The sequence below is a fragment of the Mycobacterium sp. NGS17 genome (assembly GCF_059813205.1).
In genome coordinates, this window is the sequence record NZ_JCALED010000005.1 from 230,687 (window position 1) to 287,766 (window position 57,080).

Sequence of the window (57,080 nt, forward strand, 5' to 3'; positions counted from 1 at the left end):
ACATTCACCGCACGGTGCGCCCGCACCTCACCTTCAGCATGGGAACGCACTTCTGCCTGGGCTCGGCGCTGGCACGTCTGGAAGGCCGCATCGCGCTGGAGGAGATCCTGAAACGATTCCCGGAGTGGGAGGTCGACCTGAGCGGTGCCGTTCTCAGTCCGACATCCACGGTGCGGGGCTGGGAGTGTATGCCGGCGCTGGTGTCACGATGACCGGGCGAGTCGAGGGCAAGGTCGCTTTCATCAGCGGTGCCGCGCGCGGTCAGGGGCGCAGTCACGCCGTCCGTCTTGCGCAAGAGGGTGCCGACATCATCGCGATCGATGTCTGCGGTCCGATCGACAACCTGGCTTATCCGCACGCGACCCCCGAAGACCTCGCCGAGACCGCCGATCTGGTGAAAAACCTCGACCGGCGCATCGTGACCGCCCAGGTGGACGTCCGCGACTACGACGGGCTGAAGGCCGCCGTGGACGGCGGGGTCGAACAGCTCGGGCGTCTCGACATCATCGTCGCCAACGCGGGGATCGGCACCTTCGGCAACAAGCTGCACAAGATCGGCGAGCAGATCTGGCAGGACATGATCGACGTAAATCTGTCCGGCGTCTGGCACACCGTGAAAGCCGGTGTGCCGCACATCCTCGCCGGCGGACGCGGTGGCTCCATCGTGCTGACCGGTTCGGTCGGATCGCACAAAGCCATGGCGTACACCGGTCACTACATCGCCGCCAAACACGGTGTCCTCGGCCTGATGCGGGCGTTCGCGGTCGAGCTGGGCCAGCACAGCATTCGGGTGAACTCGGTCCATCCCAGTCAGGTCAATACGCCGATGACCATGAACGACATCACCTTCCGGCTGTTTCGACCGGATCTGGAGAATCCGGGGCCGGAGGACTTCGCGCCGTTCTCCCAGATGACCCACACGATGCCGGTGCCCTGGGTGGAAGCCATCGACATCAGCAACGCCGTCCTGTTCCTCGCCTCTGACGAATCTCGTTACATCACCGGCGTTTCGCTGCCAGTCGATGCGGGCGCGTTGCTCAAATAGCGTCAACTAAGAATCAAGTGAAAGAAGAAGCCCATGCCCGAATATGACTACGCAAAGCTGAAGAAGGAAGCCGAGCAGTACATAAAGTTCGAGAAGGACAAGAAGAACCGGATCGCGTACATCACGTTCGATCGTCCCGACGCGCAGAACGCCACCAGTTTGGGCATGCGGCAGAACTACGCGGACCTGATCCACAAGTGCAACGTGGACGACGACGTCAAAGTGGTGGTGATCCGCGGCGAGGGACAAGATTTCGGCAGCGGCGGCGACCTGCCCGAGCAGCGTCCGATGCTGGAGAACCCGGGCCTGCCCCTGCATCACGAGCTCGCGATCAACGACGACGACGTCAAGTACCCACCCGGTGGTTCGTACCGCTACCTGTCCACCGTCACCGACTTCTACGCCAAGGCCCGCGCCGGAAACCGTCCGCTGCAGGAACTTCGGAAGATCAGCATCATCGAGGCCAAGGGCTACTGCTACGGGTGGCACTTCTATCAGGCCGGCGACGCCGACCTGGTGATCTCCAGCGACGACGCCCTGTTCGGGCACCCGGCGTTTCGGTACGTGGGCTGGGGACCCCGGTTGTGGTGGTGGGCCGAGACGATGGGCCTGCGCAAGTTCTCCGAGATGTTGTTCACCGGAAGGCCGTTCAGCGCGAAGGAAATGTACGACTGCGGCTTCGTCAACAGCGTCGTGCCCCGCGACCAGCTGGAGGCCGAGACCGAGAAATACGCCATGGCATGCTCACGGTCCCGCCCGACCGACACGGTCGCGGTCCAAAAGACGTTCCTCGAGCTGTACAAGCAGCACAAGGGCGAGTACTTCGGCAGCCTGCTGACCGGCATGGTCGAGGGCATGCTGCCGATGATCCAGAACGACGCGGAAGAGGTCGACCTCACCGAAGGCACTTTCAACAAGGGCCTCAACAACGTGGTCAAGGACAACGACATGAACTTCCCGCCGGAGTGGCGCCTGAGCCGCTCGGGCCGCGCGAAGCCCTGACCGTTTTGGCGAGGCGTGCATGTCCGCGCTGACGGGGATCAGGGTCGTCGAGTTAGCCGAATCCGTCGCGGGGGAGTACTGCGGGAAGCTGCTGTCCGACTTCGGCGCCGAGGTCATCAAAATCGAGGCTCCGGAGGGCGGCAGCGCGACCCGCGCGATGGCGCCCATCCTCGCCGACGGGTGCGAAGGCAGCGCGCTGTTCGCCTACCTCAACACCAACAAGCGCTCCGTCGTACTCGATCGAGGCTCGGCGGCCGACGTCGAGCGGCTGCACCGGCTGATCGACACCGCCGACGCGGTCATCGACGGCCGGTCACCGGACTGGTCCGCGCGCCATCCGTCCGTGGTCTTCTGCTCCATCGCCCCATACGGGCAAGGGGTGGCCGCCGAGTTCGACAATGCCCGCAGCATCAACGTTTTTCACGCCAGCGGGTGGGGATATCACACTCCGAGCCATCCAGACCCCGCCAAGCCCCCGCTGCAGGGACCGGGTCGCTTCCTCGCCGACTACGAAGCCGGGCTGGAAGCGGCGCTGTGTGTCGTGTCGTCGCTGTGCGGGCGTCTGCACACCGGCCAGGGCGAGTCGATCGACGTCTCCCAGCAGGCCGTGCTGGTCTCGCGCGCCGATTGCATCCTCGGTCGCCTCGTCACCGGCGAAGTGCCGGCCGACGGTGCGCGTGCTGATTACGATCAGGCCGGGCCGGCATCGTTCTTCGCCTGCGCGGACGGCTTCGTCTACTTGTACATGACCAGCGCTGCGCATTGGTCCGGGGTGAAAACCTTGATGGGCCAGGCCGAATGGCTCGACGCGTTCGAGGACGACTGGCTGGAGTTCTCCGTCACCGCCGAGAAGGTCACCGCGTTTCAGCGGGGCTTCGCCGGCTGGGTTGCCGGCCTGCCGAAAGAGCAGGCATCGGAAAGGGCCCAGCGGCTCGGTGTGCCGCTGGTGCCCGTCAACGGCGCCGCCGACCTGCATCACTCGCCCCAATACCGGCACCGCGGATTCTTCCAGCGGGTTCGCCATCCGGTGCTGGGTGAAGCCGCGTATCCGACCGTGCCCTATGCGTTCAGCGCATCGCCCGCCCGAATCACCAGTGCCGCACCACGTCTCGGTGAGCACACCCGGTCGGTGCTGGAAAGCGTCGACCCCCCGCGCGCCCGGCCGACGGTCAAGTCGGCGCAACTGAAGCCACCCAGGGATGCCAGGGGCGGGCCGCTGGAAGGCGTGCGGGTCGCCGAGCTCACCAAAGTGTGGGCCGGTCCGTACGCCGGAAAGTTACTGGCGATGCTGGGCGCCGAAGTGATCAAGATCGAGACGGCCGACAGCCCCGAGGAGATGCGCGCATACGGCGGCACCGACATCAACCACGCGCCCTACTTCCTGAGCATCAACCCCGAAATCCTCAGCGTGGACCTCGATATCAAGTCGACCGAGGGGATGGCGCGGCTGCGCGAGCTGATCGCGCGCAGCGACATCGTCATCAACAACCTGCGCCCCGGCGCCATGGAACGTCAGGGCCTGGGATATCGACAACTCACCGAGATCAAGTCCGACATCATCTCCGTGTCGATCAAGATGTGGGGCAACGACGGGCCACTGGGTCACCAAACCGGTTATGCGCCATGCTTTGCCGCGCTGGCCGGGCCCGCCTCCCTGGTCGGCTACCCCGACGGGCCGCCGCTCGGGACGAGCATGCGCTACGGCGATTCGACGGTGGGCGCGGCGGCCGCATATGCCGCTGTGGTGGCATTGCTGCACCGGGAGCTCAGCGGCGCGGGTCAGTTCGTCGATGTGTCGGCCGTGGAGACCCTTTCTTCGATGATCGGTGACTGCCTGCTGGAGCATTCGCTGACCGGGCGGCCGCTGGGGCCCAGCGGCAATGCGCACCCGGATATGTGCCCCCATGGCTGCTACCCGTGTGCCGACGGCACGTGGATCACGGTCGCCGTCGCGAATGATGCCGAATGGCAACGGTTGTGCGAGGCACTCGGCGCCGCAACCCTGGCCGACGAACCCCGCTACGCCACCCGCGAGGCGCGACACCGGCACACCGAAGCGCTCGACGCGGACCTCGCCCGGTTCACTCGAGGCCGGGACGCCGAGCGGCTCGCCGAGCGACTGCGCGCGGCCGGGGTACCGGCCGCCAAGAGCGCCACATCGGTGGATGTCATTGCCGACCAACGGCTGTGGGACCGCGAGTTGTACCGCTTCGTCACGGATCATCGCGAAGGCCAGCGCCCGGTGCTGGGGCCGTCCTGGCGGATGGCCCGCTGCCCGGCGCGGATCGAGCGCGGGGCGCCGGACCTGGGCGAGGACACCGACTATGTTCTCAACGAGATACTCGGCAGCCAACCGATTGGCGGAACATGACGACACTGGCCCGCACAGCGGCCCTGGTCACCGGCGCCAGCAGCGGCATCGGCACGGCAACGGCTCGAGCGCTGGCGGCCCACGGGGCCGCGGTGGCCCTGCTCGCCCGCCGGGTCGACCGGTTGACCGAGCTCAAGACTGAGATCGAATCCGCCGGTGGCACAGCGCTGGTGGTGCCTGCCGACGTGACCGATGCCGAACAGGTGGCGGCCGCCGTGCAGCGCATCGTCGCCGAGCTGGGGCGCCTCGACATCCTGGTGAACAACGCCGGCCTGATGCAATCGGCGCCCGCGACCGAGGCATCGCTGCGGGACTGGGACAACATGGTGTCCGTCAACGTGCAGGGTGTCCTGTACGCCACCCGCGTCGCGCTTCCGCATCTGATCGACGCGGCCGCCGATTCGCCGCGCGGGGTGGCCGACCTGGTCACCGTCAGTTCCACCGCCGGCTGGGTGGCCCGGCCGAACACCGCGGTGTATTCGCTGACCAAATTCGGCGTGAACGCCTTCAGCGAGGGCCTGCGCCAAGAGGTGCTCGGCAAGCGGGTCCGGGTCGGGGTGGTCGGCCCCGGAACCGTCGACACCGAAATCTTCAGCCACCTCGCCGAGAAGTCGCGCGAGGCGTTCGAACGGCAGACGGCCGGTATGGTCATGCTGCGGCCCGACGACATCGCGGACGCCGTGTTGTTCATGGTGACGCGCGACCGCCGGGTCGCGGTCAATCACATGTTGGTGCGCTCGGCCGAGCAGACCTGGTAGCGGCGTGGCCTCGGATTGGGTGATCGGCGATCATTGCGGATTGCCGTTCCCGGTTGATCCCGCGGCATTGCGCACCGGCGGGGTGCGGTTTTTGACCGACGCATTGCGGGCCTCCGGAGTGCTGGGTCGCAACGGCGTCGCCCGGATCGGCGACTTCCGCGAGATCAGCGGTGGAAGTACCGGACGCAAGGTCGTGTTGTCGGTCGAACACGAAAAGCCCGCACCGGATCTGCACACCGACCTGTTCGTCAGGTTCTCCCGCGATCTCGACGATCCGGTGCGCGATCGCGGAAAGACCCAGATGCAGTCCGAGGTGCGGTTCGCCTCCTTGGCACGAGCGCCCGGATTCCCCATCGCGGTACCCAGCCCGCAGTTCGCCGACTATCACCGTCGTAGTGGCGCCGGGATCTTGATCACCGAACGAATCAATTTCGGCGCCAACGGGATCGAACGCCAATACCACAAGTGCCTCGATTACGAGATGCCCGCGCCGGTGGAGCACTACCGCGCGCTGCTCACCGCGCTGGCACGGCTTGCCGGCACGCACCGGTCCGGCCGGCTGCCCGCGGAACATACCGCGCGCTTTCCGCTGGATGTGCGGGCGGCAGCCGTCGGAAAGCGTGCGCCGCTACCGGCGGCCAAACTGAAACGGCGGGTCGATCAGCTGGCCGAGTTCATCGGCGCTTGCCCCGGGTTGGTGCCGGCTGGCGCCGGCTCCCCGGAGTTCTTGGCGCGCTTGGCCGATGAGGCGCCTCGGTTAGCACTGTGCGAGAACGCGGTCGCCGATCACCTGGCCGCCGACGGCGACTACAGCGCGCTGTGCCACTGGAATGCCAATATCGACAACGCCTGGTTCTGGCGGGAGGACAACGGGACTCTGCGCTGCGGCCTGATGGACTGGGGCTGCGTCAGCCAGATGAACCTGGGCATGGCCCTGTGGGGGGCGATGTCCGGCGCCGAAAACTACCTGTGGGATGTCCATCTCGACGACATGCTGGAGCTCTTCGTCGCCGAATTCGAACGTTGTGGCGGTCCACGCCTGGAGCCGGACCGGCTGCGTCGCCATACGCTGCTGTATGCGGCGGTGATGGGCGTGGCCTGGCTGCTGGACGTACCGGCGTTGCTACGTAAGCGATTCGACGTCGCACCGAGCAGCCGCACGGACCCGCGGATCAGGGACGACGAGGGCGTGCGCGCACCGCTGCAGATGCTCTCGAATCTGCTGCTGTTGTGGCAGCGGTACCCGCTGGGCGGCCTGCTCGACGAAGCCTTGGCCGAGGAAGGGCGTGTCGCCTAAGGCGCCTCGTCGTCTCTGTCGTGCAGCAGCTTCTCGGGATGATGAAATACGTTGGTTGAGGGCTGCCGATGGTCTCGGTGAGCTGGCGGCAGCCGTGCAATTCCCGCTGTCAATAAGCGTTATTGGATTATCGCTCCCAATTCACAGCGCCCTTCGTTCGTGAATCATCCGACGCGCCTGCTGGATGAACGCCGCGCCGTGGACTGAGAGTCACACACCCGTATCGGGAATTTTCACAATTCTGGGTGTGAGTAACCGCGAAAGCGTTTACGCTATCGAATCGGGCAACGTCACTAACACGGCAGTCACCAAACACGGAGGTTTGGAGGCACGTTGTCTCGTGCAAATCGCGTCCCCACAGCTACTTTGGTGGCTGCGGCGGTAATCGCTGGAATCGGGTTCGCACCGCTGGCCCATGCGGACGATGCTGACTTTATACAGTTCCTAACGGAACACGGGCCTCGGCTGCGGTGAAGGTTCGATGAACTGCAAAAGTGCCGATGATCTCATCCAACTTGGTCACTCCGTGTGCTACGACATCGACGTCAACGGTCAAACTCCAGTGCAAGCTGCACAAAAGGCCGTAGAGGTCGGCGACGGCTGGATCAACAGGGAGCAGGCCGCAGATTTGGTCGCCGCGTCTGTCGTCAACTACTGCCCGTGGGATTAAGTCCAGATCTCCAGCGGCACAGGCGACGCCGACACTTAACAGTCGGTGGGAATATTGGCGACATATTCGTCGTATCATCGCGCTCATCGCGGCAATTATTGCGGCGGAATTACATCCAATGTTCTGGCGCCAGCGGCCAGCGCGTGCCCGTCCGGCTATTGCCAAGCTGCCTCCGGCCACTGCGTTCACCCCCGTATACGCACCGACACCACCACCCGGTGGAACCGCTGAATGCGCTGATGGTTACTACTCGTTTAGTGAAAAGACCGGATGAGGACGACACCTGCCACGGACGCGGCGGCGTTCAGAGGGTGTTGTAGTCGCAGTATCAGCTGCGGGCGTTCGCGTTACTGCCAGACTTCAGTTGTCTGTTGCCGTTGGCCCCTTCACTGTGCGACAAAGCCGCCGGTAACGCGGACGCTTCCTTGGAAATTCCCTTCCGGCGGCTTTTGACCACTAGGTCCTTGCGCATGCGCCGAAGTGCAGGCAGGACCGCCACGACACGCCATAGACAGGGTGACGTTGGCGGCTGGGCGCAGGTCAATCCGCCTCGTCGTCCTCATCGCTGTCGCGTAGCAGCTTTTCGGGATGGTGAAACATGTTGACGCGGGGCCGTCCCCGTTCCAGGTGCGGGGGTGGAATCCATTCCTAACTCCGCCGTCGCCAACCTTAAATGGTCCAGCTGGAGAAATTAGGGTTGCGCGCGAAACTTTCGTTGGCGCCTAGATCCCGGCATGGGTTCGTGAGCGTGACTAAGTGTCTAGCCAGATTTCATTCGGCAGCACGCCGGCGGCGGATGGACGATTGGCGGGATGGCTGTTGGCAACGTGACCGACGGCACGACTGACTACTCGAAGAGCGAATTCGATTCGCACGGGGTTGATGCCCCATCCGCTCACGACAGGGTGCAGCTCGCCTTCGCGGTTGATTTCTTCGGCGACCCTTTCGGCGGTTGGGCTACCCCAACGAAATCCGCCCCCTCGGTTATAAACCTTGTCGACGGCACGCAGATGTAAGCCCGATGGACGGCACTGATTAGAGATGTCGTCGAGGATGCCGTTTTTGGTCGCTTCGGCCTGCAGGTGTGCAGTCTGATCGAGGTTGGCGGTCGCATTACGTCGGCCGTCTGCTGCCGCGTAATTTCCGATGGCTACATCGAATTGGGCTGTATTCATCAATTGCGAAGCAAGCCGAAGGATTTCAAACAATTGCCAGGCTTCCTCGACGGCATCCGAGCCGAGGCCCAACGCTTCAGCCAGCGTGGCACCGACAGCCTGAAAATTTGCGGATGACGTTAGTCGTATTGCGCTGGGGTCGAAGGTCAGAATCTGCGATACCGGAACGGGACCCGCCCTGGTTGGCGACTCCGCGTGCAAGGCAAATAACGCGGTTACACGTGCGTATCGCTGAGCACAGACAGCCGCGACGCCGCCGGCATAGAACAGCATCGAAGTAGCAACCAGTGGGAGGTTGATGAGCCAAGCAATCCCGTCACGCGGAGTGATGCTCGCTAGGCGATGAAGATCTGGGGTCCACCACTTTTCGGTGTCGCGGTCGCCCCAGAACGCTAAGACGGCGACGGCAGCCACCGGTATCCGAGTGGCTTCGATGACTCGATCGGTAAGCGTTTGAGCATAATTCGGGTCACCGCTGTTGTAGTTGTCGAGGTTGAACTCGGGCAAATCACGAAGCCTGTTGAACTCCTCGGCCACCATGTCGTGAGCCGAAATGGCCGGCGACTGCTGCATCAGGTGACGTTTTATGCGGCTGGCGGCCACTGCGACGGTAAACGGATGGCGAGCCCGTGTTTCGCGGATCGCCACGATCTGATCCGCCAAGTGCCCCAACGCCTCATCGGCAGTGGTTTGAAACACTACAGCAGGATGTGCGCCGATCAGCTGGCTCGCGGCATCGGTGAGGTTGCCGGGCTCGACCCAGCCCATAGTGAACAGCTTTGTGCAGGAGGCCCTCGCAGCTTCGCGCAGTGCGGTGTCGTGTTGGACAGACCAGCCCGCCACGATGAGGCCGTAGTCGCTGAGGACGTAACGCAACAGCGCTCCCATGTGCTCGCCGTAGCCGTTCAGTTCGGCGGGCGTGTTGAGCATCGACTTGGGGTTTAAATAGTCGCCGTGCAGGTGCACGATGCACGCTTGCACGAGGCGCAGCGGTCCGAGGCCCTGGGCGTCGGCTTCCGTCGCCACGATCGTTGGCTGGATTCCGCGTTCAGTGAGAGCTTGCTCGAACAGCCGGTCGAAATTCATCGTCACGATCACCCGAATGATGCCCAGTTCGACGAGCTGCGCGATGGCCCGGTGTGCTGCTGAGGGCGGGATGGGAACGCCGGCTCGATCTTCCTCGCCAGACGACTCAAAGTATCCCTGCAGCAACACTTGTCGCTCATGCGGTAGCGGTGCGACATCCTCGATAACGCTGCTGTAGGTCAGCTGCTTTCCGTAGTTCTGCTCGTACCAGCGCTCGGCATTGTTGTCGTCGATAACTACCTCGGCTTTGTTACGCTGGGCGATCTTGCGGACTAAGTCGACCTCGATGTCCCACGCCGAAGGCAACCCCGCGCCCTTGGATATGCCGGCCCCGGCCAGCACTGCGTATGCACCTGGATTGGAGGCGAGTGAGAACGCCAACGGCAGGTAGGGATCATCAGTCGTCACGACCAGACAGCTTACGGCCGGAGACCCGACACGCCGTCGACTCGTGCACCGCGCAGCCGGCTCACGCCGCTACCCGCCGGCCGCGACCCCGCGCCGGCAGGTAGATAGTGCCGACGGGTGGGCCGCATAAGCCTCGGCGATCATGGGACAAGATGCATTGCAGGTCGTCGCGGTCGAGCCGGAGGCCGCAGCAGACCAGTGGGAAGTGCTTACCTCCCACTCGCCGGGACGCCCCTTTCCGGGTCAGCCATTCCAGGCCACCGCGGCGGCTGCGAGCGCTGTGAACGCGGCCTACGCTCGCGCTCGGCGCGTGCGCGACATCGCCACCATCGACTCCGAACTGCGGTTGGTATCAGCTCACCGCCATGCGGTGCAGGAGCGGGGCGGGCCGCTGCCGCCCATAGATGTGGCGGATGCGCTGCTGACGAAAATCGCGAGCCGTCCCAGCGGGGCTACAAACCGCGACCGGGAATTTTACAATTCCCCATGTGAATAAGCGTGGAACCATCTACGCTTTCTGCGGCGAATCGGGCGACCTTATTAACGACCAACACCAAGCCGGGGGTTCGAAGCATGCTGGCCCGTGCACCTCTGATCGCAGCAACCATGGCGTCGGCGGCAAAAGGCCCGACACCGCCGGCCCGGCGAGTACGCGAAAGTCTGACCCGCCCAGCTGGTGACCACCGACATGTTCACGCCGCCCAGGCCACCACATGAGATCGCGATCCTCCCAGAAAGTTGTGCTTGATTTGCGCCGCAGCTTGTCGGAAGTGTCGCGTACCCTCCGCCTGTGACCAGCCCAGCCCGTGACCGGGCAACCGAGTTCGAATGCGATGGTGACTTTGGCGGAGAGGCATCGCCACCTGTGTTGGCGGCTCATTCGCCGAACGAGGCAGGCCGGTGGCACCCGTTGGCTGAGCATTTGGAGGGTACCGGCCGACGCGCCGCCGAGTTCGGAGCAGCGTTCAGTTCAGCTGATGCGTGCCGGTTGGTCGGGACCCTCCATGACATCGGCAAAGGCGACCCAGAGTGGCAGCGTTACCTTGCCGCAGCCGTCGACGGAATCAAGTCTCCGACGGTCGACCACAAGCACGCTGGCGCATTCATTTGTTCGGACTGGGGCGTCGGAACCTTGGCCTTCGTCATCGCCGGCCACCACGGCGGGATGGCCGATTCGGCTGCGCTTCGCGCGAAAATAGCGGCCGGACCTACGGCTGGGCAGCGTGCCGCGATGGATTGCGCTGAAACGCTTGGCATCACACGTCTTAACGTGCATGAGGTCATTCCACAGCGATTCCGTGGCACTGACGCGGCAGGCAAGCGCCGCTTGGAATTTTGGCTACGCATGGTGTTCTCCTCCCTCATCGACGCCGACAGGCTCGACACTGAGCGTCATTTCGGCCGCGGACTGCGGGCCTGTTCGCCACCGAGTGGGCTTAGCGATCTCGATGTCCGGTGCAACGAGCGGCGCAGTATCGCTGTAGCCGAGCACCAGCATGATCCGGTAGCGGTAGCTCGAACCGAGATCTTGGAGGAGGTGCTGTCCAAGGCGGCCGAACCGGCGGGGTGGTTCGAACTGACAGCACCAACGGGGTCGGGCAAGACAATCGCCGCGCTTTCATTCGCGCTCCGCCACGCGGCAGCAAACGGTCATCGCCGCGTCGTCACGGCGGTTCCGTTCATCTCGGTGACTGAGCAGATCGCGCGCGAATATCGCAAGCTGCTTGCGGACCCAGCCGGGCCGCCAGTCGTCCTGGAACACCACTCGGGCATGTACACGCGAAGTGAGTCTCAAGCCGGCGAGGCGCTTTGGTCTCGCCTCGCAGTCGAGAACTGGGACGCCCGCGTCATCGTGACCACCATGGTGCAGTTGCTCGAATCGCTCTTCGATAACAACCCCAGCCGAACCAGAAAGCTACATCGCCTGGCCCAGTCGGTCCTTGTCCTGGATGAGGTTCAGTCGCTGCCATGGCGCCTGCTTGACCCCACACTCGATGTTCTTCGGGAGCTCGTGAAGTCCTACGGGTGTTCGGTGATCCTCTCGACAGCGACGCAGCCGCCCTTCAGCAGGATCGGCAGTGTCGCCGGACTACGGCGACATCAGCTGGCCAGCACGCGCTGGTTCGGTATCTTCGAGCGCACCGCCGCCGAGTTCGTCGCCAATCCGGTGTCATGGGACGACCTCGCGTCGCGCGTTAATGCCGAGGGCGGCCGACACAACAGGCAGTGCCTTGTCGTTTTGAACACCATTGCCGACGCCCGCGAAGTCTGTCGTCGCCTCATTGGAAGCGAAGGGCTCACCCATCTTTCAAGCCGGCTCTGTCAGGCACATCGCGTCGACGTACTCAACAAGGTAAGAGAACGATTGCGTGACGGTAAGCCCTGCACGCTGGTATCAACACAAATCGTTGAGGCCGGCATCGACCTCGACTTTCCGGTCGCGGTTCGTGCGTGCGGTCCACTGCCAGCTATCGCGCAAGTCGCGGGCCGGGTGAACCGCCATGGGCTCAGACAACGCGGCACGCTGATTGTCGTCGATCCAAAAGGCGGCCACGTACCGCCGGGCGAATACATGATCGGTACGCAGATCAGTCGTCAACTCCTGCAGTCCGGCGCCGACCCGCTCGCCCCGGAAACGCTAGAAAAGTATTGGGACAGGCTAATTCACGCCACCGGTGACAAGCTGGACAAACTTCAGATACAGCGCGAACGAGAATTATTGAACTTCCCGACCGTGGCCAAGCGGTACCGCATGATCGCCGACGAGACGATTCCCGTGCTTGTTTCCTATGGCGGCTTCGACCCCGCGCGGATCGTCATTCCGGATGACCCACCGGCTCGGCGTGCATTGCTGCGACGGCGACAGCCATACATGGTGTCGCTTCGCACAAAAGAGTTAGAGCGCTATAAAGCAACCGGACTTGCAGAAGAACGCGAGGGGGGAGTGACTGTGTGGCACGGTCCCTATGACCCTGTCTTCGGTCTTTCCGTCGATACGGAAACGGAGGCTCTGATCTGGTGAACCGTCATCCTGACGAACTCGCGCTGCGAGTGTGGGGTCCATTCGCCTGCTTTACGCGACCCGAGTATGCAACAGAGCGTGTGTCCTACCCGATGATTACGCCGCCGGCGGCTGTCGGGGTTCTCTCGTCGATCTTCTGGAAACCCGAGATCGATTGGATCATTACTCGAATCTGGGTGCTCGCTCAACCGCAATGGGTTTCGATGACTCGCAACGAGGTCAAGTCCCGGGCAAGGCCAGACGGTAGGATCAACGTGTTGGAGGATCGGGCACAGCGGCACAATCTCTTCCTCCGGGATGTCGATTACGTCATATTCGCGCGGCCATCTCGTCGGCCGCACTCGTCCGATCCGATTGCCAAGTACCGGGACCAGTTCCGCCGTCGAGTTGAGCGTGGAGCGTTCTTCGCACCGCCATATCTCGGGTTGCGGGAGTATGCCGCGTCTTTCGCGCCCGTCGATCTAACTACAACGCAGCCCCTTGCCGGTCTGACTATCCCGATCGGGCCGATGAGCCTCGACCTTGGCTATCACGGAGACCGCGGAATCTTGACCGAGCCTGAGTTCTTCAACGCGACCGTTACCGACGGCGTCCTCGATGACATCCCGGTTCCTGCGCGCCTAAGAGGGCGATGATGTTACTGCGCAGCCTTGACGACCTACATGGTCAGCTCGTCACCGAGGACCGACTGCCTCCGATCGGGTATCAGGTTAAACGAGTCCGGTTCCTCGTCGATCTCGATACTGACGGCGGGTGCCTGTCTATCATCGACACCGCCCCAGACGAAACAGCGCGAATCGTGCCGGAAGTTGGCCGAACCCGTGCTGTCAAGGCCTTTTTGGCGTGCGATAATGGGCAGTACGTCCTTGGCCTGCCGAAGCGGAATGACGCCAAAGCCAAGGCACTGGGGCGTACGTGTCACACCGCATTCTTTGACCGGCTCGATCAGGCTGCTAAAGCAATAGAAGCAGAAGATAGCTCGGCTGCAATGTCTCTGCGCGCTGTTGGCCAGTTCGTGTCCGACCGCGATCTAGCTCTCGAACACTTCAAAACCCGTGGTATTGCTTGCGACTTCAACGACAAGGGCGAACTGCCCGAAGCGAGTGCACGGATCGCATTCAGGGTCAACGGTGTTGATCCGACGGAGTTGCCCGCCGTACGCAATTGGTGGGCACAAATCGCCAACGAGCACCTCAGCAGCGCAGCCGAGGGGCTGTGCCAAGTCTCAGGCATCCAATCGCGACTGGCAAGAATAATGCCCGGTATTTCCGTCAAACCTGGCATGCCTCAAGCATTGATCTCCGCTAATTTTCATGCCGCGGAACGGTATAACGCACAGCAGTCCGGCGGAGCGCAGGTCGCGGTGCCGGTAGCAATTCGCAGCCATCAAGCACTCAACTGGTTATTGGCCGATGATCACCACCACCGCCGAATTGGTGACCTGACGTTCGTGTGGTGGCTAGCCACCGACGTGGCATTCGATCCGTTCAACGTGATTGCCCAGCCGCATGAGGATGATGTTGCGGCTCTCCTCGCGTCGCCCTGGTCCGGTCGGCCTGGTCGGTCGCCCTCGGCCGACTTCCGTTTGCTCGGTCTGTCGCTGACCGAGGGTCGTGTCGTTATCAGATTTGATCACGTCAGCACGCTCGCTGAGGTTGAGCGGCGCACGCGACGTTGGCTTGAGCTCATCGCGCGGCCGCGATCAGACGGCGGCCAATGGTGGCCTGCGATTTGGCACCTTGCCGAGGCCGCAGTTCCACCCGGCGAAGGCAATGCCCGGAAGGCCCGAAAGGCCCGAATTGTCGAAGCGCTCGCGCGCGCGGCAGTTGCGGGAACACCGCTCCCACGCTCACTTTTGGCTTCGCTAGTCGACCGCTGTCACGCTGTTCCATTTCCTCGCAGAGGGGACAGGGTTGACGGGTCAGCCATAGGCGCGCGTCTCGCAGCTCTCAACCTCTACGTGAATCTCAAGGAGGACACAATGGACGAAGGCTCAGTTGGAGCCCTCTGTGGCCGGATACTTGCCCAGCTTGAAGCCGCGCAATACCGAGCGCTTGGCGACACTAACCGCACCGTTGTCGACCGTTACTACGCCGGCGCTTCGACGATGCCTAGCAAGGTGTTTCCCGGGCTGTTCAAAACCGCCAATGCTCATCTCGCGAAGGCCGGTCGAAAGCAGGGCGGAAAGGGCGCGCAGATTGCAATTTCCCGCCGCCTAGGCGAGCTATGCGGGTTGATGCTCACGGCTGGCGGATTTCCGGACACACTCAGTATGGAGCAGCAGGCCGATTTCGCACTCGGTTACTGGGATGAACGACAAAAACGGTTCCAGCGGGCCGCGGTAGACCCCGAGCTAGCCAAATCCGGTGAAACACATTCTGAGGAGGAGTGAGATGACCAAACCCTATCTCGATGTTGAGAGACGTCACGATTTTCTGATGCTGTTCGACGTCACCGGTGGCAATCCAAATGGTGACCCCGACAACGGAAATGCACCGCGCACCGATCCGCTTACCGGTCATGCATGGGTTACCGATGGGGCGCTCAAGCGGAAAGTCCGTTCGTTCATTGGGGATGCGTACGCCGGTCGTGAAGGATATGAAATCTACGTCGGCGAAGGAGTTGCCCTAAACGAGCGGCACCGAGTCGCATCGGAAGCTCTAGGAATGAAGCAGAACAGGAAACGTCCCGCTGCGGAACAACAGAAGGCCGGCGCTGAAGTCGCCAAGCGTTATTACGACGTTCGCGCGTTCGGCGCCGTTATGTCGACCGGTGATCATCCCGCAGGCCAGCTTCGTGGCCCAATCCAAATCGCGTGTCCTATCACCAGTGTCGATCCGGTCCAGTTGTCGGAGTTAACTATCACTCGTGTTGCGGTCACGAATGAGGCTGAGCTCCAAAAGCTCGCGGCGGGCGAAGGCGGCAAGGATCGCGAGATGGGCTCGAAGCACATAGTGCCGTACGCGCTGTTCCTTGCTCAAGGATTTGTCATCCCATCGCTGGCCAAGAAGAGCGGCTTCAATGAAGACGACCTCGAAGTGTTCTGGGATGCGCTGCAACGAATGTGGTCGCTCGATCGGTCCGCTTCACGGGGCATGACTGGATGCCGAGGTATCCATATCTTTAGCCACGAAGACGCTTATGGCCGGTGCCACCCGGATCGGTTGTTTAACCGAGTAGAGGTCACGCGAAAAGTGGAAGGCCCGAGTCGGCGGTTCAGCGACTACAAAGTCGATGTCGACTTGAGCGGTCTAGACGCACTTGGCATCACCCATACCCTCATCGGTAGTTAATGACGAACCTGTACTTCCCACAGACTTTGGAGGATTGGGCTAAAGCGGCGTCGAGCCTTGCTAGGCGCCGGGAATCGGAACTACCACACGTACAACAACCAGGGCATCTGTGCGGCGTCGGCTTTTGGCCGGCGCCGAGGATCGGAGCACCGGCATTCCAAACGATTTGCTATCGGGATTCCTAAGCGGCGTCGGGCTTTGCCCGGCGCCGAGCATCGGAACATGAAGGACCACCTGGAGGACTGCGCCATCGCCGCAAGGTGGTGTCGGGCTTGCCCGGCGCCGAGGATCGGAACGGTGATTTCCAAATCGGCAAGTCAATCATCATCCCCAGCGGCGCCGGGCTTTGCTCGACGCCGAGGATCGGAACAACCACATGGTCTACTGCGGTGGGCAAAAGAACATCATGCGGCGCCGGGCCTGCTCGGCGCCGAGGATCGGAACAACGGGCGGACCTTCTACGAAACCGCGCGGGTGCCGGCGGCGTCGGCTCTGGCTCGGCGCCGAGGATCGGAACAAAACGGTCGACACGCTGAAGGTGTTGCGACTGTTAGTCGGCGTCGGGCTTGGCCCGGCGCCGAGGATCGGAATGTGGATGGCAACGACAAACTGATTGTCTGCAATCGTTGTGGTGCCCAGTGGAGAGACCCCAAGGTGTCTGCAACGCAGGCGGCGTCGGGCCTAGCTCGGCGCCGAGGATCGGAACATCAACCAAATCTACGAAATGAACCTGATCGGAGGCGCGGCGTCGGCTCTGCACGGCGTCGAGGATTGGAACTACGGGCCGAAGGTGATTAAGTTCGGCGTTGCCAGCGGATCCGGGGCGCTGCAGGTGCTTGGAGCACCCGGCTCCGCTGGCCGGCCCTAGGCTGGTGGCCCCAGCCGGACTCAGTCCCATTAAAACGAGGACGACCTGTCCACCCAAGCCGGTAGGCGGCCCGGGTCACGTGCTGATCAGGGCGCCAAACCATTCCCGCAAACAGACATTTAACAAGGCCGACCACCCGCCCAGCCGCCATTCCAGCCTTCCTCTGTCGCTTCGACATCGTCATTAGCGACACCCCGTCCGCTTCCGCCAGCACGCTTTGTGAATGGGCCGCAACAGTTCCACCTATTCACAGCCATCACTACGGACCCGGTACTTCGTGGATGTGGGCTGCTGGTCGTATCGCTCGGGTGGCATGCCGACGTTGTCGTCCCACAGGTCGTTGTCGATAAGCCATTGTCGCGCATCCCATTCGACCGCGTCGTCGGCGCGGCCACCAGACGACCGCGGCACCTCGCGAGCCATCAGGCACCGCCCTCGCGGGCCGCGGCCCAGTCGGCGTCACGGCGGTCCCAGCGGGCGCGCACTGCGCGTTGGTGCTGCTCGGATCTGACCCGACCGGTGCCAACCGTCACGCGCGAAAGATGGTCGCCGACCGCCTTATCGAGTGCGCGAAGTTCAGCGGAGATTTTGACCACGAGCGTGGGCCGGTTCTCGCCAGCCGTCTCGGCGGCGAGCTGTCGCTGTAGCAGTTCGATACGGTCAACGGCCCTCGCGGCGGCCGCGAGATGGTGCTCCTCGGATTCGGTCCATTTCAGCCGTTTGCCGGATGCCTTGGCCTCGCAGGCCAGCGCGGCGTCCATGTCTGAACGTAGAAGTTCACCAGCCGTCATGTTGGATTCCTTCCTTTACATTTACGCGGCAAGATCCTCTCCGGCGAAGCGCGAGAAATTGGCGCGTAATACGCGAACAGGCAGACGCTAAGTCCGGCCGGGGCTTCCACCAGCGAATGCGGGGCGTCCCCCCACCCCTTTGCGGAGAATAGTTTGTGTGCTGGTCGTTCATGCCAATTCCTCACCGTCGGCGATCGATTTCAACCGGGCGTCCGAGATGTCACCGAGGCTCGGGCTCAGCTCGGGTGGTGTCGGCACACGGAATAGTGCGGTCATTGCGGTATGGAGCAGGCCGCCGCTGGGGAGTGCGTTGAGTTCGTCGAGGTAGTCGGAAAGATTGACCGCTTCCGCGTAACCCTCAGCGATACCGCGCCACTTCTGCGAATGCGCATGGCCAGCGACGGCCCGTGCCAGCAGGTTGTCACCCATCTCGGTGGCACGCTTTAGCATCGCATCGGCGTCGGCGGCATTCTCTAATTTCGCCGCCCGGTCCTGCGCATCGCGATAGACGAGAATTGTCGCCGACTCCGAACCAGTCGGAATGCCAAACAGTTTGGCGGTTAGCTTGACCCTGGTCTCCTCATTGTCGCAACTGAAGTTGCTGCGCAGAGATTCAGCCCGACGGCGGTGCGCCAGCACGACTTTCGCGAGCTCCTGCGCTCGCCCCTGATCGCTGTATCGCGAGCTGTTGCGGATCTGCTCGACTTCACGATTCAAGCTGGCCCGAATGTCCGCCATCTTGTCCTTCGCGTCGTCTAGTTGTATGGCAGGCATGTGTCGATCTCCTTCGGTGTTGGCCTGGCGGCTTGCGCCCGGGCGATATTCAGATGTTGTCGGTTGACTAACCATCTGCCGCTGTGGCGGCGTGCCGGCAATCGTTGTGCGGCAATCCATCTGCGGATGGTCCGGTCATGCACACCGAAGATCTCGGCGGCCTCGACCGTCGTCAACCACTCCTCCAATTGTTCATGGGAATCGCGCCCTTTCGCACTTTGCTGTCCGATTTCGGACGGGGCTCCGCTGATTGGTCTAATGCTATTGCCCGGGGAGTCATGTCGACCCATGGCAGACACGTGAAGCGCGGTGAGAACCGCATACGCCTCAGGGTCCGTGTCGAGCAACATGATTCGCCGCTCAGGCAGCATCCCGGACTTCTTTTCCAGCCACGCCGCAATCCTCGGCGGCACGATGACGGACCCACCGGGAAGCAGATGTTGCGCGATCCGTTGCGACCACTCGATCTGGGCCAGACGACGACGGGCGGAGCGGTTCATGCGGCACCATCCCGTCCAAACCACACGCACGTTGCACAGAATTCGCTGTCGACGGATGTGACGGCGCTGTGGCAGTCCCGGCACACAGGGAGGGAAGTTCCAGTTATGTCAGAAGGTATGCGTGGAGTACCTTCCTCGGAAACCCCTCTCTTCATTGCGCTTACGCGGTTACTGACGTTTCTGGAACATGGTTCCAGGGTGGTGTCCAGGTTCTGTGGCTTCACAGCGTCAGGGTCGATGTCGTTTGCCAATGAGTACAGCCACCGGGTCCGCGTCGGGTCAATCACCTCTTCCCGGCATTCCAGAACGTCCAGCATGTGCAACGCCTGCAATTGCCGGTCGACCGTGTTCCGCGGCTTCCCGATTCCCTTGCGAATGTCACTCGTTCCGCTGGCCGGGTGATCGGCTAGGTAGTCGATGATGGCAAGCCGCAGCGGTGGCATAGAGTCACGGGCGCAACGGAGCGCTAACCCCAGAGCAGCTTCGCGGCTCATCCCGATCGCCAGGCCCCCGCGCACTATTTGGGCGAGTTGCTTGGCGAACCTGGTCGGCATCTCGGGAGCATGGGCGTCTGAGACGTTACCGTGGTAGTCGTATTCGACTGCGGTGCGCGCCCGCGTTACCAGGTCGGCGGCAGCGAGGAGTATGTCCACTTCCTGGTCATTTAGCTGAATCGGGTCGCGACCCGCGCCTGCTAGGACGTCGGCTGCCGCGGCTGCGAGCGCGTCGCGCATCTCAGTCTCGTTGCCGGTGTTGCCGATCGCTCGACGTCCGGCGGCTACACGGTGTGTTGTGGAGTCGAGTCGCATTAGCACGAACCTGTCGCCCATCGCGGCGATCACCGAGTGCGCAGTGTCCCACGCGGTTGTGACTGCCCCGATCATGGTTACGCGGCCAACCCATTCGAGAGTGCGGCCACCGTCAGTGCCGACGTTACGGTTCCACGCGCCGTCGTATATCTCCCGTAGCGCGGCGAGCACGGCGCCGCGCAATTCGCGGCCCATGGAGATGATCGACGTGAAGTCTTTGACGACAAGGATTCCGTTGTCGCCGATTTCGCGTAGTAGTCCGCCGGTAGCGGTCTTCGATCGTTCGCGTTTCGATGTCGCCGAGAGCAGTGCACCTTCGGATGCGATGGTGGACACGATGTGCACCCAGGGGTGGTTTTGCAAGCTTTGCACGGTCTCGGTTTTGGCGTTGCCTGAGCCGGATACGAGATGTACCCATAGGGGGTCGCCGTCCATCTGTTGCACTGCCGCTGCTGCCAGCACCAGGTGTGCGGCGTCGGTGTCGTAGTCGTCGCCGAGCCATTTTCGGAATTGGGTGTCCGTGTTTTCCAGTGCCGCAACGCGTTCGGTGGGCGTCCGGTCCACCGTCGGCGCTGATGGTGTTTCGAATGTTGTTGCCTCGGGCGGCATTTTCTCGTCTGTTCGGGCTGTTGTATCGGCTGGGTCGGCAGCTAACGCCTGCGCCACCGCCCAGGCGAGGATGCCGTCCCATTCGGACTTGGCGATGTGGCCGGTGCGGACCTTGCCTGTTGATCCTCCGAGTGCGACCGCGTTGATGAAGATCGGTGTCAACACGTCGGCGGCGTACTGGGCCGGGTAGTAGCCTGCGGCGGCTTCCTTCATCGCACCAGTGACCACGGAAACCGCGGACATGTGGACAGACTCGCCGGCCTCTATCTTGTCGACGAGTGCTTTACGCAGGCCATTGAGAACGTCTGGGCGGGTGCCGGTTGCGTGTTGCGTAATGAACGCGGCGACTGCCTCATCAGTTGCGGCGTCCTCGGCCGGCGAGGCGTCGGGCAGCAGTTCGGCGATCTCATCATGCAGCACGGGTACCCGGCCGGTTCTGTGCCAGTCGTATTTGCCGTCGGGGCTGGGATGGATACTGGGCCACACGATGATGACGGCATTCTGGCCACGTACTTCGCCCCACGCGCCGCCGAGCTTGCCTGCACCGTTGCCGAATAGGCGGCCGGGTGGGGCAGCGAATATGTAGTGCCCGCGCCGTGTCTCGCTGGGTCGGGTCGAGTGGTACGGCGCGGTCAGCAGGTGGTGCCATAAACGCTCAGGGAACTTATCGGGGTGGTCGACATCGAATACGACGCTGCCAGACCGGCCGACGTGAAGCGCGATTCCGTAATCTGTGCCCGCGAACCATGCGGTAATCACGTGAGGGTCGCGGCTGGACTGTGTGTGCCAACCTTTGCGAACTACAGACCCGGGATGCTTTGATCCGCGTTTGACTGGCAGCACGTACCAGCCGTCTTCTGCGTAAGTCAAAGCGGCTGTGAGGGTGTCGGGGTCCGCGGAAAAGTCAGGGATTGTCAGCGAGTGTGTAAAGTGTTGTGCATCAGTAGCGTTACGAGAAGGCCGGGCCTGAAGCTCCGGCCTTTCTTGTCGCGTCACGCGGCACCCCCCAGGATGGCGCCGATCCGGGCGAGCTGGTCCGGCGTTGCCGGTGGCGCACTGTCGACCACCCCTTTGATGTGCTCCGCAAGACGTTCATATGCGAGATCACGGCGGGCGCCGACCAGTTCGGGGTCGTCAGGTTTACGGTCGCGGCTGAGCGCGGCGATCCGAGCGCGATGATGCGCGGCAGTTGATGAAATGGCGGCCACTGGTTGGTCCTCCGGGCAGGGTAAAAACACCCTCCGCCTAGAGGATTGCCTCCGGGGAATTCCGCCCGGCCGGATTAGCGCTACATCAGTGTAGCAGCTACCGGGTGCCCCATATCTGGCCGACAAGGTTGCGCGAGCTGATCTCGCTGCACCCATGCGCGTTCAGAGCGTCGAACACACGCGAGAACGGCGGAAACTCCGGACCGTAGCGGCGATCTAATGTGCGCTTCGGGTTATATCCGCAGTCCTTGCATGGCAGCCGAATCGCAGCACCGTGATCAGGATTAGGCATCTCCAGCCATTCGCCGTCCTCGTAGATCGCTGGCACCGTGGGTTGCTTTAGCCAGCCACCAAGCTGGTCGTGCATATACCGGGCGATCACGCGGCGCGGGTGCGGATCATCGTTCGGGCCTTCGCAGTACACAACCATCGTGTGGTAAGTCAAGTTCATCTCTTCCACTCGATATCGACGGTATCCGGGTCGATAAAAACCCCGCGCGGCAACCGGCCTCTTGCCGCTCGACGTAGATGAACGACGCACAGCACGTCGATCACCGACCGCTGACCCATCAGAGACGCCTCACGAAACGCCTGGGCCGGGTCTACTGCACCGGCCAGCACACCAAGCGCCGCGCCACCGCGCCGGGCCGCGAGCTTCTGGTCGACCTCGGCAAGCTCGACCTGCACGCGCTGCTTGGCCGCCTTCCAGCGTTTTGCGTCGATGTCGCCGCGATCGTAGTCGGCGTCGATCATCGCCAGGCGCTTTCGCAACCGCTCTGACTCCGCAACGACCGGGGCCATATCCTCCGCCGGCGGGGCTAGCAGTTGCGCGAAGTCCTTGCGGCCCAAGCGTTCAGCGATAACGTCGATCACGTATCGGTCGACGTGTTTGTGCTCGCGAGTCAGATGCCCGGGGCAGAGGTATTTCCCGCCGTTGCCGGTCTGGATCGGGCCGTCGCATGCGTCGCACACGAACAGGCTCGAGCCCAGGTAACGGCGGTCCGTCCCAAAGCGATTCGACCTGCGTGACGGGTCGGACAGCCGGGCCTGAACGACGTCGAACACTTCGGGCGTGACGATCGGCTTCCACTTGCCGCGGATCCGGTTCCCGTCGGCGTCGGTTGCGATCTCGCTGCGGTAGACGGCCCATCCCGCATACCGGGGATTCGTCAGCATGTCGCGGACAGTGCGAACGTTCCATGGTCGGCCGCGTCGGGTGGGTACACCGTCCTCGGTCAAGTTGGCTGTGATGGAGCGCAGCGACCCGCCGGCGTCGAACGCCTTGAAGATGCGGGCCACGATCGCGGCTTCGTCTGCTACGACGTCGCCGGTGGTCGTGTAGCCATATGGTGCAGGGCCATGCGGCACGCCGCCATTGTGGGCGTGGCGGCGCAGTGCGGCGGTGTGACGTTCGGACTTGATCCCGATTTCCATCTCGGCGACGGACCCCAGGACGTCGATGACCATGCGGCCGCTTGCTGTCGTGGGGTCCATGTCGGACCCCTCCACCAGGGCGATGATGACGCCCTGATTCCGGCACGCCTCGACCAGCTCGAGCCGCTCCCGCGGGTTGCGGGCAATGCGGTCCATGTGGCGGGCCACCACGGCGTCGACTTCGCCGCCCTTGACCGCTTCGAGCATCGCGTAGAACTGCGGCCGGTGCTTCTTGCCGGTCCCGGTGATCGAGTTGTCCACGTAGACACCGGCCAACGTCCACCCGCGGCGTTCGATCAGCTCGCGGGCGGATTCCTCTTGACCGCTGACGCTGGTCGCCTCTCCGGTCTGGTCGAGGCTGACCCGCGCGTAGATCGCGGCGCGTCGGGGGCGGTGTCTTGACGTATTGGCCATACCCTAACTATAGCGTTTGTTGACAGTGGAGCCAGTCGGTGTCACCCCTGGCGTTCTTGCGAGTGGTCCAGCCGCCGGGTCGCAGGAGGCGGTGCTGGGGTCCGCAGGCGAAGGTGAGGTCGTTGATGTCGGTGGTGTGGCAGGTGGCGTAGTCGGTGACGTGGTGAACCTCGCAGTAGTAGCCCGGCACGGTGCACCCGGGCGCCGAGCAGCCGCGGTCCTTGGCGTACAACACAATTCGCTGACCCGGTGAGGCCAGGCGTTTGGTGTGGTACAGCGCCAGGGCCTTGCCTTTGTCGAAGATCGCCAAGTAGTGGTGCGCGTGGCGGGCCAGGCGGATCACGTCGCTCATCGGCAGGATGGTGCCGCCGCCGGTCAATCCATGCCCGGCGGCGGACTCAAGCTCGGACAGCGTCGTGGAAACGACGATGGAGGCCGGTAAGCCGTTGTGCTGCCCTAGTTCTCCGGAGGCCAACATGGCACGCAGGGCGGCCAGCAGTCCGTCGTGGTTGCGCTGGGCCGCCGATCGCGGGTCGCGCTCGATGGCTTCTTGGGTGGGCGCGCCGTCGACGCACGGGCTGTTGTCCAGAGGATTGCACATGCCGGGTGCGGCGAGTTTGGCCAAGGCGGCTTCGAACGTGGCGCGTGCCTCGGGGGTGAGCCAGCCACGCAGCTGCGACATGCCGTCGGCTTGCTGGTTGCCCAGCGTCAGGCCGCGCTGCCGAGCCCGGTCCTCGTCGGTGAAGGTGCCATCGGGGTTGAGGCAATCGGCCAGCGTATCGGCCAGCTTGCCGAGTTGCTCCGGCCGATACCGGGTTCCCTCGGTGGCGAGTTTGGCCTCGGCCTGGTCGCGGGTGGCCGCATCGATCCAGCCGGGCAGCTGGTGATAGAACTTTCGAATCACCGAGACTTGGCCGGTCCCGAGTTTGCCGTCGCGTTGGGCCGCCGCGGTGGCGGCCAGGGCGGGTGGGATCGGTTCACCGGTCAGGCCGTGGCGCGGGCCCAGATCCCGGGCCTCCTTGATGCGTCGGGATGCTTCGGCGCGGCTGATCAGCGTCATATCCGCGATCGCATGTGACAGCGTGCCGCCGAGCTCCTCGGACGGCGCTTGGCGGGCAAGGGAATTGATCAGTGGATGCTCGATGGCCGGCAAACGGCGACGCACCATCTCGCAACGCTCCAACGCCGCCAATTGCTCGCGGGTGGCCAACGCATCGCAGTCAGACCCAATCACCTGGCTGAGAGCAGCGTCGATGACATCAAACGCTGCCGCAAAGGCCTCCGGATCTATGCTCACACCCCGAAGCTATCGGAGACCACCGACAAAAATCGCTGCCCTGATATCGCTGAAACTAAAGGGGCACGAGTGATTTCACCGGTACCGGCCCTTAGGGTGTGGGGGTAGGCAAGACGCACGACGGGCCAGCGGCCGGGACATCGACGCCACTTTCGGTGATACGCAATGGCCGGGGTAAGTGCCAAATTTCATCCAAATATCGGCGCTGTTTAGCTAGTGGTGGTGGCCGAAAGCCCTTGGTAGCTCCTATTGCTACGGCCCACGACGGCGCGTCGAGAACCGGTGTCGGCACCCTGTTTACCGCACGTGCTCAAACCTTCAAAGTAACCGCGCACTGAAAAGAACCGGCAAGTAAGCCGCAATAGATGCACACTGGCGCAGGGTATTTCAGTGCTCGGTCATCTGGATCCAGGTGATAGGACAATGCCGGCAATTTGGCACCCCGGCGGGTTGCCGTGCGGCCCTGATGCAGGCGGGGAGTCGGCTATCCCCACGACGGGCTGAGGGTAAGCACCTCGACACCGCTCTCGGTGATGTGCACGGTGTCTCGACGGAATACGGCGCCGACGCCCTGCTGCCACACATACCCGGTGATCGCCAACACCATCCCGGCCTCGATCCGGTCGTGTTCGCCCGCAGCCAAGAGTGTTTCGGACACCACGGGCGGATCGAACCCCAGGCCCAGCCCGTGCGCGACCGGCATCGGCGGGATCGGTTCACCGGCCGCGTCGTATGCGGCAAGCAGATCGCGGGTGTCCGCGCCCGCCCGGCAGGCGGCAAGCATCTTGTCGTACAACCCATCCGAGCGCTCGAACAGCGTGCGGACCTCAGCGGTGTCTGTATCGCCGACCGGCCAGGTGCGGCCGACTTCGGCGACATAACCATTCGCCAGCGCACCGGCGGCAAAGGCGACGAGGTCGCCCGACCCGACCTCGTGCGCAGCAGCGCGCCGCCACGGCTGTTCTCGCGACGTCACCCAGGCGGCGTCCTGGGTTGCCGGCGTGCTCACTCCGCCCGCGGCCATCGCCTCCATCATCACCCCGGCGAGTGTCCGCTCCGAAACTCCCGGCGCCAATTCGGCTAGGGCGGTGGCCATCCCGTGTTTGGCGACACGCACGGCCTGATCCATCGCCGCGATTTCATCGGGGGTCTTGACGCGCCGCGCCGCACGCATCGCGGGCTCGGCATCGACGAGCTCGGCATTGGGAAATGCCTCGGGCAGCAGTGCCGCGAAAGTCGGTGTGATCGCGTCGGTTCCGACCCGCCGCGCAGCCTCGGCGCCGTCGATCTTCTTCAGGACGTCGATGAGCGTCATCGGGTTCCAGGCCAGGCCGTACAGGTGATCGTGGCCGATCTCCTCCGGAACGCCCTCGTCGTCGGTGCTGTTGAGGTAGATGTCTTTGGTGGCGCGCACCAGTACACACATCGGCCCGAAGGGTCGGGTGCCGGCTATCCACAGCTGCGGGGCGCCGGTGACGTAACGGATGTTGGCCTGCCGGCCGAGCACCAGGATGTCCAGACCGTGCCGCTCCATCTGGGCCAGCGCCCGTTCGCGCCGACCGGACCGCAACGCGAGCGTATCGGGCAGGGCTTCAGTCGCCATAGGGGGAATAGGGGTAGTCGGTGATCGGCGCATAGCCGTCCTCGGTGATCACGACGATCTCCTCACTGCGATAGCCTCCGGTGCCGTCCGCCCACACCACGGGTTCGAGCACCAAAACCATGCCGGGAGAAAAGACGAAGTTGTCGTCGAACTCCTCGCCGAGATCCGTTCCGATCATCGGAGCTTCGGCGGGGTAGGTGCCGATGCCGTGGCCCAGATAGAAGTGCGGCAGCCACGGTTTGCGGCCGCCATTGGCCGCGATCGCGGCGCGCGCCAAGTCGCCCGACGTCACGCCGGCTTTGGTGACCGCGAGCACGGCGTCCAAAATTGCGCGCCACTGCCGGAATTGGTCTTGCTGTCTCGGCGTGGGCGATTCGCCGACGATCCAGGTGCGTCCGAAGTCCGAGCAGTACCCGTGATACGCGATGCTGATATCGGTCCACAACACATCGCCGGCGGCCAGTTCCCGATCGGTCGGGAGCAGCGGCAGCGCGAGGTCACCGTGCGTCGTCCACACCCCGGCCTCCCGCGAAGTCGGCATCACCTGCCAGATGGCCTCCAGCATGTTGGTCGTGGCGCCGAGTTCGAACGCGCGCCGGACGAAGCTGGCCGAAAGATCGATCTGTCGCACACCGGGCCGTAGCGCCTGCTGCACGTCGACGATCGCCTGTTCGGTGATGCGGGCCGCCCTGCGCAGACAGGACAACTCGTCGCGGGTCTTCACCAATTGGGCGGCGCCGAGCACGATCGCCGCATCCGTCGGCGGGCCGCCGGGGAACAGCGTGTCCGCCGCCCGCCGCATCGCACCGGTGAGTTCGTCGACGGCGATGTGTGCCCCCGGCCGGACCAGACCGGCCAGATACCGCGCGAAATCCCGCACGCCATAGTCGGATTCGAGATAGGCCGGGCCATGCAGATGATCGTCGGGCACGGGATATTCCAGGGACGCCCCGCTGCGGAACGGCATGAACAGGTGCGGATGCACGTCCTCGGCGAGCACCACGGCGACCGGGCGCTCCACGTGCGAGAGGCCCGCGTCCAGGAGCGGCCAGCTGGCACCCGTCGCGTATCCGACGTATCCGTTCATCAGCAAGATCAACGCGTCGACACCGTGTTCGGCCATCGCGGACCGCAGCCGCACTCCGGTCTCGGTGCGCATGCGGGGCCAGTCCGGCTCATCGGGGATGTCGATCGCCGAGGCGTGGGCGGTAAGTGAGTCCGTCATGCGGGGATCCCCAGGAACTCCTTGATATGGCCGCCGAGACCGCTGTTGGCCCCGGTCACTACGGCCAATCTGCCACGCGAATCTGGAACTGCCAACAGCAGTTCGGACTTCACCACGTGACGGGCAGCTCGTAGAGGCCGTAGGCCAGCGCGTCGTGCTTGAACGGAAGGTCATTCAGCGGCACGGCAAGCCGCAACGTCGGAACGCGGTGCAGCAGCGTGGGCAAGACGATCTGCAATTCCATGCGGGCCAGTTGCTGACCCACACATTGGTGACGGCCGTAGCCGAAGCCGACGTGCGGACCGTCTTCTCGGAGCAGGTCCAGCCGGTCCGGGTTGGGGAACTGACGCTCATCCCAGTTGGCCGGTGCGACGTCCAAGATGATCCCGTCGCCGGCATGGATCGTCTCGCCACCAATCTCGATGTCTTCGATGGCGATTCGGCGCTGGCCGGTCTGGATGATGCTGAGGAAGCGCATCAGCTCTTCGACCGCGGTGGCGACGACCTTGGGATCATCGGTGTCACGCAGTAGGGCGCGTTGATCGGGATGTTCGAGCAACGCCGCGATGCTCAGGCTGATCATGTTCGCGGTGGTCTCATGGCCCGCGATCAGGACGCCGGTGGCGAGTTGTGCCGCCTCGCGCACGCTGATCTCTTCGGCGTTGACCCGCTCAGCGAGGTCGGAAACCAAATCCTCTGAGGGATTTTGCATCTTCGCCCGAACCAGGTTGGCCAGATACTTCGCCAACGAGGCGGCGCCCTGGGCGGTGTCCTGCTCGGTCGCGTAGCGGCCCATGCCTCGCTGGGCCTGTGCCTGAAAGAATTCCGCATCCTCATAGGGCACCCCCAGCAGTTCGCTGATCACCAGCGAGGGAACCGGCAACGACAGGGTGCCGACGACGTCGCCCGGCTTCGGGCCCGCCAGCAGCGCATCGATGTGGTCGTCGGTGATCTTCTGCACCGCGGGCCGTAACGCTTCAACTCGCTTGAACGTGAACGGTTTAGACAGCATCCGGCGAAACCGGGTGTGCTCTTCGGCGTCGGAGGTGAACACCGAGCGCGGCCGCTTGTGCACCGTGGCCAGCATGCCTTCATTCCAGTGCGGATAGCCGGGCAACCGGTCGTCGACGCTGGTGCGGGAATCGGTGAACAGCGCGCGGATCGCCTCGTAGCCGTGGATGAGCCATGGGGTGCTGTCGTCCCAGATCCTGACCCTGCTCAACTGCTTGTCGGCGTTGAGTCCCAATACCTTCGGGGGAGGGGCGAACGGGCAGCCGGGCGCCCGTGCCATCGGAAACTCCGGGATATCGGTCGCGGTGGATCCCTCGGTCATCGTGCTCCTCGGTTGTTGTCCTGCGCGGTTGCCCGTTCTGCTTGGCCGCCGGCCGCACCGACGTGCACCGGTGCGCGCCACAGGCCGACGATCGCGTCGATCAGTCCTTCGCCGGCCACCGGCCACGCCGAACGGGACCGCGGCCCATGCTCTGCCACTGCGCCTTCGTGTTCCGCGCAGGTGTGCATGAGCAGGTTGCGCACCATCACCATCCGTTCGGCGCGCACTCGCTTGGGCAGCTCCGGTAGACAGCGGTCGATGCCGTCGAGCGTTTTCACCAGCAACGGTGACGACAGTGCGTCTTTGGTGACCACATGTCGGTAGGTCGGATCGGCCATGGCCTGCGCGGCGAAGCGCGCGTACCACGTCGGCGATCCCAGCGCGGACAGATGATCGGTCAACGGACGCACCAAGGCGCCGACCCAGTCGCGCAACTCGGTCGAATCGCCGATGGCGGACAACATCTGGGCACGCAAGTCCTCAATCGGCTCGCGATGTTTGCTTTCGATCGCGCGGAGCAGATCGATCCTGGTGCCGAAGTGGTAGCACGCCGCGGCGTTGTTGCCCTGTCCGGCCGCTTCGCTGATCTGCCGGTTCGACACGGCGTACATGCCGCGTTCGGCGAAAAGCACTTCGGCGGCCGACAAGATGGCCTCGCGGGTGCCCGTCGACCGGTCGGGGCGAGCAACGCGCTCGGCAGTCATCGCCTCAGTGAACACCTAGCGCCGCGTTAAATCAAGCAATTTATTTATTGCGCGGCGCCCAGGCTAACGCGGCCGGCCAAACGACGGTTCGTCGACGGCGATTCATCGTCTCGGCGAATCTGAAAGCGGCGCAACGGGTCACCGTTTTAGCCGCCGAGTCCTTTCTTGACCGCGGCGTCCTGCTTTTGGCCGACGTCGGTGACGAAGTCGGGCGGCACGAGAGCGTTGGGCGGGCCGTCGAATTCCAATTCGACAAAGGCCTTTCCTTCGGTGAACAGCAGCAGGGTGACTCCCTTGGCCCCGTCCGGCGAGGGGCCTGAGATCGTGGTGCCCCCTGTGCCGATCTCGATCGGCTGGGGTGCCCCGTGGACGTAGCCGTCACGCGTCGACTTCGCGGATTCCAACGCGCTCTGCGCGGCGGCAGGGTCGGACAGGACCTGAATGCTGTCGATGATCACGTGCGTGCGGTCGTTGTTGCTGAAAGTCGCGGTTGCCCCCGGTTGCCCGTTGGGGTTGTTGATCGGTGCAGTGGCCGTGAAGATTTCCGGGGCGTTGATATCGCTGGCCGCGATCAGAAGCCGGGTGTAGTCGGACGCCTGGGCGCCCGCGGACGCCGACGTCGTGGTGACGCCCGCCGAACTCGAGGTTGTCGATGACGCACCCGACGACGAGGTGGCCGGCGATGATTTCGAACCGCTGTTACAGCCGACCACCGTCGCGCCCGCCAACGCCAGCGTCAGCGGCAATCCGAAGGCAAGCCCGGAGAATTTGCTCATGAACGTTTCCTTCCGCCCCCGGCTTCGACACCGCAAACGGTAATGCACCGCCAGCGCCCATGTCGCAGAATATGGTTAGCGCGCGACAGTTATCCTTCGTAACCTGCCCGGCATGGGTCGAAGGATGTTGCCGCGACCGGCGTCGTCAGCCCGGGTAGGTCTTCGTCAGGTGCGCGATCGCGGTGCCCCAGACCGATCGCGCACCGGCGTCGCCCACGCGGTAGATCTGGACCATCGATGAGATCGCCACCGCCAGAACGAGTATCGCGACGAGTGTCCGCGTCGCGGCGCTGCTCCTGCCGGATCGGCGTTCGATCATCCGCACGACGACCAGCACGATGGCGAGCGCCAGCAATGCGGCCGAGAAATAGGACATCAGGCTGCCCCGCTCGGCGTGCTCCCGCAGGATCGGGCTGGGATTTTTCTTCTGGTCGTAGAGCCATCCGCCGGCGTTGATGGTGATCGGCGTCAACACCATGGTGACCGCGGCGAGGAGCAGCGTGAGCCACATCAGCTGACCGCGCCGCGCCGCCGACCATAATCCGCAGACGATTTCCAGCAGGGCGGTCAACGGCACCAGCACCAGCACGAAATGCAGCAGCAGGGCGTGAGCCGGCATGCCATTGATGACGTTCATCAGCGTCCCCCGATGGTGGTCGCGCAGGACCTAGCCGCCGAGCCCCTTCTTGATGGCCGCATCTTGCTTTTGGGCGACGTCGTTGACGAAGTCCGGCGGGGCCAGCGTGTCCGTTGGGCCGTCGAATTCCAGCGTGGCGAGCGCCCTGCCCTCGGTGAAAAGCAGGATTACCACGCCCTTGCTGCGATCCGGGGTGTTGCCCATCAACATTGTTCCGCCACTGCCGATGGTCGACGGTTGCGTGGTGGATTCTTTGATCACACCGCCCTGTTGGCCCTTCGCGGTGTTCAACGCGTTTGTGGCCTCATCGGCGTCGTCGTAGACCTGAATCGTCACCTTGATCGCGTGACTACCATCGTCGTCCTTGAAGGTGGTCGCCACGCCCGGCTGGCCGTTGGGATTGTTTGTCGGGGGCGCGGCGGTGAAGGGGACCGGGGCGTTGATGTCACTGGGCTGGATGAGCAACTTGGCGTACTCATTGGGCTGCGCCGGCGCCGATGATGCCGGCGCGGAGCCGGTGGCCGAGGGCGACGAGGTCGCCGAACCCGACTTTGACGGCTGCGCCTTGTTGCTGTCGCAGCCGGCCACCGACACCGCCAGTGTCGCCGCCGCGACACCCGCGATCACCGTTCGTGACATCCTCATCGCGTGGAGCTCCCTTCCCGGTACTGCTGGGCCACAAAGTTCGGGTTGCCCTTTTTCAGTCGCACAGTACAGGGCTGCGCGGCAGGGTATGCCGCGCAGCGCCTAGGGAAATTACCGCCTACTCGAGTTGATCGCGCAGGGAGCTCAGCGTGTTTGCCAAGATCCGGGATACCTGCATTTGCGACACGCCGATCCGCTCTGCGATCTGGCTCTGCGTCATCGATTCGAAGAACCGCATGCGCAACACCTCGCGTTCACGCTGCGGGAGGGTCGCAACCAGCACCCGTAAGGCTTCCCGGTTGGTGATGTGTTCGATCTGTGGGTCGATATCGCCGACGGAGTCGGCCACCGAACGAGGCGTTCCCGAGCTGTCCGCGCCGAGCGGCGCATCGAGGGAGTCGAGCCGATAGGCGTCGCCCGCGACGAGGCATTCGACGATCTCCTCCCGCGGCACCTCGAGCAACTGGGACAGCTCGCCGGCGGTGGGCGCGCGCCCGAGCTGCTGGGACAGATCCGCGGTCGCCCTGCTGATCTGAACGTGCAGCTCGCGCAGCCGCCGTGGGACGCGCATCCCCCAGCTGTAGTCGCGGAAGTAGCGCCTGACCTCGCCCATCATCGTGGGCACGGCGAACCCGATGAAGCTGGGACCTTTCGCGGGGTCGAACCGGTTGACGGCATTCATCAAGCCCAGCCGCGCAACCTGGATCAGGTCCTCTAGGCCTTCGCCCCGACGGGCGAAGTGACTGGCGACATGGTCCGCCAGCGGCAGGCAGCGGGACACGATGCGTTCACGCTGGTGGGCGTACTCGTGCGATTCGGCCGGCAGCTGCTGCAGCGCCACGAACATTGCGACGACATCGTCGTACGAATCGTCGGTTTTGGTTGTGGGTGGCGGGGCCGGACGTGTTGCAGAAATTACGTTGGTCATCGGCCGACGCACTCCATGATCATTCGATGAATCGGATAAACCAGTGCGCGAGAACAAGTTTCCATGCTGACTCTCCTAGAGTCGTGTGCATCGGGACGTTGCAGCTATGCGCAATTCTCGCCCCCACTGCATCTCGATCCGCCGGACTGTCGAATCGCCAGCGCACGTAGGAGCGGGGAGCTGACTGGGGCTGATTCGCCGGAGCCATACCGAGCTCAGTAAGCCGTGCGGCTGACTGGACCGCTTTTAGCTAAACGGCGACACGTCCATAACGGACTTCATTGGAGACTATACGCCGCTGCGCCCTGCCCGGCGAGGCTTGGCGCAACAAATTCTTCTAAATTGTGAACAGTTTCCGCGGTGTACGAGCGGGGTCGCTGCAAGCCGCCGGTCCGCAGCTATGGACTCCGTCAACAGTCCGGACCGTCCTCTAGCTGGCGCGTTGTGCGCCGTACCGTGGCCGACGACGAAGTGGCCGGAGCTCTGGCAAACACTTATCGCCGGTTTGACGAATGGGAGCTGCGGTGGTTGATTCTCATTTCCGATCCTGCTGGGTACTGTTCGGTTGACGTTCGTGACCTCGATCGGCGAGCTCGGCTACCGCCGATGGCGAGACCGATTCGCGCGCAACGTATTACGCGGTCTTCACCGCGTCCGCTATGGGAGCGGGCGGTGAGCGGCACCGAGGTCCCGCTGGCCGGGCGCGGCATCGTGGTATCGGGCGGCAGCCGCGGCATCGGACGAGCAGTCGCTGAGCTGCTGGGCAGCCTGGGCGCCGGTGTGGTCGTCAACGGGCGTGACGAGCAGGCCGTGCAGGAGGCGGTCGCAGCGATCACGGCCCAGGGCGGGCGGGCCACCGGGGTGGTCGGAGCCGCAGACGAAGAGCGCGTCGCCCACTCGCTCGTCGACGCATGCATCAGCACATTCGGGCGGCTGGACACTCTGATCAATTGCGCCGGCATCGCCGAACCGCCGGGTTCGTCCATCATGACGATCTCCCCGGCAGAGTTCGAGCGCCTGATCAGCGGCCACCTGGGCACCGCCTTTCACACCTGTCGGGTGGCCGCTCCGGTGCTGGCCGCCCAGGGGCACGGCGCCATCATCAACACCAGTTCGGTGGCTTTTCTGGGTGACTACGGCGGGACCGGCTATCCGGCGGGAAAGGGCGCCGTCAACGGGCTGACGATGGCGATCGCCGCCGGACTGAGGCAGCACGGCGTGCGGGCCAATGTGGTGTGTCCCGGCGCCAGGACACGGCTTTCCACCGGTGCGCAATACGAACGACACATCGAAGACCTGCACGGCCGGGGGCTGCTCGACGAGGTGACCATGCGGGCGTCACTCGACAGCGCTCCGCCAGAGTTCGTCGCGCCCGTCTACGCTTACCTCGCGAGCGATTTGTCACGCGAGGTCACCGGCCGAATCTTTGTTGCAGCAGGCGGTTTCGTGGGTAGCTTCGATCGCCAAACGCCACGGCTGCTCGGCTACCGCGACCATCACCAGACCGGGCCATGGTCGGTGCGCGACGTCCACCACATGATCGGAGAGACCGGCCAGTGACGAGGCTGGCGTGCGATGCTCGCGTCGAGCCTTACGAGAGCCGCTCGGCAGCGAAGTCGGCCGCTTGGTCGACCATGCCCGCCTCGACGTATTGGCGGTGGGCGGCGGGGTTGCCCGCGCCGGAGCAGACCGGGTCGCCGGGAACACACAATTCGAGCGTTTTCGCCGAATACAACGGCCCGATGTCCACCGGGGGCTGATTGATGATGCTCATGAACTGGCCCGATGGCTTGCCGAACAGCGCCACCGCGGCCACGTGGTTGGCCACTTCGGCCGGCATCGGCCGTAGTGACTGCACCAAGTGCACGCCGTCCGGGACGGCGCTCTCGGTGACGAAGCCCATCACCGCGGCGCCCTGCGAGTAGCCGCCCAGCACCATCTTCGTGCGGGGGCAGGTCGCCGCCATCTGCTCGACATGACTGCCGGCGTCGCTGATGCCGTCGGCGGCCGTGGGGAAGTCGGTGGTGGCCGGGTAGTTGACCGGATACACGCCCACGGACTTACCGCCGACGTGTGAGCGCAAGGTGTCGACGAAGTTCTGCCCGATGCGCCCGACACCGGGCGGCTCGGTGGTGCCGCGGGCGAACACCACCTCGACGTCGGGGCATGGTTCTGCCGACACCGTGGCGACCGGACCGATGGGCAGAACCCAAATCGGTGACAGCACAGCACAAGTCAACACGACGAGACGATGCGCCTTCACATCGCGATCGTGCCACAGGACATCTGGGAACGCGCGTTGGGCGGTCGCTCATCGCGGAGAATGTGACGAAAGCCTCCGAGTCAATGATCGCGAGCGGCCACTAGCCCTCGCCGTGACCCTGCCGCTTGGCGCGAAGGGCGGAGCGAGCCGTGTGCAGTACCCCGCGGAACGCATAAGTGGCGGCCAGCCCGCACAGCACGATCAAGACGACGAACATCGGCAGCCAGTTGTCCCTGCTGTGGCTGACGTTCCACCAGACGATCGTGAACAGCACGGCACAGAGCAGCAGAACCGCGTCTCGCCAATTGCCGTGGTAGGAGAAGGCGGCCCTGCGCAGCGCTCGGCTACGGTCCGCGGCATCGATCAGATCATCGATGCGACCTTCGATGGCGCGCCGTAGTTCGGCGCGTCTGTCCACGTCCTCGGGGGGGAGTCGATCGAGCAGGTCCATGTCCTGCCTGATCGCTTCTCGGTAATCCGGGCCCTTGAATTGCCCCGCCGCGACCGCGAGCAGCGCACCACCGAAGATGGGTGCGCTGTTCAGCGCGACCTGTCCCAAACCCACCACGCCGCGCCTCCTTCAGTTGGTGGACAACCTTCAGTTGGTGGACTACGCCGTCCCGTTGAGGCTCGCAGAGCCGGGGGAACGTGAGGCTCGCAGAGCCGGGGGAACGGCTCCGATAGGCGGGGCATGGAGCGCGACCGCGGTGACACAACGGCGTAAATGTATGGTCAGTTTCGTCGGTCCTGCCCTCCCCGGCTCAGGAGGCTTTCGAAGAGCGCCGGCGTGTTCTCGCCGCCTCCGGGGCACCCAGTGCGTCCATGGCGCGGACCATTTGCGGATAGGCGATCGCCGGCCCGATCCAGCGGGTGAGGTAGCGGCGCAGGTCGGCACCGCTGCGAGGAGGCCGGCCCGGGTCGGACAGGAAGGAATGCAGCACCCGCAGCGAGAATTCGTTCAGTTCGTCCAGGCCAGCTTCATCGAAACCGTAATGCTCCCAATCGATGTCGTAGCGATGAAGCATCGAACGGCCGAAGGCCAGCGCTGTATCGGAGACGATCGAAACCTTCTGGGCGCCGCGGTGGCGCTGGTTCAGCACGAATTCGACCTGGTTGTCCGAGGCCAGCTGTTCGACGGCGAAAGCCATTCCCTCGGTGATGGCCACCACGGGGTCTGTGACGCCCTGCAGGTGGGCCGCCATGCGATCGAGGAAGCCGTCGGCCGAGCGCATCGCGGAGGCCACCAGCAACGCCTGCGTTCCAGGAAAGTACCGATAGACGGTCTGGCGGGTCACCCCCAGCGCCCGCGCCACGTCCGCGATCCGCATCGCCGAGCCACGTTCGTCGATGATTCTGTCCGCGGCGTCGAGGATGCGCTCGATCGCCTCCGCATCGGACGACGGCGTATTTCCTGCCCAACCGTGACTGCGCATGATTACCGGGTGGCAAACCCGTAGCCCGTGAACCCCACAGCCGGATCATAACGTCTCCGAGGCGCCATCGTTGCTGGCTAACTACGCTGGCTAACCACCGAGTGGTGCCCGCATCGCGCGGCGAGACAATATGCACATTATGTATGATCACTGCCAATCCGGGGCTCCGGCGCGACAGAGAGGCCGACCGATGCAGTACGACACGGTGATCACGAATGGGCGCTGGTTCGACGGGACGGGCGGCCCGTCGGCCCTAAGGAACATCGGCGTACGCGACGGGCGGGTAGTCACCATCGCCGAGGAGCCACTCGACACGACGGGCGCTGAGGTCATCGATGCCACCGGTCAGTGGGTGCTTCCGGGCATCATCGACATCCACACCCACTACGACATTGAAACACTCTGTGAGCCGGCACTTTCCGAATCACTGCGACACGGCGTGACGACCGTGATGCTGGGATCCTGCTCGCTGTCCACCGTGTACCTGAACAACGTCGACGCCGGCGACATCTTCGGCCGCGTCGAGGCGATTCCGCGGCGCTATGTCATCGAGCACCTCAACGAAGCCCGATCATGGAGCAGCCCAAAGGAATACGTGGCCGCACTCGAACAGCTGAACCTCGGCCCGAACATTGCGGCGTTCATCGGTCACTCCGACATGCGCGCCGCGACGATGGGACTGGACCGGGCAACCCGCAAGGACACGCGCCCGTCGGCGGCGGAGCTGGCTCGGATGGAGTCGATGCTCGAAGACGCACTCGACGAAGGCTTCGTCGGACTGTCGTCGCAGCAACTGCTTTTCGACAAGCTCGACGGCGAGGTCTGCCGATCGCGCACCTTGCCGTCGACCTACGCCAAGCCGCGCGAACTCCGGCGGCTGAACGCTATCCTGCGGCGGCGCAACAAAATTCTGCAGTCTGGGCCCGACATCAAGAACCCATTATCGATAGTGTCTCAACTGGCCACCTCGCTCGGGGTGGGGCGCCGGCGGTTGAAGACCAGCCTGCTGTCGGCCGCTGACGTCAAGTCCCTGCCGCCGGTCATCTACCTCATGGACTGGCTCGCGCGGGCGGTCAATGCCCTTGGCGCGGATTTCCGCTGGCAGCATCTGCCGGTGCCGTTCGAGGTCTATGCCGACGGAATTTCGCTGGTGATCTTCGAAGAGTTCGGGTCCGGCGCCGCCGCGTTGCACCTGCAGGACGAGATCGCCCGCAACGAGCTGATGCGCGACGAGGAGTACCGGCGCCAGTTCCGCAAGGATTACAACCAGAAATACGGGCCCAGGGTCTGGCACCGCGACTTCTTCGACGCCGAGATCGTCGCGTGCCCGGACCAATCGGTGGTCGGTAAATCCTTCGGCCGGGTGGGTCTGGATCGCGGCGGGCTGCATCCGGTCGACGCGTTCCTCGATCTGGTGCTCGAGCACGGCGACAAGCTGCGCTGGCGCACCACGATCTCCAACCACCGGCCCGAATTGCTCAAGAAGCTGGCCCAGAGCGCAGGAGTGCAGATGGGGTTCTCGGACGCGGGCGCGCACCTGCGCAACATGGCGTTCTACAACTCGGGCTTGCGCCTGCTGCGCCACGTGCGCGACGCCGAGAGGCAAGGCACGCCGTTCATGTCGATCGAGCGCGCCGTGCACCGGCTTACCGGTGAGCTCGGTGCGTGGTACGAGATCGACGCCGGCACGCTGCGCGAAGGCGACCGCGCCGACATCGTGGTCATCGACCCCGACAAGCTCGACGCGTCACTCGAGCGGTACGCCGAGCATCCGGTCCAGTCCTACGGCGGGCTGTCGCGGATGGTGAACCGCAACGACGAGACCGTCACGGCGGTCCTGGTGTCCGGAAGACTCGCCTTCGGTGCGGGTGAGGCTTCCCCGGAGTTGGGCCGGCGGCGTTTCGGTGAATTCCTCCGGGCCGGCGGCAGCCCGGCGCGAAAGCTGGCCCACACCGGTTAGGCGCACCTATTAGCTTGGGATGCCGTAACTTTCATGCCACCGATGCGCCCAAAATGAGGTTGACCGCCTCGTCGAGCTGCCCGGAGATCTCGGCGAAGCTGATGAACCGGGCGGTCATCAGCGCGCCGGAAAAGGTCATCTGCAGCGTGGATTTCACCGCTCTTGGCCAGCCCGGACCAAGCGCGGCCCCGATTCGCTTGGCCACTTCCTCGCCGATTTGTTCCCGCAGCGGTGCGACCGCCGGATCGTCGGCCATCAGCGCGGCGCCACAGGCGGCGGTCAGCTCCGGCTCATCGGCGACGACGACCGCCATGTCCCGCAGCGTGGCGCTGACCCGGGTCTTGGTCGAGTCGTTGACGTCGGTGTGTAGCGGCAGGTCGCGCAGGAACCGCAGATACACCGCCGCTACGAGCGCGCTCTTCGACGGAAAGTAGGTATAGGCGCTGGCCGGCGATACTCCGGCGCGAGTCGCGACCGCGCGCATCGTCAGGTTCGCGTACGAGGATTCCCGCAGCTCCGTCAGCCCGGCATCGAGGACCTTGCGAATGGTCTGCCCCGGCCGACGATCCGACCGGCGGGCCGCGTTCGCGCGGGCCGTGTTCCCGGCAACGACCGGGGACGACGCATCTCTAGACACTCGTCCAGTGTAAGAACGCGGGTCGCCGCCAACAACATCCATCGAGCGCGGTCGGCGCGAACGGGGCATCCCGATACCAGACAGCTGTCCAGAAGAATTCGGGTTCTAGAGTGGCGCCCATGAGCGGAGCGGACCGGCAGCGCTGGGACGAACGGTATGCGGCCACGGGGCCGTCACCGTTGAGTTCGGTTGCCCCGCCCTCAGTTTTCGCGGGCCATGCCGATCTGTTTCCCACGGCCGGCACGGCCCTGGACCTCGCCTGCGGACAGGGCACCGGCTCGGTCTGGCTGGCCGCACGCGGCCTGCAGGTGGTGGGGTTCGACGTCTCCCCGGTGGCCATCGGCCACGCGCGGGAACTGGCCGGCCGCGCCGCGGTGGGCGATCGCTGTCGTTTCGACGTCGTCGACCTCGATGACGGCCTGCCGGCTGGGGCGCCGGTCGACGTCATCGTCTGCTGTAAGTTCCGGGACCCTCGCCTCGACCGGGCGATCATCGAACGGCTGTCGCCGGGCGGGTTGCTGGCGATCGCCGCGCTCAGTGAGGTTGGTGCCAGCCCCGGTCCCTTCCGCGTGGCGGCCGGAGAGCTACCCGCTGCCTTTGCCGGCCTGGACTTGATCGACGCCGGCGAAGGCGAAGGTCAGGCGTGGCTGCTGGCCCGGCGATGACGCGGTCTGTCCGGCGGGCTACCCGGCACTCCCTTGCGCTCGGCTCGAGCGGCGGCGATCGGGCCGTCGCGTACCGCTGCGATGAGGCATCGCCGACTCGGTCGGCGCGGTCCTCGGCGACCTGCGCGACCCGCCGCGCCGCTGCCCACCGGTCCGATGATGCTGAGGCGCGCGCGAAGGCGCCCGGGCCGGCGCGGGGGCCTGGTATGGCGCCACCTCACCGACGAGCGCCTGCACCGCCTCCGATGCGGCAGTCACCTGCTGAGGGGCGACGTTGATACCGGCCTTGCGCATCAGCACCTGGGTGTCGCGGCGCTGCTCGGGCAGCACCACAGTGACGACGTCGCCGGCGCTTCCCGCCCGGGCTGTGCGGCCGGACCGGTGCAGATAGGACTTGTGTTCGGCTGGCGGGTCGATGTGCACCACGAGTTCGACCTCGTCGACGTGCACGCCCCGCGCGGCGATGTCGGTTGCCACCAGCACCCGGGCGCCGCCCGAGGCGAACATCGCGAGGTTGCGCTCTCGTGCGGGCTGAGACAGGTTGCCGTGCAGGTCAACTGACGGAACGCCGGATTCGGTGAGCTGCCTGGCGAGCTTGCGCGCCTGATGCTTGGTACGCATGAAGAGAATCCGGCGTCCGGTGCCGGATGCGAGCCGGTGCACGACTTCTTTCTTGGCCTCGACATTGGCGACGTGAAACACGTGATGGGTCATCTCGGATACCGGCGAGTTGGCCTCGTCGACCGAGTGCAGCACCTCGTTTCGCAGGAACCGCTTGACGAGTTTGTCGACGCCGTTGTCCAGCGTCGCCGAAAACAGCAGCCGCTGACCACCATTCGGAGTTGCGGCCAGGATCCGGGTGACGCCGGGCAGGAAGCCGAGATCGGCCATGTGGTCGGCCTCGTCGATCACGGTGATCTCGACCGCGTCGAGACTGATCAAGCGCTGCTTCATCAAGTCCTCGAGCCGGCCCGGGCAGGCCACCACGATGTCGGCGCCGGACTTGAGGGCGGCGACCTGGCGGGTCTGGGAAACGCCGCCGAAGATCGTGGTGACCCGCAGGCCGCAGGCCGTCGCCAGTGGCTCCAGGGTCGCTGTGATCTGCGTCGCTAACTCCCGGGTCGGCGCGAGGACCAACCCGGATGGCCGGGAGGGGCGCCCGTTCCCGCCCGACAGACGACTGACGAGTGGGATCGAGAAGGCCAGGGTCTTGCCGCTGCCGGTCTTTCCGCGACCGAGAACGTCGCGGCCGTCGAGCGTGTCGGGCAGCGTCTCGACCTGGATCGGAAACGGGTGGGTGATGCCGCGCTTGGCGAGCGCATCGACGAGCTGATTGCGCACGCCGAGGTCGGCGAAAGTCTTGCTGGTAGTCACTTTTCGGTGCCTTTCGGGCATCGGTGGTGCTGTGCCGCAGGCGAAAACGCCGCGCGGCATCGGCACGAGGTGGCGAGATTGCCGGATGGCAAAATCGATCGCCGCGAGACAAGCATTGGGATGAGGAAGCGTTCCACGACGGTGTTGGCATGCGATGTCATGTAGCCAACGTTGCCGCCAGCCTAGCGCATCGGGACGCCAATGCCCTAACCAGCCGCGAAACCCCGACGGCCGACATTGCGCAACCGCAAAGCCAATTCGCAGAATGACGCTCTCCGGTAGTGTCACCGTGATGGAGCGGCGTGTCCTGGAAGCGGTCATTTATGAACGCGAACCGCCGATTGCGCGGATCATTCTCAACCGGGTGGACAAAGCCAATACCAAGGACGCCGTCCTGGTCGGTGAGGTCGACGAGTGCCTGCACGAGGCGGACCGGGACAAGGACATCAAGGTCGTCATTCTCAAGGCGAACGGCAAGGGATTCTGCGGCGGCCATGTGGCGCGCTGGGGTCCGGACGAAAACCCGTATCCCGATTTCGGGGACACGTTCGAGGACCTGTACAAAGGCACCGCCGATTTGTTTTTATGGCCGACCCTGTATCTGTGGGAATTCCCCAAGCCGACCATCTCGCAGATCCACGGTTATTGCATGGGCGGTGGGATATATCTGGGTTTGCTGACCGACTTCTGCGTCGCATCCGAGGACGCGTATTTCCAGATGCCACTTGCCCAAAGCCTCGGCGAACCGGGCGGGCACACAATGATCGAGCCGTGGCTGTTGATGAACTGGCATCGCACCATGGACTGGCTGCTGCTGGCTCCCACGTTGTCGGCGCAGCAGGCCCTCGACTGGGGGCTGCTCAACCGGGTGGTTGCGCGCGACGACCTCGAGGACACCGTGGAGGAGATGGCGCGCAAGATCGCCCAAATCCCGCTAACCACACTGATGGCCGTCAAGAACAACGTGAAGCGCGCGTGGGAATTGATGGGCATGCGGGTTCATCTCCAGGTCAGCCACATCCTGACCAACATGGTGGGTGCCGCATCCGACGTGCAGGCGCGGCGGGCCGAGCTGATGCAGTCCGGCATGAAGCCGCGCGATTTCGTCGACCGCGACGAAAAATACTGCCCGCCAACGTGAAACCAGTTTCACGGTCGGCGCTGAGCGTGAAACCAGTTTCACGCTCGGCGGGACCGTCCGCCTAGCGAGTCCGCTCGCCGGCGACCCTTCGGCCGGCGGCGTGTCGCGCCGCGACGTAGCCGAACACCATGGTGTAGGCGATGCTTCCGCCCGCGCCCAAATAGTTTCGGCCCATCACCGTCGCCGTGATGTTGCCCGTCGCGTACAAGCCGTCGATCACGCAGTCGTCGGAGTCGAGGACCTGCGCGTGCTCGTTGGTGATCACGCCGCCGCACGTCCCGACATCGGCGGGCAAGACCCGGGTGGCGTAGTACGGTGGCCGCTCGAGCGGCCCGAGCGCGGCGTTCGGGCGGTAGCCGGGATCACCCAGGCAGTCGTTGTAGGCCGACTGGCCGCGGCCGAAATCGGGGTCGAGGCCCTTGACCGCAAACCCGTTGAACCGCTTGACCGTCTGCTCGAGCGCGTCGGCGGGGACATCGATCTGTCGGGCGAGATCGGCGACGGTCGCACCGCGCAGCACCGCGCCCCGCTCTATCAGTTCCTCGGGCAGGCTGCGCTTCTTGAACGGGTTGGCGCCCGAGACGTATCGGCGGATGTAGCCCTCGTCGAAGACCATCCAGCACGGCACCGCCTTGTTGGCGTACATGGCCTTGCCGACTTCCACGTAGGAGTTCGACTCGTTGCAGAATCTCTTGCCGGCCCCGTCGACGTAGATGGCCCCGGGGCGCTGCCGCCCGCTGCCGAGCGCCCTGGCTGCATCACCGCCGTCGGCGATGAAAATGGATGGCAGCCACCAGGCCTCGTCCAGCAGGTCGGTTTTCGCGCCCAGCCGCATCGCGGTCTCAAGCACCTCGCCGGTGTCTCCGGCATTGGCGATCGACCAGCGCGCCTCGTTGGGCTGGTCGCCGCTGTAGCGACGGCGCATGTCCGCATTGCGGCTGAAGCCGCCCGCCGCGAGCAGTACGCCCTTGCGCGCCTCGACATTCAGCGTGGTCCCGTCGCGGCAGACCCGCGCGCCGACGACACGGCCGTCCTCGACGATCAGATCGGCCATGGCCGCGTGAGTCCAGATCGGCGGGTCGCCGCGCAGGTCGATCAGCACCTTCAGCATCTGGCCGATGAGCGACGCGCCGTTGGTGAGCATTTCCCGCCGGAGCAGCCGCGCCGCCCTGGTGCGGGCGAACACCCGGGTGGCCACCGCGAAGGCTCGTGGCGACCGGTTGAAGTACTGCACCGAGCGCAACTCGTTCGTCTTGAGTACGAAACCCCCGTAGCTCTTGGCCATCGACGGCTGGACCTTGTCGCGCCAGTCTCCCAGCGCCGCGGCGTCAAACGGAACGCATTCGATGGCTCGGCCGGACTCGTTGCCGCCCTTGTGGTTCGGGTAGTAGTCGCTCCAGCCGAGGCACCGCACGAACCGAACGCCCTTACGGGTCAAAAAGTTGATCATCTCGTAGCCCGCGGTCAGGAAAGTCTCGCGGCGCGCCGGTGACGAGGCGGCCCCGATGTCGCCGACGACGTCGTCGAAGTACGCCAGGCCGTCCTCGTGCGAATCGGCGATGCCGTCGGCGCGCATCAACGGGTTGTTCGGCAGCCACACCATGCCACCGGACAGTCCGGTGGAACCGCCTACCAGCGCCTGCTTTTCGAGCACCAGGGGCTCGATGCCGGAGTCGAGCGCCGCCAGCGCCGCGGCCATGCCGCCCCCGCCGCTGCCGGCGATGAGCAGATCGACGGAGTGGTCCCACCGCGTGCTCATCGTGCCGCCCTACCGATGGCCCCAGGCGTCGAAGCGAGGCCGAGATCCACCATCGGCACGTCGATGGTGGTGTTGGTCTTCTGGATGGCGGGTACCAGCGTGTCGTACGGCAGTCCGGCGAGGAAGCCGTCGATGACCCGTTCGAAGTTCGAGATCAGCCCCTCGATTCGGCTGGACAGCCTCATGTATCCAAAACTCCTGGAGTGCAACCCTTTCTGTTGCTTAGGCAGGTTGGAGAAGTCCTGCGCGGGTATCGGCGGCCAGCGTGGGTCGTCGGGCGCCATCGGGTCCGGAGGCGTCGGTTTGGGCGTGATCTGGTCGGGTGGGATGCGGGTGAGCGACCAGATCTCGAAGAGGGTTTCCTCCGGTCCCAGCGGACGGATCCGGTACGACGAGGCGCTGCTGTACTGCGGCAGGACGAAATAATGCGGGAAGCAGAAATTGATGGCCTCGGTGATGCCGCGCCGCGCCAGTTCGTTGAGGTCGGGGATGTCGCAGCCCCTGGCTCGATGCCAATGCACGATGGCGTCGTTGAGGGTGGTGCGCCAGACGTTCATCGCCTCGGCCGGATCGGACGGCAATTCCATGTCCTGCAGGCCTTCGGCGATGCGGACGTCATTCTCGTGCGTCATACCGGCCATGCCCTCGCCGAGCGTGCGCATGAAATACAGGTTGGTCTGTGCCAATCCCGGTGGCTGGGCGGACGAGGCGGGCATGCTCGACGGCAGCAGTTGTGGGTGGGTCTGCGGGACGTGATACCCCTCCATGAAGGCGGCCGTCGCCAGCTTCCAGTTCACCGGCAGCCGGCACGACTGCCACCATTCGACGCGCAGCGACTCCACCTTCCAGGCGTCGTAGATCGATGCGAACGGTTCGAAGCAGTCGCGCAACGGCGGTGCGGCGTCGTCGAGGTTGATCCATGCGCAGCCGCCCCACACCTCGCATCGCACCGAGACGAGGCGAAGATCCTCCGGGTTCAGGTTGTGCTCGTCGAACTCCTCGGGCCTCAGCACAAACGTGTTACGCCCATCCATGCCCCAACACCAGCCATGGAAGGGACACACGAAGGTGCGCCGATTCCCGTTGCCTTCCACCAGCTTTACGCCGCGGTGGCGGCAGGCATTGTGATAGGCGCGCACGTTCTCGGCGTCGAGCCGCACGACGATGATGGAATCGTCGAGGATCTCGTACTCGACATAGTCGCCCGGCTTGGGGATCTCCTCGAGGCGGCAAGCCATCTGCCACACGCGCGGCCAGAGCATTTCCTTTTCGAGCGCGTAGAACTCCGGGTCGTAGTACCGCTGCTTGGGAATCCGATCGGCGGCCCGGACCGCCCACGGCACCGGAAGCGGGGTCCAGTTCACGTCCGTACTCATGGCCATCCCTCGTTCATACGATCCTCGATACCCGCCCCTGCCAATAGCGGTCGCGGATGCGTCTCTTGTACAGCTTTCCGTTCGGGTCGCGGGGAAGGCTGCCGAAGTCGACGGTGCGCGGGCACTTGTACCCGGCCAGGTGGGCCCGGCAGTACTCGACGAGTTCGGCCTCGAGCTCGGGTCCGGGCAGCACGCCGTCGGCCGGTTGCACGACGGCTTTGACCTCTTCGCCGAATTCGCCGTTGGGAACCCCGAATACCGCCGCGTCGACCAACTTCGGATGCATGATGAGCAGATTCTCCACCTCTTGCGGGTAGATGTTGACCCCGCCGGAGACGATCATGAAGGTCGAGCGGTCGGTGAGGTACAGGAACCCGTCGCGGTCGACATAGCCCATGTCGCCAAGCGATCGCCACCCGCGGTCGTTGGACACCGACGCGGTCTTGGCGGGATCCTTGAAGTATTCGAAGTCGGGCCCGCCTTCGAAGTACAGCTCGCCGGTTTCACCGACGGGAAGTTCTTGCCCGTCTTCGCCGAGCACGTGCACCGGGGCCATCGGAATCCCCACCGAGCCGGGATGGGCCAGCCAATCCTGCGGACCGATCGTGGTTCCCGCGAATCCCTCGGTGCCGCCGTAGTATTCGTAAATGATAGGCCCGAACCACTGCATCATTTGGTGCTTGACATCGACCGGGCACGGCGCCGCCGCGTGAATGACGCACCGCAAGCTGGACACGTCATAGCGTTTCCGCACGGCCTCGGGCAACTTGAGCATGCGCACGAACATCGTCGGTACGAACTGCGCGTGGGTCACCCGGTGGGTCTCGATCAGCCGCAACACCGCCTCGGCGTCGAACTTGCGCATGAGGATCGACGCCGCGCCCACCCGGTTGGCCGCCATGGTGTAGTTCACCCCCGCCGCGTGATACAGCGGCGCGGGGGACAGGTACACACTCGAGGAGCTCATGCCGTATTTGTGGATCAGCGCCATCTCGAGTACCGACTGCGCCCAGGACCCGGTGCCGTCGACGGGAAGCGGTCGTCGCACCGCCTTGGGCCGTCCGGTGGTACCGGACGAATAGAGCATCTCCGAGCCGTCCGATATCGGTGGGGCGTCGCCCGCCGCCGTCAGCGCGTCTTCATAGGAGCGCCAGCCGGCCAGGGGGCCGCCGACGGAGAAACGGGCGACCACCCCGGCGTTGCAATCGCGGATGTGCGCGGCCAGTTCGGGCATCGAGGCATCGACGAAGACGGCCTTGGCGTCCGAGTCGTCGATGACGTAGCCGGCTTCCGCGGGGATGAAGTGGGTGTTGACCGCGGTGTAGTAGAGTCCGGAAAGTTGTGCCCCCCAAGTGATTTCGAGGAACTCCGGCCGGTTTGGCAGGACCAGCGCCACACCGCCGCCGCGGCGCAGCCCCGCCTCGTGCAATGCGGCGGCCACCCGTTGGCTGCGGGCATACAGTTCGCCGAACGAGATCGGGCCGTCGTCGGTGACCAGGGCCGGCGACTGTGCGGCTGCGATCGCGTGATCGGCGATGTTCACCAACGGTCCTAAGTCGTTGCGGCGCCGTCGGTCTGGGCGGCGGCCGCGGCCTGGCGGCGAGCCTGCTCGGAGGGCAGCACCTTGTCCTTGAACACCGTCTGAATCAGCTCCTGCACATCCTTGCTGATGGAGGCGAGGGCGACGAGGTCGTTCGAGCTCTGCCAGTGCACCCGCATGCCCATCAGCTCCCAGGCGCGCTTCAGGTTGGCCTTGGTGGCCAGCAGGGTCGTCATCGGGGCCTGGGCGATGTGACGGGCGATGGCCTCGACCCGGTCGTCGAGTTGGTCGCGCGGGACGACCTCGTTGACCAGACCGACGTCGAGAGCCTTCTTCGCGTCGATCACCTCGGCCAGGTAGAGGTAGTACGCGGCGCGCCGCCAGTTCATGAACACCCATGGCTCGATGGAACATTCACCCGACGGCATGCCGAAACCCTGCAGGGGCGGGTAGGAGAAGTACGCGTCCTCCGATGCGATGACGATGTCGGTCGTCAGTCCGTAGTGGGTGCCGCCGCCCACGCAATACCCGTGCACCTGGGCGATGGTCGGCTTGGAGAATTCCCAGAGGTTCAGGATCGGCTTGACGAAGAGGTCGGTCTGCGGTTTCCACGGCGTGCCCATCACCTTGGCGCCCTCGACGAACGACGGGTAGTCGACGGCGTTGTTGCCGATGGCGTGTCCCGAGCAGAAGCCCTTGCCGTTGGCCTTCATGATCAGCACTTTGATGTCGTAGTCGCGGTCGGCGTCGAGCAGCGCGGCGTCGACCTCTTCGGCCAGCTTCTGGTCCTGGGCGTTGGCCTTCTCCGGCCAGTTCAGCGTGACGCGGGCGATCGGGCCCTCTTTTTCGTAGATGATTCTTTCGCGGGTCTCGTTGAGATCCATCCGGCTTTACCCTCCTCGTTAGGACGTGATGACGCCGATTTCGGCGCCGATGTCGTAGGTGGTCCCGACCTGGCCCGTCCAGCTGACGGTGCCGGATGCTCCGGCTTCTATCTCCTGTTCCACCTTCTCGGTGGCTATCACGTAGATCGGCGTGCCCGCCTCGACATGCTCACCGGCGCCCACCAAGAGCCCGGTGAGTTCGGCTTCGGAGACCGCCACCGAGACGCGGGGGATGCGAATGATGAAGTCAGCCATGCACCTTCGCCCCCGCGCACGTGCGTTGTGCCGCTTCCACGATGCGGGCCGGTGACGGATACACATGTGCTTCGAGCGCCGCGGCGGCCGGGTTGGGTACGAACCGTGCGGCGACCCGCTCGATGGGTGCGGCAAGCTCACCGAACAACTCGGTGGACAGGATCGCGGCGACTTCGGCTCCCGGGCCCGCGAATTGGACCGCGTCGTGCACGATGACGGCTCGGCGAGTCCGCCGGACGGATTCGACGATGGTTTCGACGTCCAGCGGCACCAGCGTGCGCAGGTCGATGACCTCCGCGCTGACGCCGCGCTCGGCCAGCGTGTCCGCGGCGGTGAGCGCGTCGTGCACACAGCGCCCGTAGCCGATCAGGCTCACATCGGTGCCGGGCCGTTTGATGTCGGCGTGGCCCAAGGGGATGGAGAAGCCGGGGTCGACGGGGACGGGCCCTTTCTTTCCCTGCAACCGGATGGTCTCGACGAACAGGCAGGGGTCGGGGTCGAAAATCGCCGACGTCAGCAGCCCTTTCCCGTCGCGCGGTGCGGACGGCACGATCACCTTCATGCCCGGGATGTGCATGAACCACGCCTCGAGGCTCTGCGAATGCGTCGCTCCGGTGGCCAGCCCCGCGTAGACCTGGGTGCGGACGGTGATCGGCGCCGACGTGCGCCCGGCGGTCATGAACCGCAGTTTGGCGGCGTTGTTGATCAGCTGGTCTGCGGCGATGCCGATGAAATCCATGATCATGATCTCGGCGACCGGCAGCAACCCGTCGATGGCGGCACCGATGGCCGCGCCCAGGATCGCGGCCTCCGAAATCGGGGTGTCAAGGACGCGGTCGTGGCCGTACTTGGTGGACAGCCCGGCCGTCGGGCCGGACGCGCCGGGATCGGCGATGTCTTCGCCGAGCAGAAATACCCGCTCGTCGGCCGCGAGCGCCTGATCTAGCGCGAGGTTCAGCGCCTCGCGCATCGTCATCTCTTTGTCGTCCATCGCCAAATCCTCAGACCGGGAACCGGATTCCAGTCGCGTACACGTCCCGGTCGAGTTCGACTGCCGTCGGCGGATCCGCGCTCATCACCGTCTGCAGGGCGGATTCCACCGTCGCCAGCGCCTCGTCGTCGATGCGCGCGAGTTCGTCTTCCCCACACACGCCTTCGGAGGCCAGGTGCCGGCGGAAGCGTGGCACCGGGTCGGCGGCCATCGCCGCTTCGAGTTGTTCGGTGGGGATGTACGGCATTCGGTCGCCGAAGTAGTGGCCGCGGAAGCGGAATGTCACGCACTCGATGAAGGTGGGGCCCCGTTTATTCGAGCCGCCGCGGGCCCGTTGCAGCGCCGCGTCGAGCGCGGCCTTGACCGCCAACGGGTCGTTACCGTCGACGCGAACACCCGGCATGCCGTAGCCGGCGGCCCGATCGGCCACCCGCTCGAGCTTCATGGTGTCTGCTGTCGGTGTCATCTCGGCGTACAGGTTGTTCTGGCAGACGAACACCATGGGCAGGTCCCAGAGCGCGGCCATGTTGGCCGCCTCATGGAAGGAGCCGGTGTTGGTGGCACCGTCACCGAAGCTGACGACGGTGACGCGGTCGAGCCCCTTGCGCTTGGCGGCCATCGCCAGCCCCACGGCCACCGGTGGCCCGGCTCCGACGATGCCGGTCGAAAGCATCACGCCGGCCTCGGGTTTGGCGATGTGCATGGTGCCGCCCTTGCCGCGGCTGGCGCCGACCGTCCGGCCCATCATCTCGCCGTAGATCTCCTCGAGCGGCACTCCCTTGCCGATGAGGTCGTGCAATCCGCGATAGGTGGTCACCAGCTGGTCGTCGGGCCGCAGCGCGACACCCATCGCGGCGGCAATTGCCTCCTGACCGCGCGACGGCCAGTACACGCACACGAACTCCCCGGTGCCGATCCCCTTGGACAGTCGGTCGTCGGCCGCCTTCATCAGTACCATGAGCTCGTACAGGCGGCGTTGCATCGCGGGATCGTCGGTCATCGCGCAGTCCCGTTGTGCCGCATCCCGATTGGTGACACTGCCGTCACGCACCCGACCATGGCTTGACCTTGAGGAAACCGCCGCCGTCCACCCGGAGTTGCTGGCCGGTGATATAGCGGGCGGCGTCGGATGCCAGGAACAGCACCGCCTCGCTGATGTCCTCGGGCTCGACGTAGGGGATCGGCATCGCCTGGACGAAGGGAAAGATGGGTTCGGCGTCCTCGCGGGTCGGCTCCTTCAGGTCGGGCCGGAAGGCCCGGTACATCGGCGGGCTGTGCAACATGTCGGTGTTGACGTTCGTGGGATGCACCGCGTTCATCCGGATGGAGAACGGCGCGAGCGCCAGGGCGAAGTCGTTGACGTAGTGCGCGGCAGCCAGTTTCGCGAAGGCATAGCCGGCCCCGCCGGGGCCGCCGTCGATGCCGGTGGTGTTCATCGACGACATGAAGGCGGCGTTGGAACCGATCACCACGATCGACGCGCCGGCCTCGAGGTGTTTGAGGCTGGCATGGACGAGGTTGAGCACGCCAACCAAATCCACGTCCACCGCGTCGGCGAAAGCCTTCGGCGGCAGCCCCGCGGTCAGCGGGCAGATGCCGGCGTTGGCCACCACGACATCGAGGTGGCCGAACTCGGCGACGCCCTCGTCGATGGCCGCGGACAGGGCGACGCGGTCGCGGACGTCGGCGATCGCGGTGTACGCGCGCTGCCCCTCCTTTTCCACCAGCCGCGCCGTTTCGTCCAGGTCCTCGGGGCGGGCCAGCGGATACTCATTGGTGTCGATGTCCGTGCAGAGGTCTACGGCAATGATGTCCGCTCCTTCGGCGGCCAGCAGTCGCGCATGCGAGCGGCCCTGACCGCGCGCGGCGCCACTGATCACGGCCACCTTGCCCGTTACCCTGCCCATCGCCCGTCCTTCGTCCGAGTCTCTATGCCACGACCCGCGTTGCGGCCCAACGCCATTCGCTGCCGCCGCCGAGGTTGAAGGGGAGATGAATCGACTCCCGGCCCGGCCGCGCCGGATTGCGGCGCGCGGTCACCGCGGCGGGCGTCGGACTGAGAGCTTCGGTCGGCTCCATCGCATCTCTTCCACGAAAAACTGCGCTGACCTGCAGAGGGGCTATCACTACGCCCCAGACTAGCTAGAATATCTAAAATAGCAAGGAATGGACGCGACGAGGGAGTTGGCGATGTCTGGCGGGCGCGGCGGAGTGCTTCACGGTGTCCGGGTGGTCGAATTGGCGTCCTGGACCTATGTGCCCTCTGCCGGTGCCGCCCTATCGGACTGGGGTGCCGACGTCATCAAGGTCGAAGGAGTCGCCATGGGCGATCCCGGGCGCGCGCTGGTCGTGGGCGGGTTCACCCGGCAGGCGGCCCGCCCGGATGCGGACTTCATTCTCGAGCTGGGCAACCGCGGCAAGCGCAGCATCGCCATCGACATCAAATCGGACACGGGTCGCGAGCTGTTCGGCCGGCTGTTGGCCAGTGCGGATGTGTTCTTGACCAATTGGCTGCCCGGTGCGCTCGAACGGGCCCGGCTGACGGTCGAGGACATCCGCTCGTTCAACCCGAAGATCATCATCGCGCGCGGGACAGGCCTGGGCGTCCGCGGTCCGGATCGCGATCGCGGCGGTTTCGATGCCGCGACGTACCTGGCGCGCGGTGGGGTCGCCTATACGCTCACGCCGTTCGGAAGCGAGACGCCCGCGGTACAGGGGCCCGGCTTCGGCGACTTGCAGGGCGGGGCAACGCTGGCCGGCGGGGTGTGCGCGGCACTGTTTCACCGCGAACGCACGGGCGAACCGAGCGTCGTCGACTCTTCGCTGCTGGCGCAGGCGATGTGGTCGATAGCGCCGTCGATCTCGGCTGCGGACTTCTTCGATATCGATGGGATTCCGGGCGCCCCGCCCGGCCTGGCCATCAACCCGCTCGTCAACCGGTACAAGACCAAAGACGACAGGTGGATCCAGCTGGTGTTCTTACAGCCGGACAAATTCTGGGTGGGCTTCTGCCGGCGCATGGGACTTGCGGAACTGGCCGACGACGAGCGATTCGTCCCCTCCACCAACTTGATCGCCAACGCGGCGGCGGCGACCGAGCTGCTGGCGAAGACTTTCGCGCGTCACGACCTCGCACATTGGCAGGCGGTGCTCGAGGACGAGCCCGGTGTGTGGGGCGCGCTGGCGACCCCGCGCGAAACCCTCAACGATCCACAGGTCGAACCGAACGGATACGTCGTCACCAATGTCGACGACCACGGCGAGAAGTACCGAATCGTCGCCGCGCCAGTGCAATTCAACGAGACACCACCGGCCCCCGCGCGCGCCCCGGAGCACGGGCAACACACAGAAGAAATCCTGCTGGAACTCGACATCGACTGGGACGACATCGCGAAGGCCAAGGCGGCCAAGGCAATCCTCTAGCGGGTCCGGTGCAGCTGATTGCGCTGCTTCACAGCCTTTTTCGATACCACGTGTCGCGAATTTCTTGATGAGCAACCGATTCCGAAACGGTCACGGCCGTGTCTCAATGTCAATGGTTGACTGGCACAACGCGACAGATCCGCAAATCATTGCACAGGGCGCCTTTTGGGGATTGCGGCCGCGACGAAGCGTACCGCACACATTCCTGCCGCTGTTCGGGTAGCGGTTTCGCAAGGGCGCAGCAGGAGGTATCACACAGCATGACGACGAACTGGGTCCCCGCCCAAACTTCTTGTGGCCCGAATTCCGGTCGTATTCTCGACACCGCACGGGGCATTCTCATCGGCCTGCGCCGGTGTCCTTCCGACGCCGCGTTGGACGAATTGCACAGCGCGGCGATACGGCACAAGGTTCCGGTATTCGCCATGGCATGGGCGCTGGTCCACCTGGCGGGCGACGGCGAGAAGACCCCCAGCTTCGTCGACGCGCAGTCCGCGGCCCGTCACGAGTGGGGTGCGCTGTTCAAATCCGCCGCCCTGACCTGCTGAGGGCGCCAAGACGTTGGGGCGGCCGAGCTTCGAGGGGTTGCCCGGCCGCCGCCAACTACCACATTTCCCAACCGCGTTTGGACGACAACGCCTTGGGTTTGCAGATAGCGGCAGGCTATTTCGGCGGCGGCAGCTGACGCGGGCCATCCGGCGGATCCAATTCCGGTGGCCCATCACGCTTCGTCAGCGCCCGCCGACGGCCGCCGTCACCGGATTCCACCGACAGCCGTCGAGCATCATCGGACCGCCGCGGCAAGGGTGAACCGAAATCGCGACCCGCCAGCTGCCGGTGTTCTCGACTGCCGGGTTCATGCCGCGACGAACTGACGAATTCCGTTTCCGCCGAGCTGGTTTCAGCGCTTGCGGGGCGCCCGGACAGCCGGGTGTCCGAGGCCTCCGAGCTGACCGTCACCTTTCGGGAGCGTTTGAGGGTGAACGTTATTTCCTCGGTTTCCTCGAGGACGCCTTCGAACGCCTGGCGGGCGGTGCGCAGTGGCGCAGTCGTGGTGTCGATCACCTTCGCCACGAAGGGCGGCACCAGCGGGCGAATCCAGCGGGCCGCGGCCTTGGTGGCGTCCGGGATCGACGGGATCGACGGGGCGCTCCGTTGCTCGTGGGCTTCGACCTCTCCGGCCGGCGACAGGGGAGCAGGCAGGTTGTCCGGAACATCGGGGGCGTGGGCGATGTCTGCGGCCGGTTCCGGGGCGGGCAGTCGGGTGATCGCCCGGCTGGCCGCCTCGGCTTCGGCGGCGATCGGCAGGTACACGTCGTCGGCGCTTGGTTCGAAGGCCCGGTGCGACGGCGCGTGCACCGCAACGTCCAACGCCTCGGAGACCCGGCGGCGTTGCTGCTCGCGGTCGATCTCGGTCTGCGCCTCAATGGCAAGCCGAGCCTGCGTCAGTTGATGCTCGGCCCAGAGGATTTCGGCCTCGCGGCGCACCTCGGCGCGCTTGACCGCGATGGCGGTGTCCGCCTCGAGGTCGGCGCGTTCACGCTCGGCACGCGAATTTGCACGCCGGTCGTGGGTTGTCTCACCGCGCCACAAACCCAGGATCACCGGCGTCACATAGAGCAGGACGCACAGCGCGATCGTCGCCAGCCGCAGGGTCATTGCCCCGGCGTCGGCGGAGGTGAGGTCGTTCATCGCGACCCAACGTGCGCCCAGGCCGCGACCGGCATCCGTCACGACACCGTCTTGCGCGTTGCGCAGCGTCAGCTCTTGTCGTGAAATCGTGGCTTCCAGCTCCGGTGCGCGGCTGTCGCGCGTGGCCAACGCGGTGTCCAATTCACGCTGGGCGTCCGCGAGAAGCTGGTTGGCCGTGCGGGTTTCCGGCCCGGCACCGGGATCACCGGTGATCCGGGTCTGCGGGCAGCCGGGCGTGGGATGGTATTCGCAGCGGGCGACGACCAGGGCCTTGTCCTGACGGTCATGGGCCTGCGCGACCGCGTTGTCCAGCCCCGAGCGGGCAGCCCTGGATTGCTGCAGGGACGCCGACGCCTGCGCGACGGCGGGGGCCGATTCGGCGCTGCGCAACGCTCGTTCGTCGAGGCGATGGGCTATCGAGCTGGAAAGAATGACCAGTGCCGCAAGCTCACCGACGACGACTCCTGCGGCCGCCGCCACCGCGGCGCGGCCCACGACACCGGGGCGGGTCCGTTGCGGCCCCGGGATGGTGGCACGGGCGACCGCGCCGACCAGTAGGCCGAAGACGAGGGTGAGCGGCACGACGGCCGGCAGCGGCCAGCGAGCCGACTCGCTGATCGCCAGGGCCGCGACCAGCCAGGCCAGCACCGCACCCGACAGCACGACCGCGCCGGCGACCGCGTGGGCGGACCGTTCGTGACGCTCACCCAGCTCGCGCCGGTGTCCGCCACCGAGCCAGATGAGGACCCCCGCCAGGCCCGCGCGTTGTTCAGTTACTTCCTGGGGCATGGGACTGAGAAACACCTCCACCATCAAGCCTCGCAGGCCACCGCCCGACACATCGAATCGAAGCGCCTCGTCTGTGATGCGCTTCACAAATCCGCTGGAATCAACGCAGATCGCCCCCGGACACCGATCGGGTTTGCTGATCCTTCCGGAAAGTGGATCTGACGCGCGATTCGTGCGACGCGACCAGATCAGCGGCCGTTCCGGCAGGCGACATGAGACGGTATAAGCCTATGACGAACCACGATTATGTCACCTACGAAGAGTTTGGCCGCAGGTTCTTCGAGGTCGCCGTCACTCCGGAGCGGGTCGCTGCCGCGTTCGCGGACATCGCCGGCAGCGAGTTCGCGATGGAGCCGATTGCCCAGGGGCCGGGGCGAATTGCCAAAGTCAGTGCCAACGTCAAGATCGAAGAGCCCCGGGTAACGCGCCGGCTGGGCGAGGCCATCACGTTCGTCATTCACATTCCGCTTTCGATCGATCTGCTGGTCGACCTATGGCTCGACAAGCAGCGCTTCATGGTCTCCGGTGATATTCAATTGCGCGCGACCGCGCGAGCGGCCGAACCGTTGTTGCTGATCGTCGACGTCGCCAAACCGCGGCCTTCCGATATCACCGTCAACGTCTCGTCGAAGTCGATCCGTGGCGAGGTGCTGCGAATCCTTGCCGGCGTCGACGGCGAGATCCGTCGATTCATCGCGCAATATGTCGCCACCGAGATCGACGCGCCGCAATCGCAGGCGGCGCAGATCATCGACGTGTCCCAGCAGCTGGAGCAGGCCTGGCCCTGAACGGACCGGCACAGGAGTACGTGCGGCGGCGTCGGGGTACCCAGCCAAGGTTGTGCGTTCTGATCGCCAGGGAGGAAGACGTTGGCTCGCGTAGATGTCTCGGTGTCGTCGCAGGTGGAACCGGAAGCCGCATGGAAGCTGGCGTCCGACCTGGATCGATTCGACGAGTGGATGACGATTTTTGCCGGGTGGCGGGGTCCGGTGCCCGACACGATCGAAGAGGGCACATGTGTGTCGTCGTGCGTCAAGGTCAAGGGCTTCCGCAATGTCATTCACTGGAAGGTCACCCGATACGACGAGCCCAAAGCGATCGAGTTGCAGGGCCGCGGGCGCGGCGGCATCCGCCTCACGGTGGCGATGACCGTGACCGATGATCACCCCGGCTCGACGTTTCACCTCACCGCCGACCTCGGTGGCGGGTTGCTCAGTGGGCCGGTCGGGGGCTTGGTCGCCCGCGTCCTGCGCTCCGACGTGCAGAAGTCCGTGAACAACCTCGCGGCACTGCGTTAGCCGCTGCGTCGGCGGATTCGGCGGCCGAGCACCCAGTTCCGTTCGGCATCGCGGACTCGCCTGCGGTCCATCGCAAGCCAGGACAGCCCGGCACCGAACGCGAGCATGGAGACGATGGCGGCAACAACCCCCGCGTGGGCCTCGCCAAGGGCGAAAGTGGTCACGCACACGGCGAACGCCAATGCCGCGGCCGCGACGACGAGGAGCCCGGCTGTGCGCGCCTCGGCCGATCGGTGGACGCCGCGGTCAGCGGTCCGCTCGTGGTCGACACGGCTGTGCCTCATCGGCGTCTCCTCTGCTGTCACATCCGTTACGACCGATGTGTTGGAGCTACCCGAAAGGCCGTTGGGACAAACGACTTGGCGGAGGTGGGTGCGGCCGCGGCTCAGAGAGTTTGGTGACGCCCGAAGTACTTGTGGTCTTCGCTGTAGCCGCCATAACCGCTGCCGATGTCGTGGTAGTCGGCGACGAACTCGATGCCTTTGATCCACTTCACCAGCTTGAAGCCGTGCTGCAATTCGTTGCGCAGCCGCAGCGGTCTGCCGTGCATGTACGGGAGCTGCTGGTCGTTCATGTTGTAGGCCAGCATCGTCATGTGGTGGTCCATCTGACCGATGTGATGGGCGTTGTAGTAGATGCCGCCCGTGGCGCCCAGGCCCATCGAATAGAAGACCGCCCATTTCGCTTCGGGCAGCGGTTTGACGATGTCCATGATCGTTTTCATCTGCACGCCACCCCATTTGGCGACGCCCGACCACGCCTGGATGCAGAAGTGCTGGCTGATCTGTTCGTGGTAGGGCAGCGCCATCAGATCCTCGAGCGAGAATTCCATCGGGTGCTCGACCAGACCGTAGACCTTCAGCCGCCAGTCCTTGAAGTCGTCACGCTCGAGTTCCTTGTACTCGACGGTCTCGGGCA

General features: G+C 64.8%; 54 protein-coding genes and 1 pseudogene (2 of these 55 running past the window's edge). 20 read left to right on the top strand and 35 right to left on the bottom strand.

The annotated features are described in order from the left end of the window. The 7 genes from AC5Y7E_RS13425 to AC5Y7E_RS13455 all read left to right on the top strand — a co-directional run. Positions 1-212: the final stretch of a cytochrome P450 gene (locus AC5Y7E_RS13425; RefSeq protein WP_499949385.1), read on the top strand. The gene continues 994 nt to the left of window position 1, outside the view; 212 of the gene's 1,206 nt are visible here — the last part of the coding sequence; the start codon falls outside the window, past its left edge; its stop codon occupies positions 210-212. After that, on the top strand, positions 209-1,045 hold the full coding sequence (locus AC5Y7E_RS13430) for a mycofactocin-coupled SDR family oxidoreductase (protein WP_499949386.1): 837 nt from the start codon (positions 209-211) through the stop codon (positions 1,043-1,045). The genes AC5Y7E_RS13425 and AC5Y7E_RS13430 overlap by 4 nt, the downstream gene beginning before the upstream one ends. A 33-nt stretch (positions 1,046-1,078) precedes the next feature. Next, on the top strand, positions 1,079-2,047 hold the full coding sequence (locus AC5Y7E_RS13435) for an enoyl-CoA hydratase/isomerase family protein (protein ID WP_499921064.1): 969 nt from the start codon (positions 1,079-1,081) through the stop codon (positions 2,045-2,047). A 19-nt stretch (positions 2,048-2,066) separates the two neighbouring features. After that, complete coding sequence (locus tag AC5Y7E_RS13440) at positions 2,067-4,418, top strand: CaiB/BaiF CoA transferase family protein (protein ID WP_499949388.1); 2,352 nt, start codon at positions 2,067-2,069, stop codon at positions 4,416-4,418. Continuing rightward, positions 4,415-5,176 (top strand): SDR family NAD(P)-dependent oxidoreductase, encoded by a 762-nt coding sequence (locus tag AC5Y7E_RS13445; RefSeq protein WP_499949389.1) that lies wholly within the window; start codon positions 4,415-4,417, stop codon positions 5,174-5,176. Before AC5Y7E_RS13440 ends, AC5Y7E_RS13445 begins: the two co-directional genes overlap by 4 nt. Positions 5,177-5,195: 19 nt before the next feature. Continuing rightward, complete coding sequence (locus AC5Y7E_RS13450; RefSeq protein WP_499949512.1) at positions 5,196-6,473, top strand: hypothetical protein; 1,278 nt, start codon at positions 5,196-5,198, stop codon at positions 6,471-6,473. 481 nt (positions 6,474-6,954) lie between these two features. Beyond that, on the top strand, positions 6,955-7,143 hold the full coding sequence (locus AC5Y7E_RS13455; RefSeq protein ID WP_499949390.1) for a DUF732 domain-containing protein: 189 nt from the start codon (positions 6,955-6,957) through the stop codon (positions 7,141-7,143). Between the two features lie 540 nt (positions 7,144-7,683). Here AC5Y7E_RS13455 and AC5Y7E_RS13460 read toward each other — a convergent pair. After that, positions 7,684-7,791, bottom strand: a pseudogene (locus AC5Y7E_RS13460) (hypothetical protein); the annotation flags it as partial. 104 nt (positions 7,792-7,895) lie between these two features. Then, entirely contained in the window at positions 7,896-9,812 is a 1,917-nt protein-coding gene (locus AC5Y7E_RS13465; RefSeq protein ID WP_499949392.1) for an SIR2 family protein, read from the bottom strand. Between the two features lie 790 nt (positions 9,813-10,602). Here AC5Y7E_RS13465 and cas3 point away from each other — a divergent pair. From cas3 to AC5Y7E_RS13490, 5 genes are all read left to right on the top strand, one after another. Continuing rightward, positions 10,603-12,834 carry a CRISPR-associated helicase Cas3' gene (gene cas3 / locus AC5Y7E_RS13470; protein WP_499949393.1) on the top strand — a complete coding sequence of 744 codons (2,232 nt, stop codon included), beginning with the start codon at positions 10,603-10,605 and terminating at the stop codon, positions 12,832-12,834. Beyond that, complete coding sequence (gene cas5c, locus AC5Y7E_RS13475; RefSeq protein ID WP_499949395.1) at positions 12,831-13,469, top strand: type I-C CRISPR-associated protein Cas5c; 639 nt, start codon at positions 12,831-12,833, stop codon at positions 13,467-13,469. Before cas3 ends, cas5c begins: the two co-directional genes overlap by 4 nt. Then, complete coding sequence (gene cas8c / locus AC5Y7E_RS13480) at positions 13,466-15,226, top strand: type I-C CRISPR-associated protein Cas8c/Csd1 (RefSeq protein WP_499949396.1); 1,761 nt, start codon at positions 13,466-13,468, stop codon at positions 15,224-15,226. The genes cas5c and cas8c overlap by 4 nt, the downstream gene beginning before the upstream one ends. Position 15,227: 1 nt before the next feature. Next, positions 15,228-16,127 carry a type I-C CRISPR-associated protein Cas7/Csd2 gene (gene cas7c / locus AC5Y7E_RS13485; protein WP_499949397.1) on the top strand — a complete coding sequence of 300 codons (900 nt, stop codon included), beginning with the start codon at positions 15,228-15,230 and terminating at the stop codon, positions 16,125-16,127. A gap of 724 nt (positions 16,128-16,851) precedes the next feature. Next, positions 16,852-16,995, top strand: a complete 144-nt coding sequence (locus AC5Y7E_RS13490) for a hypothetical protein (RefSeq protein WP_499949399.1) — start codon at positions 16,852-16,854, stop codon at positions 16,993-16,995. Positions 16,996-17,238: 243 nt separating this feature from the next. On the opposite strand, the gene AC5Y7E_RS13495 is transcribed toward AC5Y7E_RS13490, so the two are convergent. The 17 genes from AC5Y7E_RS13495 to AC5Y7E_RS13575 form a co-directional block, all read right to left on the bottom strand. After that, positions 17,239-17,418 (bottom strand): hypothetical protein, encoded by a 180-nt coding sequence (locus tag AC5Y7E_RS13495; RefSeq protein ID WP_499949400.1) that lies wholly within the window; start codon positions 17,416-17,418, stop codon positions 17,239-17,241. After that, on the bottom strand, positions 17,418-17,786 hold the full coding sequence (locus AC5Y7E_RS13500; RefSeq protein ID WP_499949401.1) for a hypothetical protein: 369 nt from the start codon (positions 17,784-17,786) through the stop codon (positions 17,418-17,420). The genes AC5Y7E_RS13495 and AC5Y7E_RS13500 overlap by 1 nt, the downstream gene beginning before the upstream one ends. A 168-nt stretch (positions 17,787-17,954) precedes the next feature. After that, positions 17,955-18,560 (bottom strand): hypothetical protein, encoded by a 606-nt coding sequence (locus AC5Y7E_RS13505; RefSeq protein ID WP_499949402.1) that lies wholly within the window; start codon positions 18,558-18,560, stop codon positions 17,955-17,957. Beyond that, a complete protein-coding gene (locus AC5Y7E_RS13510) occupies positions 18,542-19,060 on the bottom strand; it encodes a helix-turn-helix domain-containing protein (RefSeq protein ID WP_499949403.1) in 519 nt (172 codons plus the stop codon). The genes AC5Y7E_RS13505 and AC5Y7E_RS13510 overlap by 19 nt, the downstream gene beginning before the upstream one ends. Beyond that, positions 19,057-21,348, bottom strand: a complete 2,292-nt coding sequence (locus AC5Y7E_RS13515) for a bifunctional DNA primase/polymerase (RefSeq protein WP_499949405.1) — start codon at positions 21,346-21,348, stop codon at positions 19,057-19,059. Before AC5Y7E_RS13515 ends, AC5Y7E_RS13510 begins: the two co-directional genes overlap by 4 nt. 122 nt (positions 21,349-21,470) lie before the next feature. Continuing rightward, a complete protein-coding gene (locus AC5Y7E_RS13520; RefSeq protein ID WP_499949406.1) occupies positions 21,471-21,686 on the bottom strand; it encodes a hypothetical protein in 216 nt (71 codons plus the stop codon). Positions 21,687-21,783: 97 nt separating this feature from the next. Further along, positions 21,784-22,146, bottom strand: a complete 363-nt coding sequence (locus tag AC5Y7E_RS13525) for a hypothetical protein (protein WP_499949407.1) — start codon at positions 22,144-22,146, stop codon at positions 21,784-21,786. Continuing rightward, a complete protein-coding gene (locus tag AC5Y7E_RS13530; protein ID WP_499949408.1) occupies positions 22,134-23,534 on the bottom strand; it encodes a recombinase family protein in 1,401 nt (466 codons plus the stop codon). Before AC5Y7E_RS13530 ends, AC5Y7E_RS13525 begins: the two co-directional genes overlap by 13 nt. A 7-nt stretch (positions 23,535-23,541) precedes the next feature. Next, positions 23,542-24,831: an HNH endonuclease signature motif containing protein gene (locus tag AC5Y7E_RS13535; RefSeq protein WP_499949409.1), complete on the bottom strand. Its 1,290-nt coding sequence runs from the start codon at positions 24,829-24,831 to the stop codon at positions 23,542-23,544. Positions 24,832-25,315: 484 nt separating this feature from the next. Then, complete coding sequence (locus AC5Y7E_RS13540) at positions 25,316-26,434, bottom strand: M24 family metallopeptidase (RefSeq protein WP_499949410.1); 1,119 nt, start codon at positions 26,432-26,434, stop codon at positions 25,316-25,318. Next, entirely contained in the window at positions 26,424-27,659 is a 1,236-nt protein-coding gene (locus AC5Y7E_RS13545; protein WP_499949411.1) for a M24 family metallopeptidase, read from the bottom strand. Before AC5Y7E_RS13545 ends, AC5Y7E_RS13540 begins: the two co-directional genes overlap by 11 nt. 109 nt (positions 27,660-27,768) lie before the next feature. Next, positions 27,769-28,992, bottom strand: a complete 1,224-nt coding sequence (locus AC5Y7E_RS13550) for a cytochrome P450 (protein WP_499949412.1) — start codon at positions 28,990-28,992, stop codon at positions 27,769-27,771. Beyond that, complete coding sequence (locus AC5Y7E_RS13555) at positions 28,989-29,711, bottom strand: TetR/AcrR family transcriptional regulator (protein WP_499949413.1); 723 nt, start codon at positions 29,709-29,711, stop codon at positions 28,989-28,991. The genes AC5Y7E_RS13550 and AC5Y7E_RS13555 overlap by 4 nt, the downstream gene beginning before the upstream one ends. A gap of 131 nt (positions 29,712-29,842) precedes the next feature. Then, a complete protein-coding gene (locus AC5Y7E_RS13560) occupies positions 29,843-30,472 on the bottom strand; it encodes a hypothetical protein (protein WP_499949414.1) in 630 nt (209 codons plus the stop codon). 145 nt (positions 30,473-30,617) lie between these two features. Next, positions 30,618-31,109 (bottom strand): DUF2231 domain-containing protein, encoded by a 492-nt coding sequence (locus AC5Y7E_RS13565; protein ID WP_499921077.1) that lies wholly within the window; start codon positions 31,107-31,109, stop codon positions 30,618-30,620. 30 nt (positions 31,110-31,139) lie between these two features. Further along, positions 31,140-31,754, bottom strand: a complete 615-nt coding sequence (locus AC5Y7E_RS13570) for a hypothetical protein (protein ID WP_499949415.1) — start codon at positions 31,752-31,754, stop codon at positions 31,140-31,142. A gap of 118 nt (positions 31,755-31,872) precedes the next feature. Continuing rightward, on the bottom strand, positions 31,873-32,682 hold the full coding sequence (locus AC5Y7E_RS13575) for a SigB/SigF/SigG family RNA polymerase sigma factor (RefSeq protein ID WP_499921080.1): 810 nt from the start codon (positions 32,680-32,682) through the stop codon (positions 31,873-31,875). 708 nt (positions 32,683-33,390) lie between these two features. Here AC5Y7E_RS13575 and AC5Y7E_RS13580 point away from each other — a divergent pair. Then, positions 33,391-34,242, top strand: a complete 852-nt coding sequence (locus tag AC5Y7E_RS13580) for an SDR family NAD(P)-dependent oxidoreductase (RefSeq protein WP_499949514.1) — start codon at positions 33,391-33,393, stop codon at positions 34,240-34,242. A gap of 31 nt (positions 34,243-34,273) precedes the next feature. On the opposite strand, the gene AC5Y7E_RS13585 is transcribed toward AC5Y7E_RS13580, so the two are convergent. From AC5Y7E_RS13585 to AC5Y7E_RS13595, 3 genes are all read right to left on the bottom strand, one after another. After that, entirely contained in the window at positions 34,274-34,909 is a 636-nt protein-coding gene (locus AC5Y7E_RS13585) for a cutinase family protein (protein ID WP_499949515.1), read from the bottom strand. Positions 34,910-35,045: 136 nt separating this feature from the next. Beyond that, positions 35,046-35,513: a hypothetical protein gene (locus AC5Y7E_RS13590; protein ID WP_499949416.1), complete on the bottom strand. Its 468-nt coding sequence runs from the start codon at positions 35,511-35,513 to the stop codon at positions 35,046-35,048. Between the two features lie 193 nt (positions 35,514-35,706). Continuing rightward, positions 35,707-36,378 carry a TetR/AcrR family transcriptional regulator gene (locus tag AC5Y7E_RS13595; RefSeq protein ID WP_499921084.1) on the bottom strand — a complete coding sequence of 224 codons (672 nt, stop codon included), beginning with the start codon at positions 36,376-36,378 and terminating at the stop codon, positions 35,707-35,709. Between the two features lie 190 nt (positions 36,379-36,568). Here AC5Y7E_RS13595 and AC5Y7E_RS13600 point away from each other — a divergent pair, with 190 nt between their 5' ends. After that, positions 36,569-38,338: an N-acyl-D-amino-acid deacylase family protein gene (locus AC5Y7E_RS13600; protein WP_499949417.1), complete on the top strand. Its 1,770-nt coding sequence runs from the start codon at positions 36,569-36,571 to the stop codon at positions 38,336-38,338. Positions 38,339-38,369: 31 nt separating this feature from the next. On the opposite strand, the gene AC5Y7E_RS13605 is transcribed toward AC5Y7E_RS13600, so the two are convergent. Beyond that, positions 38,370-38,975: a TetR/AcrR family transcriptional regulator gene (locus AC5Y7E_RS13605; protein WP_499949418.1), complete on the bottom strand. Its 606-nt coding sequence runs from the start codon at positions 38,973-38,975 to the stop codon at positions 38,370-38,372. Positions 38,976-39,094: 119 nt separating this feature from the next. On the opposite strand from AC5Y7E_RS13605, the gene AC5Y7E_RS13610 reads away from it, so the two are divergent. Continuing rightward, positions 39,095-39,640 (top strand): class I SAM-dependent methyltransferase, encoded by a 546-nt coding sequence (locus AC5Y7E_RS13610; RefSeq protein WP_499949419.1) that lies wholly within the window; start codon positions 39,095-39,097, stop codon positions 39,638-39,640. Positions 39,641-39,658: 18 nt separating this feature from the next. Here the strand turns inward: AC5Y7E_RS13610 and AC5Y7E_RS13615 are convergent, their stop codons facing one another. Continuing rightward, positions 39,659-41,014, bottom strand: coding sequence for a DEAD/DEAH box helicase (locus tag AC5Y7E_RS13615; RefSeq protein ID WP_499949420.1), 1,356 nt, complete (start codon positions 41,012-41,014; stop codon positions 39,659-39,661). 292 nt (positions 41,015-41,306) lie between these two features. On the opposite strand from AC5Y7E_RS13615, the gene AC5Y7E_RS13620 reads away from it, so the two are divergent. After that, positions 41,307-42,155: an enoyl-CoA hydratase-related protein gene (locus AC5Y7E_RS13620; protein WP_499949422.1), complete on the top strand. Its 849-nt coding sequence runs from the start codon at positions 41,307-41,309 to the stop codon at positions 42,153-42,155. Between the two features lie 61 nt (positions 42,156-42,216). Here AC5Y7E_RS13620 and AC5Y7E_RS13625 read toward each other — a convergent pair whose 3' ends face one another. Genes AC5Y7E_RS13625 through AC5Y7E_RS13660 form a run of 8 tightly spaced genes read right to left on the bottom strand, consistent with a single transcriptional unit; the run spans position 42,217 to position 50,867 of the window. Beyond that, entirely contained in the window at positions 42,217-43,914 is a 1,698-nt protein-coding gene (locus tag AC5Y7E_RS13625) for an FAD-binding protein (protein WP_499949423.1), read from the bottom strand. Beyond that, complete coding sequence (locus tag AC5Y7E_RS13630; RefSeq protein WP_499949424.1) at positions 43,911-45,290, bottom strand: aromatic ring-hydroxylating oxygenase subunit alpha; 1,380 nt, start codon at positions 45,288-45,290, stop codon at positions 43,911-43,913. The genes AC5Y7E_RS13625 and AC5Y7E_RS13630 overlap by 4 nt, the downstream gene beginning before the upstream one ends. 13 nt (positions 45,291-45,303) lie before the next feature. Beyond that, positions 45,304-46,833: an acyl-CoA synthetase gene (locus tag AC5Y7E_RS13635; RefSeq protein WP_499949426.1), complete on the bottom strand. Its 1,530-nt coding sequence runs from the start codon at positions 46,831-46,833 to the stop codon at positions 45,304-45,306. Between the two features lie 8 nt (positions 46,834-46,841). After that, the gene (locus tag AC5Y7E_RS13640) at positions 46,842-47,714 is read right to left on the bottom strand and encodes an enoyl-CoA hydratase-related protein (RefSeq protein ID WP_499921097.1); all 873 of its coding nucleotides are present in this window, start codon (positions 47,712-47,714) and stop codon (positions 46,842-46,844) included. An 18-nt stretch (positions 47,715-47,732) separates the two neighbouring features. Beyond that, entirely contained in the window at positions 47,733-47,969 is a 237-nt protein-coding gene (locus AC5Y7E_RS13645; protein ID WP_067123242.1) for a biotin/lipoyl-containing protein, read from the bottom strand. Further along, positions 47,962-48,960: an alpha-ketoacid dehydrogenase subunit beta gene (locus tag AC5Y7E_RS13650; RefSeq protein ID WP_499949427.1), complete on the bottom strand. Its 999-nt coding sequence runs from the start codon at positions 48,958-48,960 to the stop codon at positions 47,962-47,964. Before AC5Y7E_RS13650 ends, AC5Y7E_RS13645 begins: the two co-directional genes overlap by 8 nt. Positions 48,961-48,970: 10 nt before the next feature. Continuing rightward, positions 48,971-49,960: a thiamine pyrophosphate-dependent dehydrogenase E1 component subunit alpha gene (locus tag AC5Y7E_RS13655; RefSeq protein WP_499949428.1), complete on the bottom strand. Its 990-nt coding sequence runs from the start codon at positions 49,958-49,960 to the stop codon at positions 48,971-48,973. 43 nt (positions 49,961-50,003) lie between these two features. Continuing rightward, entirely contained in the window at positions 50,004-50,867 is an 864-nt protein-coding gene (locus tag AC5Y7E_RS13660) for a mycofactocin-coupled SDR family oxidoreductase (RefSeq protein WP_499921102.1), read from the bottom strand. Between the two features lie 259 nt (positions 50,868-51,126). Here AC5Y7E_RS13660 and AC5Y7E_RS13665 point away from each other — a divergent pair, with 259 nt between their 5' ends. Further along, positions 51,127-52,383, top strand: a complete 1,257-nt coding sequence (locus AC5Y7E_RS13665) for a CaiB/BaiF CoA transferase family protein (protein ID WP_499949429.1) — start codon at positions 51,127-51,129, stop codon at positions 52,381-52,383. Positions 52,384-52,643: 260 nt separating this feature from the next. Then, on the top strand, positions 52,644-52,931 hold the full coding sequence (locus tag AC5Y7E_RS13670) for an ANTAR domain-containing protein (RefSeq protein ID WP_067123258.1): 288 nt from the start codon (positions 52,644-52,646) through the stop codon (positions 52,929-52,931). A 115-nt stretch (positions 52,932-53,046) separates the two neighbouring features. On the opposite strand, the gene AC5Y7E_RS13675 is transcribed toward AC5Y7E_RS13670, so the two are convergent. After that, entirely contained in the window at positions 53,047-54,864 is a 1,818-nt protein-coding gene (locus AC5Y7E_RS13675; RefSeq protein WP_499949431.1) for a DUF4407 domain-containing protein, read from the bottom strand. Between the two features lie 230 nt (positions 54,865-55,094). On the opposite strand from AC5Y7E_RS13675, the gene AC5Y7E_RS13680 reads away from it, so the two are divergent. Together AC5Y7E_RS13680 and AC5Y7E_RS13685 are read left to right on the top strand one after the other, a co-directional pair. Then, positions 55,095-55,652, top strand: coding sequence for a hypothetical protein (locus AC5Y7E_RS13680; protein WP_499921106.1), 558 nt, complete (start codon positions 55,095-55,097; stop codon positions 55,650-55,652). Between the two features lie 81 nt (positions 55,653-55,733). Continuing rightward, on the top strand, positions 55,734-56,162 hold the full coding sequence (locus AC5Y7E_RS13685) for a type II toxin-antitoxin system Rv0910 family toxin (protein ID WP_499921107.1): 429 nt from the start codon (positions 55,734-55,736) through the stop codon (positions 56,160-56,162). On the opposite strand, the gene AC5Y7E_RS13690 is transcribed toward AC5Y7E_RS13685, so the two are convergent. Both AC5Y7E_RS13690 and AC5Y7E_RS13695 read right to left on the bottom strand, forming a co-directional pair. Further along, positions 56,159-56,446 (bottom strand): LapA family protein, encoded by a 288-nt coding sequence (locus AC5Y7E_RS13690; RefSeq protein WP_499949432.1) that lies wholly within the window; start codon positions 56,444-56,446, stop codon positions 56,159-56,161. The genes AC5Y7E_RS13685 and AC5Y7E_RS13690 overlap by 4 nt on opposite strands. 101 nt (positions 56,447-56,547) lie before the next feature. After that, on the bottom strand, positions 56,548-57,080 hold the final stretch of the coding sequence (locus AC5Y7E_RS13695; protein WP_499949517.1) for a molybdopterin-dependent oxidoreductase. It continues 1,213 nt past the right edge of the window; the window shows 533 of its 1,746 coding nt (coding positions 1,214-1,746); the start codon falls outside the window, past its right edge; it ends in the stop codon at positions 56,548-56,550.

Excerpts from the sequence above, each read along its gene's own strand:
- AC5Y7E_RS13430 (WP_499949386.1), top strand. The coding sequence starts at position 209 with ATGACCGGGCGAGTCGAGGGCAAGGTCGCTTTCATCAGCGGTGCCGCG.
- AC5Y7E_RS13435 (WP_499921064.1), top strand. The coding sequence starts at position 1,079 with ATGCCCGAATATGACTACGCAAAGCTGAAGAAGGAAGCCGAGCAGTAC.
- AC5Y7E_RS13440 (WP_499949388.1), top strand. The coding sequence starts at position 2,067 with ATGTCCGCGCTGACGGGGATCAGGGTCGTCGAGTTAGCCGAATCCGTC.
- AC5Y7E_RS13445 (WP_499949389.1), top strand. The coding sequence starts at position 4,415 with ATGACGACACTGGCCCGCACAGCGGCCCTGGTCACCGGCGCCAGCAGC.
- AC5Y7E_RS13455 (WP_499949390.1), top strand. The coding sequence starts at position 6,955 with ATGAACTGCAAAAGTGCCGATGATCTCATCCAACTTGGTCACTCCGTG.
- cas8c (WP_499949396.1), top strand. The coding sequence starts at position 13,466 with ATGATGTTACTGCGCAGCCTTGACGACCTACATGGTCAGCTCGTCACC.
- cas7c (WP_499949397.1), top strand. The coding sequence starts at position 15,228 with ATGACCAAACCCTATCTCGATGTTGAGAGACGTCACGATTTTCTGATG.
- AC5Y7E_RS13490 (WP_499949399.1), top strand. The coding sequence starts at position 16,852 with ATGAACCTGATCGGAGGCGCGGCGTCGGCTCTGCACGGCGTCGAGGAT.
- AC5Y7E_RS13495 (WP_499949400.1), bottom strand. The coding sequence starts at position 17,418 with ATGGCTCGCGAGGTGCCGCGGTCGTCTGGTGGCCGCGCCGACGACGCG.
- AC5Y7E_RS13500 (WP_499949401.1), bottom strand. The coding sequence starts at position 17,786 with ATGACGGCTGGTGAACTTCTACGTTCAGACATGGACGCCGCGCTGGCC.
- AC5Y7E_RS13505 (WP_499949402.1), bottom strand. The coding sequence starts at position 18,560 with ATGCCTGCCATACAACTAGACGACGCGAAGGACAAGATGGCGGACATT.
- AC5Y7E_RS13510 (WP_499949403.1), bottom strand. The coding sequence starts at position 19,060 with ATGAACCGCTCCGCCCGTCGTCGTCTGGCCCAGATCGAGTGGTCGCAA.
- AC5Y7E_RS13530 (WP_499949408.1), bottom strand. The coding sequence starts at position 23,534 with ATGGCCAATACGTCAAGACACCGCCCCCGACGCGCCGCGATCTACGCG.
- AC5Y7E_RS13540 (WP_499949410.1), bottom strand. The coding sequence starts at position 26,434 with ATGGCGACTGAAGCCCTGCCCGATACGCTCGCGTTGCGGTCCGGTCGG.
- AC5Y7E_RS13545 (WP_499949411.1), bottom strand. The coding sequence starts at position 27,659 with ATGACGGACTCACTTACCGCCCACGCCTCGGCGATCGACATCCCCGAT.
- AC5Y7E_RS13550 (WP_499949412.1), bottom strand. The coding sequence starts at position 28,992 with ATGACCGAGGGATCCACCGCGACCGATATCCCGGAGTTTCCGATGGCA.
- AC5Y7E_RS13560 (WP_499949414.1), bottom strand. The coding sequence starts at position 30,472 with ATGAGCAAATTCTCCGGGCTTGCCTTCGGATTGCCGCTGACGCTGGCG.
- AC5Y7E_RS13565 (WP_499921077.1), bottom strand. The coding sequence starts at position 31,109 with ATGAACGTCATCAATGGCATGCCGGCTCACGCCCTGCTGCTGCATTTC.
- AC5Y7E_RS13570 (WP_499949415.1), bottom strand. The coding sequence starts at position 31,754 with ATGAGGATGTCACGAACGGTGATCGCGGGTGTCGCGGCGGCGACACTG.
- AC5Y7E_RS13575 (WP_499921080.1), bottom strand. The coding sequence starts at position 32,682 with ATGACCAACGTAATTTCTGCAACACGTCCGGCCCCGCCACCCACAACC.
- AC5Y7E_RS13595 (WP_499921084.1), bottom strand. The coding sequence starts at position 36,378 with ATGCGCAGTCACGGTTGGGCAGGAAATACGCCGTCGTCCGATGCGGAG.
- AC5Y7E_RS13600 (WP_499949417.1), top strand. The coding sequence starts at position 36,569 with ATGCAGTACGACACGGTGATCACGAATGGGCGCTGGTTCGACGGGACG.
- AC5Y7E_RS13610 (WP_499949419.1), top strand. The coding sequence starts at position 39,095 with ATGAGCGGAGCGGACCGGCAGCGCTGGGACGAACGGTATGCGGCCACG.
- AC5Y7E_RS13620 (WP_499949422.1), top strand. The coding sequence starts at position 41,307 with ATGGAGCGGCGTGTCCTGGAAGCGGTCATTTATGAACGCGAACCGCCG.
- AC5Y7E_RS13625 (WP_499949423.1), bottom strand. The coding sequence starts at position 43,914 with ATGAGCACGCGGTGGGACCACTCCGTCGATCTGCTCATCGCCGGCAGC.
- AC5Y7E_RS13630 (WP_499949424.1), bottom strand. The coding sequence starts at position 45,290 with ATGAGTACGGACGTGAACTGGACCCCGCTTCCGGTGCCGTGGGCGGTC.
- AC5Y7E_RS13640 (WP_499921097.1), bottom strand. The coding sequence starts at position 47,714 with ATGGATCTCAACGAGACCCGCGAAAGAATCATCTACGAAAAAGAGGGC.
- AC5Y7E_RS13645 (WP_067123242.1), bottom strand. The coding sequence starts at position 47,969 with ATGGCTGACTTCATCATTCGCATCCCCCGCGTCTCGGTGGCGGTCTCC.
- AC5Y7E_RS13650 (WP_499949427.1), bottom strand. The coding sequence starts at position 48,960 with ATGGACGACAAAGAGATGACGATGCGCGAGGCGCTGAACCTCGCGCTA.
- AC5Y7E_RS13655 (WP_499949428.1), bottom strand. The coding sequence starts at position 49,960 with ATGACCGACGATCCCGCGATGCAACGCCGCCTGTACGAGCTCATGGTA.
- AC5Y7E_RS13660 (WP_499921102.1), bottom strand. The coding sequence starts at position 50,867 with ATGGGCAGGGTAACGGGCAAGGTGGCCGTGATCAGTGGCGCCGCGCGC.
- AC5Y7E_RS13665 (WP_499949429.1), top strand. The coding sequence starts at position 51,127 with ATGGACGCGACGAGGGAGTTGGCGATGTCTGGCGGGCGCGGCGGAGTG.
- AC5Y7E_RS13670 (WP_067123258.1), top strand. The coding sequence starts at position 52,644 with ATGACGACGAACTGGGTCCCCGCCCAAACTTCTTGTGGCCCGAATTCC.
- AC5Y7E_RS13675 (WP_499949431.1), bottom strand. The coding sequence starts at position 54,864 with ATGCCCCAGGAAGTAACTGAACAACGCGCGGGCCTGGCGGGGGTCCTC.
- AC5Y7E_RS13680 (WP_499921106.1), top strand. The coding sequence starts at position 55,095 with ATGACGAACCACGATTATGTCACCTACGAAGAGTTTGGCCGCAGGTTC.
- AC5Y7E_RS13690 (WP_499949432.1), bottom strand. The coding sequence starts at position 56,446 with ATGAGGCACAGCCGTGTCGACCACGAGCGGACCGCTGACCGCGGCGTC.